54 protein-coding genes and 3 pseudogenes (1 of these 57 running past the window's edge) are annotated in these 56,945 nt (G+C 72.4%); 34 read left to right on the forward strand and 23 right to left on the reverse strand.

Going from position 1 to position 56,945, the window contains the following annotated elements; translation table 11 throughout:
* Positions 1-22: 22 nt before the first annotated feature.
* Positions 23-79 (forward strand): annotated as a pseudogene (locus tag AC6EXY_RS20230) (hypothetical protein); the annotation flags it as partial.
* Between the two features lie 94 nt (positions 80-173).
* On the opposite strand, the pseudogene AC6EXY_RS20235 reads toward AC6EXY_RS20230, so the two are convergent.
* A pseudogene (locus AC6EXY_RS20235) lies at positions 174-990 on the reverse strand (PucR family transcriptional regulator); the annotation flags it as partial.
* Between the two features lie 171 nt (positions 991-1,161).
* On the opposite strand from AC6EXY_RS20235, the gene AC6EXY_RS20240 reads away from it, so the two are divergent.
* Together AC6EXY_RS20240 and AC6EXY_RS20245 are read left to right on the forward strand one after the other, a co-directional pair.
* On the forward strand, positions 1,162-2,547 hold the full coding sequence (locus AC6EXY_RS20240; RefSeq protein WP_499817816.1) for a peptidase M50: 1,386 nt from the start codon (positions 1,162-1,164) through the stop codon (positions 2,545-2,547).
* Between the two features lie 287 nt (positions 2,548-2,834).
* On the forward strand, positions 2,835-3,905 hold the full coding sequence (locus AC6EXY_RS20245; RefSeq protein WP_101830962.1) for a TerC family protein: 1,071 nt from the start codon (positions 2,835-2,837) through the stop codon (positions 3,903-3,905).
* A 38-nt stretch (positions 3,906-3,943) separates the two neighbouring features.
* On the opposite strand, the gene AC6EXY_RS20250 is transcribed toward AC6EXY_RS20245, so the two are convergent.
* The gene (locus AC6EXY_RS20250) at positions 3,944-4,672 is read right to left on the reverse strand and encodes a helix-turn-helix transcriptional regulator (protein WP_101831008.1); all 729 of its coding nucleotides are present in this window, start codon (positions 4,670-4,672) and stop codon (positions 3,944-3,946) included.
* A 656-nt stretch (positions 4,673-5,328) separates the two neighbouring features.
* Here AC6EXY_RS20250 and AC6EXY_RS20255 point away from each other — a divergent pair.
* Positions 5,329-6,288, forward strand: a complete 960-nt coding sequence (locus tag AC6EXY_RS20255; protein WP_101830963.1) for a glycosyltransferase family 2 protein — start codon at positions 5,329-5,331, stop codon at positions 6,286-6,288.
* A gap of 166 nt (positions 6,289-6,454) precedes the next feature.
* Positions 6,455-7,282: a methyltransferase domain-containing protein gene (locus AC6EXY_RS20260; protein ID WP_499817817.1), complete on the forward strand. Its 828-nt coding sequence runs from the start codon at positions 6,455-6,457 to the stop codon at positions 7,280-7,282.
* A 123-nt stretch (positions 7,283-7,405) separates the two neighbouring features.
* On the opposite strand, the gene AC6EXY_RS20265 is transcribed toward AC6EXY_RS20260, so the two are convergent.
* Positions 7,406-8,101: an MBL fold metallo-hydrolase gene (locus AC6EXY_RS20265; RefSeq protein ID WP_499817818.1), complete on the reverse strand. Its 696-nt coding sequence runs from the start codon at positions 8,099-8,101 to the stop codon at positions 7,406-7,408.
* A 237-nt stretch (positions 8,102-8,338) separates the two neighbouring features.
* Here AC6EXY_RS20265 and uvrA point away from each other — a divergent pair, with 237 nt between their 5' ends.
* Positions 8,339-11,260, forward strand: coding sequence for an excinuclease ABC subunit UvrA (gene uvrA, locus AC6EXY_RS20270; protein WP_499817819.1), 2,922 nt, complete (start codon positions 8,339-8,341; stop codon positions 11,258-11,260).
* Positions 11,261-11,301: 41 nt separating this feature from the next.
* Here the strand turns inward: uvrA and AC6EXY_RS20275 are convergent, their stop codons facing one another.
* Complete coding sequence (locus AC6EXY_RS20275) at positions 11,302-11,715, reverse strand: SsgA family sporulation/cell division regulator (protein ID WP_101830999.1); 414 nt, start codon at positions 11,713-11,715, stop codon at positions 11,302-11,304.
* Positions 11,716-11,965: 250 nt separating this feature from the next.
* Here AC6EXY_RS20275 and uvrC point away from each other — a divergent pair, with 250 nt between their 5' ends.
* The 12 genes from uvrC (at position 11,966) to AC6EXY_RS20335 (ending at position 25,514) form a co-directional block, all read left to right on the forward strand.
* On the forward strand, positions 11,966-14,161 hold the full coding sequence (gene uvrC, locus AC6EXY_RS20280) for an excinuclease ABC subunit UvrC (RefSeq protein WP_101831000.1): 2,196 nt from the start codon (positions 11,966-11,968) through the stop codon (positions 14,159-14,161).
* On the forward strand, positions 14,158-15,027 hold the full coding sequence (gene rapZ, locus AC6EXY_RS20285) for an RNase adapter RapZ (RefSeq protein WP_101831001.1): 870 nt from the start codon (positions 14,158-14,160) through the stop codon (positions 15,025-15,027). Before uvrC ends, rapZ begins: the two co-directional genes overlap by 4 nt.
* Before the next feature lie 2 nt (positions 15,028-15,029).
* Positions 15,030-16,124: a gluconeogenesis factor YvcK family protein gene (locus AC6EXY_RS20290; RefSeq protein ID WP_480014314.1), complete on the forward strand. Its 1,095-nt coding sequence runs from the start codon at positions 15,030-15,032 to the stop codon at positions 16,122-16,124.
* 5 nt (positions 16,125-16,129) lie between these two features.
* Entirely contained in the window at positions 16,130-17,116 is a 987-nt protein-coding gene (whiA, locus tag AC6EXY_RS20295) for a DNA-binding protein WhiA (protein ID WP_101831013.1), read from the forward strand.
* A 442-nt stretch (positions 17,117-17,558) separates the two neighbouring features.
* Entirely contained in the window at positions 17,559-18,566 is a 1,008-nt protein-coding gene (gene gap / locus AC6EXY_RS20300) for a type I glyceraldehyde-3-phosphate dehydrogenase (protein ID WP_499817820.1), read from the forward strand.
* Positions 18,567-18,654: 88 nt separating this feature from the next.
* On the forward strand, positions 18,655-19,857 hold the full coding sequence (locus AC6EXY_RS20305) for a phosphoglycerate kinase (RefSeq protein ID WP_101831004.1): 1,203 nt from the start codon (positions 18,655-18,657) through the stop codon (positions 19,855-19,857).
* Positions 19,858-19,874: 17 nt separating this feature from the next.
* Positions 19,875-20,711 (forward strand): triose-phosphate isomerase, encoded by an 837-nt coding sequence (gene tpiA / locus AC6EXY_RS20310; protein WP_499817821.1) that lies wholly within the window; start codon positions 19,875-19,877, stop codon positions 20,709-20,711.
* A 179-nt stretch (positions 20,712-20,890) separates the two neighbouring features.
* Positions 20,891-21,121, forward strand: coding sequence for a preprotein translocase subunit SecG (gene secG, locus AC6EXY_RS20315; RefSeq protein ID WP_101831006.1), 231 nt, complete (start codon positions 20,891-20,893; stop codon positions 21,119-21,121).
* Positions 21,118-22,908, forward strand: a complete 1,791-nt coding sequence (locus AC6EXY_RS20320) for an ABC transporter substrate-binding protein (RefSeq protein WP_243407333.1) — start codon at positions 21,118-21,120, stop codon at positions 22,906-22,908. The genes secG and AC6EXY_RS20320 overlap by 4 nt, the downstream gene beginning before the upstream one ends.
* 218 nt (positions 22,909-23,126) lie before the next feature.
* Positions 23,127-23,462: an RNA polymerase-binding protein RbpA gene (locus AC6EXY_RS20325; RefSeq protein WP_101831007.1), complete on the forward strand. Its 336-nt coding sequence runs from the start codon at positions 23,127-23,129 to the stop codon at positions 23,460-23,462.
* Positions 23,463-23,542: 80 nt separating this feature from the next.
* The gene (locus tag AC6EXY_RS20330; RefSeq protein WP_499817822.1) at positions 23,543-25,066 is read left to right on the forward strand and encodes a serine/threonine-protein kinase; all 1,524 of its coding nucleotides are present in this window, start codon (positions 23,543-23,545) and stop codon (positions 25,064-25,066) included.
* Positions 25,067-25,124: 58 nt separating this feature from the next.
* Complete coding sequence (locus AC6EXY_RS20335) at positions 25,125-25,514, forward strand: SHOCT domain-containing protein (protein ID WP_101832545.1); 390 nt, start codon at positions 25,125-25,127, stop codon at positions 25,512-25,514.
* Here the strand turns inward: AC6EXY_RS20335 and pgl are convergent.
* The 5 genes from pgl to AC6EXY_RS20360 all read right to left on the reverse strand — a co-directional run bounded on the left by pgl (position 25,511) and on the right by AC6EXY_RS20360 (position 30,768).
* Positions 25,511-26,302, reverse strand: coding sequence for a 6-phosphogluconolactonase (gene pgl / locus AC6EXY_RS20340; protein WP_101832544.1), 792 nt, complete (start codon positions 26,300-26,302; stop codon positions 25,511-25,513). The genes AC6EXY_RS20335 and pgl overlap by 4 nt on opposite strands.
* Complete coding sequence (locus AC6EXY_RS20345; protein WP_101832543.1) at positions 26,299-27,339, reverse strand: glucose-6-phosphate dehydrogenase assembly protein OpcA; 1,041 nt, start codon at positions 27,337-27,339, stop codon at positions 26,299-26,301. Before AC6EXY_RS20345 ends, pgl begins: the two co-directional genes overlap by 4 nt.
* A gap of 49 nt (positions 27,340-27,388) precedes the next feature.
* Complete coding sequence (gene zwf, locus AC6EXY_RS20350) at positions 27,389-28,921, reverse strand: glucose-6-phosphate dehydrogenase (protein ID WP_101832542.1); 1,533 nt, start codon at positions 28,919-28,921, stop codon at positions 27,389-27,391.
* Positions 28,918-30,033 (reverse strand): transaldolase, encoded by a 1,116-nt coding sequence (gene tal, locus AC6EXY_RS20355; RefSeq protein ID WP_101832541.1) that lies wholly within the window; start codon positions 30,031-30,033, stop codon positions 28,918-28,920. Before tal ends, zwf begins: the two co-directional genes overlap by 4 nt.
* A 420-nt stretch (positions 30,034-30,453) precedes the next feature.
* Positions 30,454-30,768, reverse strand: a complete 315-nt coding sequence (locus AC6EXY_RS20360; protein WP_499817823.1) for a hypothetical protein — start codon at positions 30,766-30,768, stop codon at positions 30,454-30,456.
* 250 nt (positions 30,769-31,018) lie between these two features.
* Here AC6EXY_RS20360 and AC6EXY_RS20365 point away from each other — a divergent pair, with 250 nt between their 5' ends.
* Entirely contained in the window at positions 31,019-31,888 is an 870-nt protein-coding gene (locus AC6EXY_RS20365; RefSeq protein ID WP_101829786.1) for a heme o synthase, read from the forward strand.
* Here AC6EXY_RS20365 and AC6EXY_RS20370 read toward each other — a convergent pair.
* The 7 genes and pseudogenes from AC6EXY_RS20370 to AC6EXY_RS20400 all read right to left on the reverse strand — a co-directional run bounded on the left by AC6EXY_RS20370 (position 31,872) and on the right by AC6EXY_RS20400 (position 38,713).
* Positions 31,872-32,245: pseudogene (locus AC6EXY_RS20370) on the reverse strand (replication initiator). The gene AC6EXY_RS20365 and the pseudogene AC6EXY_RS20370 sit on opposite strands and share 17 nt — an antisense overlap.
* A 474-nt stretch (positions 32,246-32,719) precedes the next feature.
* A complete protein-coding gene (locus AC6EXY_RS20375) occupies positions 32,720-33,787 on the reverse strand; it encodes a COX15/CtaA family protein (protein WP_101829783.1) in 1,068 nt (355 codons plus the stop codon).
* A 14-nt stretch (positions 33,788-33,801) separates the two neighbouring features.
* Positions 33,802-34,593: an ABC transporter permease gene (locus tag AC6EXY_RS20380; RefSeq protein ID WP_101829782.1), complete on the reverse strand. Its 792-nt coding sequence runs from the start codon at positions 34,591-34,593 to the stop codon at positions 33,802-33,804.
* Positions 34,594-34,610: 17 nt separating this feature from the next.
* The gene (locus AC6EXY_RS20385) at positions 34,611-35,633 is read right to left on the reverse strand and encodes an ABC transporter ATP-binding protein (protein WP_499817824.1); all 1,023 of its coding nucleotides are present in this window, start codon (positions 35,631-35,633) and stop codon (positions 34,611-34,613) included.
* A gap of 78 nt (positions 35,634-35,711) precedes the next feature.
* The gene (locus AC6EXY_RS20390; RefSeq protein ID WP_101829785.1) at positions 35,712-36,251 is read right to left on the reverse strand and encodes a helix-turn-helix domain-containing protein; all 540 of its coding nucleotides are present in this window, start codon (positions 36,249-36,251) and stop codon (positions 35,712-35,714) included.
* 156 nt (positions 36,252-36,407) lie between these two features.
* Complete coding sequence (glpK, locus tag AC6EXY_RS20395) at positions 36,408-37,964, reverse strand: glycerol kinase GlpK (protein WP_101829780.1); 1,557 nt, start codon at positions 37,962-37,964, stop codon at positions 36,408-36,410.
* 23 nt (positions 37,965-37,987) lie between these two features.
* Positions 37,988-38,713: a hypothetical protein gene (locus AC6EXY_RS20400; protein ID WP_101829779.1), complete on the reverse strand. Its 726-nt coding sequence runs from the start codon at positions 38,711-38,713 to the stop codon at positions 37,988-37,990.
* Positions 38,714-39,034: 321 nt separating this feature from the next.
* On the opposite strand from AC6EXY_RS20400, the gene AC6EXY_RS20405 reads away from it, so the two are divergent.
* The 8 genes from AC6EXY_RS20405 to AC6EXY_RS20440 are packed head-to-tail and all read left to right on the forward strand — an operon-like array spanning position 39,035 to position 45,663.
* Positions 39,035-39,769 carry a helix-turn-helix transcriptional regulator gene (locus tag AC6EXY_RS20405; RefSeq protein ID WP_101829778.1) on the forward strand — a complete coding sequence of 245 codons (735 nt, stop codon included), beginning with the start codon at positions 39,035-39,037 and terminating at the stop codon, positions 39,767-39,769.
* Positions 39,766-41,178, forward strand: coding sequence for a Fe-S cluster assembly protein SufB (sufB, locus tag AC6EXY_RS20410; protein ID WP_101829777.1), 1,413 nt, complete (start codon positions 39,766-39,768; stop codon positions 41,176-41,178). The genes AC6EXY_RS20405 and sufB overlap by 4 nt, the downstream gene beginning before the upstream one ends.
* On the forward strand, positions 41,178-42,323 hold the full coding sequence (sufD, locus tag AC6EXY_RS20415) for a Fe-S cluster assembly protein SufD (protein ID WP_101829776.1): 1,146 nt from the start codon (positions 41,178-41,180) through the stop codon (positions 42,321-42,323). The genes sufB and sufD overlap by 1 nt, the downstream gene beginning before the upstream one ends.
* Positions 42,320-42,649 (forward strand): non-heme iron oxygenase ferredoxin subunit, encoded by a 330-nt coding sequence (locus AC6EXY_RS20420; protein ID WP_499817825.1) that lies wholly within the window; start codon positions 42,320-42,322, stop codon positions 42,647-42,649. The genes sufD and AC6EXY_RS20420 overlap by 4 nt, the downstream gene beginning before the upstream one ends.
* Before the next feature lie 8 nt (positions 42,650-42,657).
* Positions 42,658-43,449, forward strand: coding sequence for a Fe-S cluster assembly ATPase SufC (sufC, locus tag AC6EXY_RS20425; protein WP_207770107.1), 792 nt, complete (start codon positions 42,658-42,660; stop codon positions 43,447-43,449).
* On the forward strand, positions 43,446-44,732 hold the full coding sequence (locus AC6EXY_RS20430; protein ID WP_101829773.1) for a cysteine desulfurase: 1,287 nt from the start codon (positions 43,446-43,448) through the stop codon (positions 44,730-44,732). Before sufC ends, AC6EXY_RS20430 begins: the two co-directional genes overlap by 4 nt.
* Entirely contained in the window at positions 44,729-45,196 is a 468-nt protein-coding gene (gene sufU, locus AC6EXY_RS20435) for a Fe-S cluster assembly sulfur transfer protein SufU (protein WP_101829772.1), read from the forward strand. Before AC6EXY_RS20430 ends, sufU begins: the two co-directional genes overlap by 4 nt.
* Complete coding sequence (locus AC6EXY_RS20440) at positions 45,193-45,663, forward strand: metal-sulfur cluster assembly factor (protein ID WP_101829771.1); 471 nt, start codon at positions 45,193-45,195, stop codon at positions 45,661-45,663. Before sufU ends, AC6EXY_RS20440 begins: the two co-directional genes overlap by 4 nt.
* A gap of 82 nt (positions 45,664-45,745) precedes the next feature.
* On the opposite strand, the gene AC6EXY_RS20445 is transcribed toward AC6EXY_RS20440, so the two are convergent.
* The 4 genes from AC6EXY_RS20445 to AC6EXY_RS20460 all read right to left on the reverse strand — a co-directional run bounded on the left by AC6EXY_RS20445 (position 45,746) and on the right by AC6EXY_RS20460 (position 48,062).
* A complete protein-coding gene (locus AC6EXY_RS20445) occupies positions 45,746-45,919 on the reverse strand; it encodes a hypothetical protein (protein ID WP_499817826.1) in 174 nt (57 codons plus the stop codon).
* Positions 45,920-45,967: 48 nt separating this feature from the next.
* On the reverse strand, positions 45,968-47,131 hold the full coding sequence (locus AC6EXY_RS20450) for a toll/interleukin-1 receptor domain-containing protein (protein ID WP_499842389.1): 1,164 nt from the start codon (positions 47,129-47,131) through the stop codon (positions 45,968-45,970).
* A gap of 347 nt (positions 47,132-47,478) precedes the next feature.
* Positions 47,479-47,820 (reverse strand): type II toxin-antitoxin system PemK/MazF family toxin, encoded by a 342-nt coding sequence (locus AC6EXY_RS20455; RefSeq protein WP_499817828.1) that lies wholly within the window; start codon positions 47,818-47,820, stop codon positions 47,479-47,481.
* Positions 47,817-48,062: a hypothetical protein gene (locus tag AC6EXY_RS20460; protein ID WP_499817829.1), complete on the reverse strand. Its 246-nt coding sequence runs from the start codon at positions 48,060-48,062 to the stop codon at positions 47,817-47,819. The genes AC6EXY_RS20455 and AC6EXY_RS20460 overlap by 4 nt, the downstream gene beginning before the upstream one ends.
* A 297-nt stretch (positions 48,063-48,359) precedes the next feature.
* Here AC6EXY_RS20460 and AC6EXY_RS20465 point away from each other — a divergent pair, with 297 nt between their 5' ends.
* Positions 48,360-49,847: an ATP-binding protein gene (locus AC6EXY_RS20465; protein ID WP_499817830.1), complete on the forward strand. Its 1,488-nt coding sequence runs from the start codon at positions 48,360-48,362 to the stop codon at positions 49,845-49,847.
* A gap of 91 nt (positions 49,848-49,938) precedes the next feature.
* Positions 49,939-50,616, forward strand: coding sequence for a uracil-DNA glycosylase (locus AC6EXY_RS20470; RefSeq protein ID WP_499817831.1), 678 nt, complete (start codon positions 49,939-49,941; stop codon positions 50,614-50,616).
* Here AC6EXY_RS20470 and AC6EXY_RS20475 read toward each other — a convergent pair.
* Together AC6EXY_RS20475 and AC6EXY_RS20480 are read right to left on the reverse strand one after the other, a co-directional pair.
* Positions 50,613-51,227 (reverse strand): hypothetical protein, encoded by a 615-nt coding sequence (locus AC6EXY_RS20475; RefSeq protein ID WP_499817832.1) that lies wholly within the window; start codon positions 51,225-51,227, stop codon positions 50,613-50,615. The genes AC6EXY_RS20470 and AC6EXY_RS20475 overlap by 4 nt on opposite strands.
* 372 nt (positions 51,228-51,599) lie before the next feature.
* Positions 51,600-52,325 (reverse strand): TNT domain-containing protein, encoded by a 726-nt coding sequence (locus AC6EXY_RS20480; protein WP_499817833.1) that lies wholly within the window; start codon positions 52,323-52,325, stop codon positions 51,600-51,602.
* A gap of 136 nt (positions 52,326-52,461) precedes the next feature.
* Between AC6EXY_RS20480 and AC6EXY_RS20485 the strand changes: the two genes are divergently transcribed.
* Complete coding sequence (locus AC6EXY_RS20485) at positions 52,462-52,623, forward strand: hypothetical protein (protein ID WP_499817834.1); 162 nt, start codon at positions 52,462-52,464, stop codon at positions 52,621-52,623.
* A 108-nt stretch (positions 52,624-52,731) separates the two neighbouring features.
* Here AC6EXY_RS20485 and AC6EXY_RS20490 read toward each other — a convergent pair whose 3' ends face one another.
* Positions 52,732-53,169: a MarR family winged helix-turn-helix transcriptional regulator gene (locus AC6EXY_RS20490; RefSeq protein WP_133150703.1), complete on the reverse strand. Its 438-nt coding sequence runs from the start codon at positions 53,167-53,169 to the stop codon at positions 52,732-52,734.
* 140 nt (positions 53,170-53,309) lie between these two features.
* On the opposite strand from AC6EXY_RS20490, the gene AC6EXY_RS20495 reads away from it, so the two are divergent.
* The 4 genes from AC6EXY_RS20495 to glgA all read left to right on the forward strand — a co-directional run.
* Positions 53,310-54,239, forward strand: coding sequence for an LLM class flavin-dependent oxidoreductase (locus AC6EXY_RS20495; protein WP_499817835.1), 930 nt, complete (start codon positions 53,310-53,312; stop codon positions 54,237-54,239).
* A gap of 60 nt (positions 54,240-54,299) precedes the next feature.
* Positions 54,300-55,367 (forward strand): VOC family protein, encoded by a 1,068-nt coding sequence (locus AC6EXY_RS20500; RefSeq protein WP_499817836.1) that lies wholly within the window; start codon positions 54,300-54,302, stop codon positions 55,365-55,367.
* A gap of 190 nt (positions 55,368-55,557) precedes the next feature.
* The gene (gene glgC / locus AC6EXY_RS20505; protein WP_101832475.1) at positions 55,558-56,796 is read left to right on the forward strand and encodes a glucose-1-phosphate adenylyltransferase; all 1,239 of its coding nucleotides are present in this window, start codon (positions 55,558-55,560) and stop codon (positions 56,794-56,796) included.
* 106 nt (positions 56,797-56,902) lie between these two features.
* Positions 56,903-56,945, forward strand: partial view of a glycogen synthase gene (glgA, locus tag AC6EXY_RS20510; protein ID WP_499817837.1) — the start only. It continues 1,151 nt past the right edge of the window; only the first 43 of its 1,194 coding nucleotides appear in the window; its start codon is at positions 56,903-56,905; its stop codon lies beyond the right edge, outside the window.

Consider the following 56,945-nt stretch of genomic DNA (forward strand, 5'->3'; position numbering starts at 1 on the left):
CGAGCACGCGCACGGCCACAAGGTGCTGCACCGCGACATCAAGGCCGACAACATCCTGTTCGCGGGTGACGGCACCCTCAAGGTGACCGATTTCGGCATCTCCAAGCTGTTCGAGGGGTCGGGAACGGCGTCGGGAGCGTCGGCGGTGCCGGTGAGCGGCCGCGCCGCGGCGATCACCGCGACGAGCAGGCCGTCCCGGGTCGCCACGAGCGGCTCGCCGCCGCCGCCCTCGCCACTCAGGATGGTCTCGGCCGCGCGGGTCAGCGCCCGGCCGTCGAGGAAACGCCGGTTGCCGCCGACGACGAGGACCGTGTGCGGCGCCTCCAGCCGCAGGCCGAACGCCCCGGCCCGCTCCAGCAGCTGACCGACCGCGGACGTGCCGGTGAGCAGATCGTCGATGAGCTCGCGGCGCAGGGCCTCCTCGGAACGGGCCCGCGCGGTGCGGGCCGCCTCGTAGCCCTCGCAGACGGCGGCGACCGCGTCGTCGCTGGCCCGCAGCACGGCGGAGGCGGCCGCCCGGGTCCGGGACACCGCGTCGACGGTCTCGCCGGCCGACCGCATCACGTCCGCGAGCCGCGACGCCGGGTCGGCGAGCAGCTCCTCGTCGGCCAGGCCGTCGGTGGCGTGGCTCGCCTCCCGCGCGGTGCGGGCCGCCCGGTCGGCCGCCCGCACTGCGGGCAGCGACGGCCAGATCCGCCAGGTCGCCGACAGGTAGAGGTCGACCAGCGCCCGCAGGGACGCCCCGGACTCCGCCGCCGCCTGGCCGAGGCCGCGGAACGCCTCGAGCTCGGTCCGGGTCAGGCGCCTGCCGGTGTCCGCCGCGACGGCCAGCAGGTCGAGGTAGTCGCCGAGCAGGCCGGCGTGCAGCCGGGAGTCGGCCGCGGCGAGCACGGCCGCGCGCGGCAGCCGGGTGAGGCTCGTCCCGGGCAGGCCGGCCGGGATGTCGTCGTCGACCAGGAGAAGTTCAGCCGCTTTGTCCGCTTCGTCCACCTCTACGCCTCCCGCCCGTCCTTGCCGAGGTTCGGCAACGGGATCATAGAGGAACTCGCGCACTCCATGCGGTGTCTGCCGGGACTTCGACGGGCAGGCTAGTCGTTGAGATGTTCAGGAGCCCGGACGCGAACGCCGCCCGGGTCCATCCGGAAAGGAGTCTGAGCGGACATGACCACCGATGACGCCACCAGACGGGGAGGGATCCCGCCGATCGCGGTGCGTCCGGGATTCGCCGTCTCGGTAGCGGTCGTCACCGTCCTGCTCGGCGCGCTCACGCTGCCGGCCACCGTCCCGGACCGTCCCGGCTTCGCCTACCTCAGCGGCGGGCTGATCGGGGCCGGGCTGCTCGCCCTCATCCTGGTCGGTGCCGATCTGATGCGGGCCCGGGCGGCGCGCCGCGCCGGGCTGACGGTCGTCGGCATCACCCTCGGCGCCTTCGGCAGCCGGCTGTCCGTCGCCGCGGGTGAGCGGATGGCGGGCTGGTCGCGGGCGGGCGGTGCCGGCTCGGCGACCCTCGACCGCCCCGCCGGCGCCCGCGCCGGCGGCTCGTCGGCGCCGTCCCACGACCAGGAGATCCGCGGTCTCGCCGCCGGCGTCGACCTGGTCCCACCCCCGCCAGCGGGCCGATCCACGGGTTTCGGCGCCGGCACCACCGCCGACGGCGACGTGGCCGGGGCCGAGGCGGTGCGGGCCGAGGCGGGGATGGCCCGCGCGGGCCTCGCCGTCACTGCCCTCGCCGGTGCCGTGCTGGTCACGCTCGGAGCGCTCAGCCCCGGCGGAACCCTGGCCCTCGCCGGCCAGGTGGCGCTCTGGGTCGGCACGTTCGCCCTGCTCGTCACGGCCGTCGACGCGCTGCCGAGCCCTCGCAGCGCCGGTGGCCGGCTGATCGCCGACCGGGTGCTGCGCCGCACCGGCAGCCGGGAGCGCGCCGAACGGGCGGTGGCCCGGGCGGGCGTCGCCAGTGGTTGGGCGCTGATCCTCATCGGTGCCGCCGGGGTGTTCGTCGTCGGGTTCGTCGCCCTGTGGGCGGCCCTGCTCGGCTGGCTGGCCCTCGGCGCCTCCCGGCTCGCCCAGTCCCAGCAGCGCACGCAGGCCGCGCTCGCCGGTCTCGCCGCCCGCGACGTGATGGCGCCCGCGCCGCCCGCGTTGTCCTCTTGGTCGACGGTGGACGACGCGCTGCGGGACGTGGTGCTGCCGTCCCGCCAGGCCGTCTTCGGTGTTGCCGACTTCGACGGTTCCCTCGCGGGCGTGGCGCTGCTGCGTGATCTCGCGGCCGTGCCGATGGACGACCGCGGCCTGGCCCGGGTGAACCGGGTGCTCGTCCCGCTGTCCATGGTCGCCACGGCCGCGCCGCAGGACCCGCTGGCGGAGTTGCCCGGGCGGCTCGTCGAGCGGCCGGCCGCCGGCTGCGTCGTCGTGGTCGAACCCACCGGTGACGGCGGGGTGCGGATGGTCGGCACCGTCGGCCCGGTCGAACTGAGCCAGGCGATCGAGACGGCGCCCCTGCGCGGCGGCGGAGCAGGCCCGATGCGCCCCGGCAGCTTCTGGCGCTGATCCACGGGTTGGCGCGGACCGGCCGTCACGCGGCCCGCGCCAACCCCTCATCCCTCTGCCCCTCATGCCCCTGCCCCTCAGGCCAGTGACATCCGAAAAACCCAGTTACCCGATCGACAACTGAGACTTGTGCGCCGCCGCCGTCCGGACCCACGGCTCCCGGCGACGCGACGACCCCCCGTGCCCCGACCGGCCGCAGGCAACGGAGCCCGGCCGCTCGGGGCGACATCCGCCGCCCCGACCGCTCGTCCGCACCGCCAGACGACCCGAAGTTACTGGAGACATCCGTGCATGTGCCCTTCTGGGCCTGGGCCGCCTTCGTCGGCGTTCTGCTCGCCCTGTTGACCGTCGACCTGCTCGCCCACCGGCGTGCCCACGTGATCGGCTTCCGTGAGGCCGCCGCGTGGAGCGTGCTGTGGGTCACCCTCGGCCTCGGCTTCGCCGGCGTGATCTGGGCCTGGCAGGGGCCGGGCGCCGCCGGTGAGTACACCGCGGCGTACCTGCTCGAAAAGAGCCTGTCCGTCGACAACCTGTTCGTCTTCGCGCTGATCTTCTCGTACTTCCGGGTGCCCCGGGCCTACCAGCACCGGGTGTTGTTCTACGGCGTGCTCGGCGCCCTGGTGCTGCGATTTCTGTTCATCGCCGCCGGCATCGCGCTACTCGACCGGTTCAGCTTTGTCATCTACCTGTTCGGTGCCTTCCTGATCTACACCGCCGTGAAGATGGTGCGGGACGACGGCGTCGAGATGGACCCCGGCAAGAACCGCGCGGTGAGCCTGCTGCGCCGGTTCGTTCCGGTCACGGACGAATATCACGGCCAGCGATTCTGGCTGCGGCGTGCCGGCGTGCTCACCGCGACGCCACTGCTCGCCGTCCTCGTCGCGATCGAGACCGCCGACGTGCTGTTCGCCTTCGACTCGGTGCCCGCCGCGCTCGGTGTGACCGACGAGACCTTCCTCGTCTACACCAGCAACGCGCTGGCCATCCTGGGCCTGCGGTCGTTGTTCTTCCTGCTGTCCGGGCTGATGGAACGCTTCCACCACCTCGCCACCGGCCTCGCGTTCATCCTGGCCTTCATCGGGGTCAAGATGCTGCTCACGGACGTGTGGCACATGCCGATCGGGCTGTCCCTCGGCGTGATCGCCGTGGCGCTGGCCGCCTCGATCATCTGGTCGCTGCGCACCGAGCCTCCGCACAAGGAGGCACCGGACGAGCCCGCGCCAGCCAGCCCGGCGGTCTCCGGTGGTGAGCACACGGCTGGTGGTCAGCACACGGCTGGTGGTCAGCACGTCGCCGACGACGACCGGACGGCCGTCCCGGCCCGTGGCGCCGGGTCGGACTCCGGGCCTCGCGGCTAGGCCGCCTGGTGGCCGGTGCCACCGGGCCCGGGCGCCCGTCAGGTGGGGCGAGCCGGCTCGCCCTGGGCGGGCGCCCGGCGGATCCGCCGCGGACCGGGCGGCGGCGCCGTGAACAGGGCGAACGGGTCCCTGTCGGCCATCTGCTGGCCGGTGTTCACCGCGCGGGAGATGCGGTCCCAGCGGAACCACCGCGGCCCCCGCCGCTCCAGGCACCAGGCCAGCAGGTACCACTGGCCGCCGGTGAAGGCGAGCAGATGGGGCTCGACCCGGCGGCCGACCGTGCGGCTGCCGGCCGCGTCCTGGTAGTCGATGACCAGGATCTGGCCACCGCGCAGCGCCTCCTCGACGGTGGCGGCCAGCGCCGAGCGGATGACCGCCGGGGGAGCCGCCCAGCCCCGCGACGCCACCTCGGCGACCTGCTTCTGCTCCGCCGGGGGCATGGTGTCGAGCAGCTTCTCCAGGGCCGCCGCGCCGTCCCGGGTCAGCGGGCCGGTGGAGGCGGCGGCCAAGGCCACGGCCGCCGCGGTGGCCTGGCCCTGGGTGAGGGCGACCGGCGGCAGCATCGCGTGCTGGGCGAGCACGTAGCCGCCGCCCGGCCCCGAGATCCCCCCCACCGGCACCCCGGCGCCCTGGAGGACAAGGAGATCCCGGCGAATCGTCCGTACACTGACGTCCAGTCGGGCCGCCAGGCTCGCGGCTGTGCGCCCGGCGGGTCCGGCCCGGCGCAGCTCCTCGACGATCGCGGTCAGTCGATCTGGGTGCGGCATGCGTTCCACGTTGACAGGGCGCTGTCATGACTGATGGCGAAACGGCGGACTTCCATCAACTCACGGCCATCCGACCCGGGCCTGCGCCGCCAGGCCGACGCCGCCGGCGGGTAGCGCGGCGCCGCCGGCCTTCCGCGGGCGTTGGGGGCGCCCTTCCCGGGACGCGGCGCGCCGGTGCGTCGTCGCCGAGGTGTCCGTCGGCCCGGGGGAGCCCGCGGCCCGCGGCGACAGTCGCGCACGGCGGCCCCGGGGTGTGCGCCACCCGAGAGATCCATTATTTGTGTTCTCGTTGTCGTCGCGGCGGGGTCACGGTGTGCGTTTTCGGTTCGCATTTCACGTGGATCGGCGGTGATACTCGTGCGACGTGGTGCCTATGGCGCGGGAAGAGCGGGTGCGACTCGCCGGAAGGAAGAACCTGGACCGCCACAGCCAGGTCGTTACCCTGGTGGCGGTCGGTGTCCGGGTCGATGGACCGGGGTGGGTCCGTTCCGGCCGGTTAGCGGCGCACCGCAGGCCCGGCCGCCTTCGCGGCGGCCACTGCCGAATTCCGACTGATCGCCCTTGTCCGGTGTGATCCCATCGCGCCGAACGTGCGTCGCTGCCGGCCTTAACCGATTGAAGAAGTTTCCGGATTTCTCTTCTACTGAAGGCGGATAATGCACCCTCTGTTGGCGGTCGTCGTCTCCTATGGTGGCTCGACCCATCTGCACCGGTTGCTTTCGGCTCTGGTGGCGATCAGAGGCTCCCGGGTGGTGCTGGTCGAGAACGACACGCTCGGCGACTGCCCCGTGCCGGACGGGGTGCGCGTCCTCGAGGGGCAGGGCAACGTCGGCTACGGCACGGCGGTGAACGTCGCCGTCCGCGCCGAGCTCGAGGACGGATCGGCGCCGGAGTGGCTGCTCGTCGTCAACAGCGACGTGACGATCCCCGCCGACACCGCGGACGTGCTGCCCAAGCTGCTCGCCTGGTACCCGCCGTCCGTCGACGCGGTCGCCTTCCCGTTCCTCGCCACCGCCGGCGGCCCGCCGGCGCGCTCGAGGACGGTCCTGCCCACCCCGCGGACCAGCGCCTTCATCGCCGTGCGCGGGGAGGCGGCCGCCGTCGCCCGCTGGCCTGACCTGCGCTATCCCGTCGGCGCGTTCTTCGCCATCCGCGTGCCGACCTTCCTGCGGATGGGCGGCTTCGACCCGTCGTTCTGGATGTACTACGAGGAGACGGACCTGTTCGCGCGGCTGCACGCGGCCGCAGGCCGGATCGCCTGGGCCGACGACGAGTGGCCGGTGGTCCACCTCGGCGGCGAGACCGTCGGGCGCTCCGGACTGCTGCACGCCGAACTCGGCCGTGCCGGCGCCCTCTACGCCCGCCGCCACCGCGCGTCGCTCGGCTGGGCCTGGCCCGCGGTGTACGCCGGTCAGCTCGTCCTGCTGACCGCCCGCAAGCTCGTGACCGGCCATCCGCACGACGCGCTGCGCGCCGCCCGCATCCTCGCCGGTCTCCTCGGCGGCCTGGTCCGCCCGTCCTGGGAACCCGCGGTGCGCTCCCGCTGGAACGCCGTCCCCGCCGCGGCCCGCCACCGCCTCGGCCGCCTGCCCCGGCAGGAGCTGGCCGGCGGATAGCGGGATCCGCCGGCGAAGCCACCAGTAGTTCGTTTGCTGTTCGTCTTCTGCGGGGATGCCCGACGTCCGTTGTACGCCCGGCTCTCAGCAGGCTGCTCCGAAAGCAGTACCTCGCTACCGTGAGGGCTGTGTACGGGGGTGTTGTGCGGACAGGGAAAGGACAACCGTGCGGAACCCGAAGGAATCCACCGACGTCCCGGTCTCCCGCGGAGACGCGTTCCGCCAGGCCGATCAGGGCCGGAACATCCACGACGTGGTCGACACCATCGAACTGCAGTACACGCTGCCGTCCTTCCGCGCGTACAAGAAGGCCGTCCTGGCGGATCTGGACCTGCGGCCGGATTCCGCGGTGGCGGATCTCGGCTCGGGTCTCGGGCACGACGTTCTCGCGATCGGGGCCACCGTCGGCCCGACGGGTTCCTGTGTCGGCGTCGATCTGAGCGCCAGACTGGTCGAACTGGCCCGCGCTCGCGTCCCGGACGGCCTGGCGAACGTCTCGTTCACCGTCGGCTCGGCGGACGATCTCGACCTCGACGAGTCCTCGCTGGACGCGGTGAAGGCCGACCGGCTGCTCATGCACCTCGACGAACCGTCGCGCGTGCTCGCCGAGGCGTACCGGGTGCTACGGCCGGGCGGCCGGATGGCGCTCGTCGAACCCGACTGCGGCACAGTGACGATCACCAGCGCCGTCCGTGCGGCCACCCGCCGCTTCACCGACGCGTGGTGTGACGGTTTCCGCCACGGCTGGATCGGCCGGGACCTCCCGCGGATGGCCCGTCAGGCGGGCTTTCGGGACGTCGCCCTGTCCGGCCACCTCGTCACGGCCGAGGGCTTCGCCGCCGTCGACGCCCTGCTGGACGTCAGCCGCACGGTCGCCCGCCTCGAACCTCAGCCCGCCTCACTCACCACCTGGCTGGCCACCCTCCAGGACGGCGCCGCCCCGGACCCGATCACCGCCACCGTCACCATGTTCCACATCACCGCCCGCCGCTGACCCACACCTCGCCAGCGGCCCTTGTCTCTGTGTGGTCGCAGTCTCCGTGTGGTCGCAGGCGAGACCGAGGGGCCTATCAGTCCGGCACCCTGGCCTGCGCTGACAGCCCCGCGGGTGGGCTGATCACCAGCCGCGGGAGCGCCATTCGGCGAGGTGGGGGCGTTCGGCGCCGAGGGTGGTGTCGTCGCCGTGGCCGGGGTAGATCCACGTCTCATCCGGCAGGGGGCCGAAGACCTTGCGCTCCAGGTCGTCCATGAGGGTGGTGAAGGCGTCCGCGTCACCGAAGGTGTTGCCGGGGCCGCCGGGGAACAGGCAGTCGCCGGTGAACAGGTGCGGGGCGGCGGGGTCGGCGTCGTAGAGCAGGGCCACCGAGCCGGGGGTGTGGCCGACGAGGTGGATCGCCCGCAGGGTGGCGCGGCCGACGGTGACCCCGTCGCCGTCGTGAATGATCCGAGCGGTCGGTACCGGGATCTCGGCTGCGTCGTCGGCATGGGCGACCGTGGTCGCGCCGGTGGCGGCCACGACCTCGGCGAGGGCCTGGACATGGTCGCTGTGGCGGTGACTGGTGACCACGGTGGCGAGACCGGCGTCGCCGATCAGGGTGAGCAGGGTGCCGGGTTCGTTCGCGGCGTCGATGAGCAGCTGTTCGCCGGTGGTGGGGCAGCGCAGCAGATAGGCGTTGTTGTTCATCGGGCCGACCGCGACCTTCGTCACCATCAGGCCGGGTAGCGCGCGGGTGTCGGCCGGGCCGCCGACGGTGACCCGGCCCGTGTAGGCGCCGCCGGCCGCGGGCGTGGCGGTGTCGTGCTCGCTGGTCATGGAGGGGACTCCTCTCGCCCCCGGCGGGGCTGGGCGGACCGTGCTGGGACCACACGTGGGTGGAACACCATCATCCGTCAGGTCGTTACGGTCCGGCGGGTGGCGGGCGACGCGGAGGCGGGCGCGCCCGGTCCTGCGGTGGCGCCGGCGGGCGGCCACGAAAACTGTCGGACCCCGTCCGTAGCATGGCCACACCCGACCAGGTCCGATTTTCCGGAAGATCACGAGGGATCGACGATGGCCGACCGACTTGTCGTGCGTGGCGCGCGTGAGCACAACCTCCGCGACGTCGATCTCGATCTGCCCCGGGACGGGCTGATCGTCTTCACCGGGATGTCGGGGTCGGGCAAGTCGAGCCTCGCGTTCGACACGATCTTCGCCGAGGGTCAGCGGCGCTACGTCGAGTCGCTGTCCGCGTACGCGCGCCAGTTCCTCGGCCAGATGGACAAGCCGGACGTCGACTTCATCGAGGGCCTGTCGCCGGCGGTCTCCATCGACCAGAAGTCGACCTCGCGCAACCCGCGGTCCACCGTCGGCACCATCACCGAGGTCTACGACTACCTGCGGCTGCTGTTCGCCCGCGCAGGCCGGCCGCACTGCCCGAAGTGCGGGCGGCCGATCTCCCGGCAGACCCCGCAGCAGATCGTCGACCGGCTGCTCGAGCTGCCCGAGGGCACCCGCTTCCAGGTGCTCGCCCCGGTGGTGCGCGGGCGCAAGGGCGAGTACGTCGACCTGTTCGCCGAGCTGCAGAGTTCCGGGTTCGCCCGGGCCCGGGTCGACGGCACCGTCGTCGCCCTCACCGACGTGCCGAAGCTTGAGAAGCAGCGCAAGCACACCATCGAGGTCGTCGTCGACCGGCTGGCGGCGAAGGCGTCCGCCAAGCAGCGGCTCACCGACTCGGTGGAGACGGCGCTGCGCCTCGGCGGCGGGCTCGTCCTCGTCGACTTCGTCGACCGGCCGGCGGAGGACCCGGAGCGCGAGCGAATGTACTCCGAGCACCTCGCTTGCCTCTACGACGACCTTTCCTTCGAGGAGCTCGAACCGCGGTCGTTCTCGTTCAACTCGCCGTACGGCGCCTGCCCGGAGTGCACCGGCCTCGGCACCCGCAAGGAGGTCGACCCCGAGCTCGTCGTGCCCGACCCGACGCTGTCGCTGGCGCAGGGCGCGATCGCCCCCTGGTCCGCGGGGCACAACAAGGAGTACTTCGAGCGGCTGCTCACCGCCCTCGCCGAGGACCTCAGCTTCCGGATGGACACGCCCTGGGAGGGCCTGCCCGAGCGGGCCCGCAAGGCGGTGCTGCACGGTAGTGGCGAGACGGAGATCCACGTCGGCTACACCAACCGCTACGGCCGCAAGCGCTCCTACTACACCTCGTTCGAGGGTGTGATCGCGTTCCTCGGCCGGCGGCACCGGGAGGCCGAGTCCGACAGCAGCCGCGAGCGGTACGAGGGTTACATGCGCGACGTGCCGTGCCCGGCCTGCCGGGGCGCGCGGCTGCGGCCCGAGTCGCTGGCGGTGACCGTTGGCGGGCGGTCGATCGCCGAGGTGTCCGGAATGGCCATCGGCGAGTGCGCGGCGTTCCTGCGGGAGCTGGAGCTCACCGAGCGGGAGCAGACCATCGCCGGCCGGGTGATCAGGGAGGTCGACGCGCGGCTGACCTTCCTGCTCGACGTCGGCCTCGACTACCTCTCCCTCGACCGCGCCGCCGGGACGCTCGCCGGCGGCGAGGCACAGCGCATCCGGCTCGCCACCCAGATCGGCTCCGGTCTCGTCGGCGTCCTGTACGTGCTCGACGAGCCGTCCATCGGCCTGCACCAGCGGGACAACCGCCGGCTCATCCAGACCCTGCTGCGGCTGCGTGACCTCGGTAACACGCTCATCGTCGTCGAGCACGACGAGGACACGATCCGGGCGTCGGACTGGGTGGTCGACATCGGGCCCGGCGCGGGGGAGCACGGCGGGCGGGTCGTCGTCTCCGGGCCGGTGGCGGACCTGCTGGCCAGCGAGGAGTCGATGACCGGCGCCTACCTGTCCGGCCGCCGGCAGATCCCGGTGCCCGACATCCGTCGCACGCCGACCAAGGGCCGGGCGCTGACCGTCCACGGCGCCCGCGAGCACAACCTGCGCGACGTCACCGTGTCGTTCCCGCTCGGCTGCTTCGTCGCCGTCACCGGAGTGTCCGGCTCCGGCAAGTCGACGCTGGTCAACGACATCCTCGCCACCGTGCTCGCCAACCGGCTCAACGGCGCCCGCGAGGTGCCCGGCCGGCACCGCACCGTCAGCGGGCTCGACCACCTGGACAAGGCCGTGCGGGTCGACCAGTCGCCGATCGGGCGGACGCCACGCTCCAACCCGGCGACCTACACCGGCGTGTTCGACCACATCCGCCGCCTGTTCGCCGAGACGACCGAGGCGAAGGTGCGTGGCTACCTTCCCGGCCGGTTCTCGTTCAACGTCAAGGGCGGCCGCTGCGAGGCCTGCTCCGGCGACGGCACCATCAAGATCGAGATGAACTTCCTGCCGGACGTCTACGTTCCGTGTGAGATCTGTCACGGCGCCCGGTACAACCGGGAGACGCTGGAGGTCCACTACAAGGGCCGCAACATCGCCGAGATCCTCGACATGCCGATCGAGGAGGGCGCCGAGTTCTTCGCCGCCGTCCCGGCGATCGCCCGCCACCTGCGCACCCTGAACGACGTCGGCCTCGGCTACGTGCGCCTCGGCCAGAGCGCGCCGACGCTGTCCGGCGGTGAGGCCCAGCGGGTCAAGCTCGCCGGCGAGCTGCAGCGGCGCTCCACCGGCCGCACGGTCTACGTCCTGGACGAGCCGACGACGGGCCTGCACTTCGAGGACATCCGCAAGCTGCTCGGCGTGCTCGGCCGGCTGGTCGACGCCGGCAACACGGTGATCGTCATCGAGCACAACCTCGACGTGATCAAGACGGCCGACTGGATCGTCGACATGGGACCGGAGGGGGGCACCGGCGGCGGCCGGGTCGTCGCCCAGGGGGCACCGGAGACGGTGGCTGCGGTGGCCGAGAGCCACACCGCCGTCTTCCTCCGGGAGATCCTCGGCGACCGGGTCGCCGCCGCCGAGGCGCGCCCCGGAAAGAACGGGGGGCGCGGCCGGCGCCTCGCCGAGGCCGCGGCGGCCCGCTGAGGCCGGCGGCGGGATCGGGACGGGCGGCCGGGGGAGGCCTGTCAGTTCTCCAGCAGGTCGGCCAGGACCGTGTCGAGTTCCGCCTCGGTGTGCTCCTGGCCGGTGGGGACGAGCCGCTCGGTGCGGTCCAGGAAGCGGCGCAGGGACGAGGTCGCGACCACCACCACCCGGCGCTGGCCGCCGTCGAGCAGGTCCAGCCGGACGCCGCGGCGTGCCGGGTCCGGGCCGATGCGCACGTCGCCGTCGCCCACGGCCGTCTCCAGCCCGGTGCGCAGCGCGTCGCGGGGCGCCACCCAGGTGCCCTGCGGCAGCGCGGGGTGCTCCGGCCTGGACACCAGCGACAGGGACACGGCCAACGGGTCGCAGGCGCGCCAGCCGAACTGGAGCACCGTGACCCGCCCGCGGCTGGCCCCGTCGTCCACGACGAACTCCGCCGTGACGTCCTTTCCAAGCACGTGCTGGCTCCCTCGGTTCGCTTGCCCGGTGTGTCGAGGGTCGCAGCCCCCTCGCCCGGGCGCCAGCGGGGTGACCCACGACAGCGGAAGGTGTAGATGTGATTACTTTACGCCCATGGCTCCACTCCCGTCCGTCACTCCTCCGAGACGCTTCGCGAGGACCCGCCGTGGAGGCTCCGAGCTATGCGTGATGAAATGGTTACGTGCAGGTGCTGCTCGTTCCGGATGATGGTCGCCGTAGGCTCGGTTCATGGCTGATCCGGCGTCCTACCGGCCCCCGCCGGGCTCGATTCCCGAGACCCCCGGCGTCTATCGCTTCCGCGACGAGCACGGCCGCGTGCTCTACGTCGGCAAGGCCAAGAACCTGCGGGCCCGGCTGGCCAACTACTTCGCCGATCCGTACACGCTGCACCCCCGCACCCAGACCATGGTCCGCACCGCGAGCGCCGTGGACTGGACCGTCGTCACCACCGAGGTCGAGGCGCTCCAGCTGGAGTTCACCTGGATCAAGCAGTTCGACCCGCGCTTCAACGTCCGCTACCGCGACGACAAGAGCTACCCGAGTCTCGCCGTGACGCTGCACGAGGAGTTCCCGCGGCTGCAGGTGATGCGCGGGCCGAAGCGCCGGGGCGTGCGGTATTTCGGCCCGTACGCCCATGCCTGGGCGATCCGCGAGACCCTGGACCTGCTGCTGCGCGTGTTCCCCGCACGCACCTGCTCGGCCGGGGTGTTCAAGCGGGCCGGGCAGGTCGGCCGGCCGTGCCTGCTCGGTTACATCGACCGCTGCTCGGCGCCGTGCGTCGGCCGGGTCGACGCCGAGACCCACCGGGCGATCGTCGACGACTTCTGCGACTTCATGTCCGGTCACACCGCGCGCTACCTGCGCCGGCTGGAGCGCGAGATGCGCGAGGCCGCACAGGCCCAGGAGTACGAGCGGGCCGCCCGGCTGCGCGACGACGCCGGGGCGCTGCGCCGGGCCATCGAGAAGCAGGCCGTCGTGCTGCCCGACGACACCGACGCCGACGTGATCGCTCTCGCCGAGGACGAGCTGGAGGCCGCCGTCGCCATCTTCCACGTGCGCGGCGGGCGGGTGCGCGGCCAGCGCGGCTGGGTCATCGACAAGGTCGACGAGGTGACGACCGCCGACCTCGTCGAGCAGTTCCTCACCCAGGAGTACCTGGACGGTGGGGCGCCGGCCGGCGATGGGCAGCCGTCGGGAGGCGGGGCGCCGGCGGACGGTGGTGCCGGGGTGCCGCGGGAGGTGCTCGTCCCCGTCCTGCCGCCGGACGCGGACGCCGTGACCGAGCTGCTCGGCGAGATCCGCGGTGGCCGGGTGGACCTGCGGGTGCCCCGCCGGGGCGACAAGCGCACGCTGCTGGAGACCGTCGAGCGCAACGCCCGCCAGGTGCTCGCGCTGCACCGCACGAAGCGGGCCAGTGACCTGACCGCGCGCAGCCGGGCGCTCGCCGAGCTGCAGGAGACCCTGGAGCTGCCGGACGCGCCGCTGCGCATCGAGTGCTTCGACGTCTCCAACATCCAGGGGACCAACGTCGTCGCGAGCATGGTCGTCTTCGAGGACGGGCTGGCCCGCAAGTCCGAGTACCGCCGCTTCTCCATCCGCGGCGCCGCGTCGGACGGCGCGACCGACGACGTAGCGAGCATGCACGAGACGATCCACCGCCGCTTCTCCCGCTACCTCGCCGAGAGGTCCCGCACCGGCGAGCTCGTCGGCATCGCGGACACCCCGGACGACGCGGCCAGCGCGGACGCCCTCGCCACGGCCGACGCCAACGCCAACGCCGACGCCGACGCCGCGGGCGGTGGGGAGGCCGCCGGGGGGCCGATCGATCCGGACACCGGCCGGCCGCGGAAGTTCGCCTACCCGCCGAACCTCGTCGTCGTCGACGGCGGCGCGCCGCAGGTCGCCGCTGCCGCCCGCGCCCTCGACGAGCTCGGCATCGACGACGGGCCCGGCGGGGTGGCGCTGTGCGGGCTCGCCAAACGCCTCGAGGAGGTCTGGCTGCCCGGCAGCGACGAGCCGGTGATCCTGCCGCGCACGTCCGAGGCGCTCTACCTGCTCCAACGGGTGCGCGACGAGGCGCACCGGTTCGCGATCACCTACCACCGGCAGAAGCGGTCCGCCGCCATGGTGGTCTCCGCCCTCGACGAGGTGCCGGGGCTGGGGGAGACCCGGCGCAAGGCGCTGCTGCGGCGGTTCGGCTCGGTCGCGAAGGTGCGGGCGGCCAGCGTCGAGCAGCTCACCGAGGTGCCCGGGATCGGCCCGCGCACGGCCGAGGCGATCCTCGCCACCCTCGCCCGCTCCGCCCCAGGGGGCGTCTCGGCACCCGCGCCCGCCGTCGACCCGGCCACCGGTGAGATCCTCGACGACGGTCCGGTCGCGGACCATGCCGACGCGGAGCATGCCGACGCGGGGAGCGTGTCATGACCACCCCCACCCTCGATCTCGCGATCATCACCGGGCTGTCCGGGGCGGGCCGCAGCACGGCGGCCAAGTGCCTGGAGGACCTCGGCTGGTTCGTCGTCGACAACCTGCCACCCGGGCTACTGTCCACGATGGCCGAGCTCGGCCATCGCTCCGGCGGCGCGGTCAGCCGCATCGCCGTCGTCGTCGACGTGCGTGGGCGGGCTTTCTTCTCCGACCTGCGGGCCGCCGTCGCCGCCCTCGACGCCCGCGGCATGCATCCGCGGATGCTGTTCCTCGAGGCCAGCGACGACGCGCTCATCCGCCGCTTCGACCACGTCCGAAGGCCGCACCCGCTGCAGGGCGACGGGCGGGTCGTCGACGGCATTGGCCGGGAGCGGGCCCTGCTCGCCGAGCTGCGGGGCGAGGCAGACCTCGTGCTGGACACCACCGACCTGAACGTGCACGAGCTGCGCTCGAAGATCGACGCGGCGTTCGGGCTGCCGACCGCGAACCGGCTCAACGCGACGGTCGTGTCGTTCGGGTACAAGTACGGCCTGCCGCTGGACGCCGACCTCGTCGCCGACTGCCGCTTCCTGCCCAACCCGCACTGGGTGGAGGAGCTGCGCCCCTACACCGGGCGTGATCCGCAGGTGCGGGACTACGTGCTGGCCCAGCCGGGCGCCGCCGAGTTCCTCGACCAGTACGCGGCGCTGCTGCGCCTGGTGGGCGACGGCTATGCCCGGGAGGGCAAGCGGTACCTGACGCTCGCCGTCGGCTGTACCGGCGGCAAGCACCGCAGCGTCGCCATGGCGGAGCAGCTCGGCGTGCGCCTCGCCGCCGACGGTGTCGGGGTCCGGGTCGTGCACCGCGACCTGGGACGGGAGTGAGCGTGCCGGATCCCACTCCGTCCGCCGGACCGTCGGTCGTCGCGTTCGGCGGCGGCCACGGCCTCGCCGCCTCGCTGGCGGCGCTGCGTGGGCTCACCCCGTCGCTCACCGCCGTCGTCACCGTCGGCGACGACGGCGGTTCGTCCGGCCGGCTGCGCACCGAGCTCGGCGCGCTGCCCATGGGCGACCTGCGGATGGCCCTGGCCGCCCTGGCCGAGCCGGGCGGGGTCCCGGCGACGTGGGCGGAGCTGTTCCAGCACCGTTTCGGCGGCGACGGTCCGCTGGCCGGGCACGCGGTCGGCAACCTCGTGCTCACCGGGCTCGCGGAGCGCACCGGCTCGCCGGTGGCCGCGCTGGACCTGGCCGCCGTCCTGCTCGGGGTGCGTGGGCGGGTGCTGCCGCTGGCCACCGAGGGCATCGACATCGTCGCCGACGTCGCGGGTCTCGACCCGGCGGCGCCGGCGGCGACGAGCGAGGTCCGTGGGCAGGCGGCCGTGGCGACCACGGCCGGCCGGGTGGTCGGCGTGCGGCTCACCCCGGCGGCGCCGGCGCCCTGCGCGGAGGCGGTCGCGGCGGTGCGGGCCGCCGACTGGCTCGTGCTCGGCCCCGGCTCCCTGTACACGAGCATGCTGCCGCACCTGCTGGTGCCTGGCATGCGCGAGGCCATCACCCAGTCGCGGGCGCGCCGGGTGATGGTTCTGAACCTGGCCGCCCAGCCCGGCGAGACCGCCGGCTACACCCCGCCGGCGCACCTGGAGGCGCTGCGCCGGCACGTGCCCGGCCTGTGCGTGGACGTCGTCCTCGCCGACCCGACGGCGGTGCCCGAGCCGGATCCCCTGACCCGGGCGGCGGCCGAGCTCGGGGCGCTGCTGCACCTGGCGCCGGTGCGGGTGCCCGGCGCTCCCGTGCACGATCCGGCCCTGCTCGCCGCCGCCTTCCGGACGCTGTTCGCGGCCCTGCCGCGGCCGGCAGCGGCGGTGCCCGCACCGCCCGCCGCCCGCACTGGACCGCCCGCCTCCTCCCGGCGGCCGGTCACCACGTACCCATCGTCCGGCGGAGCGGTTCGCCGGACCTCATCCGGTGAAGCCAAGGAGTGATCGGTGTGGCGGCGATGACGGCCACCGTCAAGGACGAACTGAGCCGGCTGCGGGTCGCGAAGCCCTGCTGCCGGCGGGCCGAAATGGCCGCCCTGCTGCGTTTCGGCGGGGGACTGCACATCGTCGGGGGCCGAATCGTCGTCGAGGCGGAGCTGGACACGGGCGCGACCGCGCGCCGGCTGCGCCGTGAGGTCGCGGAGGTGTTCGGGTTCCCGTCCACCGTGGCGGTGCTCGCCGCGGGCGGCCTGCGCCGCTCGGTGCGCTACATCGTCCGGGTGGAGCGCGACGGCGAGCAGCTCGCCCGCTCCACCGGGCTGCTCGACCAGCGGGGCCGGCCGGTGCGCGGTCTGCCGCCGCAGGTCGTCACCGGGTCGGCGTGCGACGCGGCGGCGGCCTGGCGGGGCGCGTTCCTCGCCCATGGGTCGCTGACGGAGCCCGGCCGGTCCTGCTCGCTGGAGGTCACCTCGCCGGGGCCGGAGGCGGCGCTGGCGCTGGTCGGCGCGGCGCGGCGACTCGGCGTGCAGGCGAAGAGCCGCGACGTGCGCGGCGTCGACCGGGTCGTCATCCGAGACGGCGACGCGATCGGCGCGCTGCTGACCCGTATCGGCGCCCACGAGAGCCTGCTGGCCTGGGAGGAGCGGCGGATGCGCCGCGAGGTCCGGGCGACGGCGAACCGGCTGGCGAACTTCGACGACGCGAACCTGCGCCGCTCGGCCCGCGCGGCCGTCGCCGCGGGGGCGCGGGTGCAGGCGGCGATGCGCATCCTCGGTGAGGACGCGCCCGAGCACCTGCTCGCCGCCGGCCGGCTGCGCCTCGAGCACGCCCAGGCGTCGCTGGAGGAGCTGGGCGCGCTGGCCGATCCGCCGCTGACCAAGGACGCGGTCGCCGGTCGGATCCGCCGGCTGCTCGCGCTCGCGGACAAGCGCGCTCACGCCCTCGGTATCCCCAATACCGAGGCGAGCGTCTCACCGGATCTCCTGGAGAACGCCTGAAGCGCGACAATATACTATTTGGTTGATTCCGGGCATTTCGCTAACCAGATCGGCAAATGCGGCCGCCGCGCCGACCGGTCGGGCCCTGATCAACGATGCCCGGTCCGCGTGGAATAATGACCCGTGTAGCACCATCGGGATCGCCCGCGGGAGCGGGACCGGCCCCACGGCGGGGCGCGTCCGGACGGGCGCCCACGCCGGACGGTGCCGGCCCGGCTGGTGCGTCGTTCCAGGCCAGGGGGCCGTGCGGGGCGGCGGCGGTCCCTCCGGCCACGGCACGCTGGCGTGGCTGACGGGAAGCAGTGCCGTCGGCGGGCGGGCGGCCTCGTGTGAGGAGACCAACACCGCACGCTTCGGATTACCGCCGATGATGTGCGAACTCGTTAGGCTCCTCCCTCGACACATCGATAACGACGAGACACAACGGTAGGGAGTCCAGGACGTGGCTACGCGGGTGGGTGTCAACGGCTTCGGGCGGATCGGCCGTAACTTCTGGCGGGCGCTCGCGGCGAGCAAGCGCAGCGACCTCGAGATCGTCGCCGTGAACGACCTGACCGACAACAAGACCCTCGCGCATCTGCTGAAGTACGACACCACGCTCGGCACGCTGGCCTCGCCCGTCAGCGTCACCGACGGCGGCATCAAGGTCGGCGACACGCTGATCAAGGTCCTCGCCGAGCGGGACCCGGCCGCGCTGCCCTGGGGCGAGCTGGGCGTGGACATCGTCATCGAGTCCACCGGCCGCTTCACCAAGGCCGCCGACGCCGGCAAGCACATCGCCGCGGGCGCGAAGAAGGTCATCATCTCGGCTCCGGCCAAGGACGAGGACATCACCGTCGTCATGGGCGTGAACGACGACGCCTACGACCCGGCGACGCACCACATCCTGTCCAACGCCTCCTGCACCACGAACTGCGTGGCGCCGCTGGCGAAGGTGCTCGACGAGGCTTTCGGCATCACCCAGGGCCTCATGACCACCGTGCACGCCTACACCAACGACCAGGTCATCCTGGACTTCCCGCACTCGGACCTGCGCCGGGCCCGGGCGGCGGCGCAGAACATCATCCCGACCACCACCGGTGCCGCCAAGGCCACCGCGCTGGTCCTGCCGCAGCTCAAGGGCAAGCTCGACGGCCTGGCCATGCGCGTGCCGGTGCTCGACGGCTCGGTCACCGACCTCGTCGCCACGCTCGCGAAGCCGGCGAGCAAGGAGGAGGTCAACGCGGCGTTCAAGGCGGCCGCCGAGGGCCCGCTCAAGGGCTACCTGGTCTACACCGAGGACCCGATCGTCTCCTCGGACATCGTGAACACCCCGGCCTCGTGCACTTTCGACTCGCTGCTGACGATGTCCGCCGGCAACCAGGTCAAGGTCATCGGCTGGTACGACAACGAGTGGGGCTACTCCAACCGCCTGGTCGACCTGACCGCGCTGGTCGGCGCCCGGCTCTAGGTTCCCGTCACCCGGGCCGGGGCCGGCACTCGCCGGTTCCGGCCCCGATCCCGCAGTTCCCGGCCTCGAACCCCTGGAGTAGCGAAGAGTGAGGACGATCGACGACCTGCAGGTCGCCGGGCACCGCGTCCTGGTCCGCAGCGACCTCAACGTGCCGCTGGACCGCTCCGGCGACGCCCCGCGCATCACCGACGACGGCCGGGTCCGCGCCAGCGTCCCGACGATCGCCGCGCTGCTCGACCGCGGCGCCCGGGTGATCGTGACCTCCCACCTGGGCCGCCCCAAGGGCGAGCCCGACGCGAAGTACTCGCTGGAGCCGGTCGCGGCCCGGCTCGGGGAACTGCTCGGCCGCCCGGTGGCCTTCGCCGGCGACGGCAGCGGCGACATCGCCGGGGAGCGGGCCCGCGAGGTCGTCGGCGCGCTGGCCGACGGCGAGGTGGCGATGCTGGAGAACCTGCGCTTCAACCCGGGCGAGACCAGCAAGGACGCCGTGGTCCGGGCCGCGTTCGCGGACGCGCTGGCCGCGCTCGCCGAGTTCTACGTCGGGGACGCGTTCGGCGCCGTGCACCGCGCGCACGCGAGCGTCGTCGACGTGCCCAAGCGGCTGCCGCACGCCGCCGGCCGGCTGGTTCTCACCGAGCTCGACGTGCTGCGCCGGCTGAGCGCCACCCCCGAGCGGCCGTACGCGGTCGTCCTCGGCGGCTCGAAGGTCTCCGACAAGCTCGGCGTCATCCGCGCCCTGCTGCCGAAGGTCGACGCGCTGCTCGTCGGCGGTGGCATGTGCTTCACCTTCCTGGCCGCGCTCGGCCACGGCGTCGGCTCGTCGCTGCTCGAGGCCGAGATGATCGACACCTGCAAGGAGCTGCTCGCCGAGGGTGGCGAGCGGATCGTGCTGCCCACCGACGTCGTCATCGCCGACCGGTTCGCCGCCGACGCCGCGACGAAGGTCGTCGCCGCGGACGCCATCGAGGAGGGCTGGCTCGGCCTGGACATCGGCCCCGCGTCCACCCGCGCGTTCGCCGAGCGCCTCGGTGGTGCCGTCACCGTGTTCTGGAACGGCCCGATGGGCGTCTTCGAGATGGCGCCGTTCGCCGCCGGTACCCGCGGCGTCGCCGAGGCGATCGCCGCCGGCAACGGGTTCTCCGTCGTCGGCGGCGGGGACTCCGCGGCGGCGGTCCGCACGCTGGGCATCCCCGACAGCGGCTTCAGTCACATCTCCACCGGCGGTGGCGCGAGCCTCGAGTACCTCGAGGGTGCGACGCTGCCCGGCCTCGCGGCCCTCGGCGTCTGAGACCGGGGCCGATCGACATGGCACCGCTGGGACGCGGACGATCCGAGAAGGGCAGGACCGTGGGCACGAACAGGGGCAGCGGGCGGCGGACGCTCGTCGCCGGCAACTGGAAGATGAACCTCAACCACCTCGAGGCCATCGCTCTGGTGCAGAAGGTCGCGTTCGACCTCAAGCCGGCCGAGCTCGAGGCGGTCGAGGTCGTCGTCGTGCCGCCGTTCACCGACCTGCGCAGCGTCCAGACGCTGATCGACGGGGACAAGCTCGCCCTCGGCTACGGCGCGCAGGACCTCTCTCCGCACGGCTCCGGCGCGCACACCGGTGACATCAGCGGCGCGATGCTCGCCAAGCTCGGCTGCAGCTACGTCGTCGTCGGGCACTCCGAGCGCCGCGCCGACCACCACGAATACGACGCCACCGTCGCCGCGAAGGCGAAGGCGGCGTACGCGGCCGGCCTCACCCCGATCCTGTGCGTCGGCGAGGTCGAGGCGATCCGGGTCGCCGGCACCCACGTCGAGCACGTGCTGGGCCAGCTCAGCGGCTCCCTGGCCGGCATCACCGCCGAGCAGGCGGCGACCATCGTCATCGCCTACGAGCCGGTGTGGGCGATCGGCACCGGGCGCACCGCCTCGGCGCAGGACGCCCAGGACATGTGCGCCGCCGTGCGCGGCCGGCTCGCCGAGCTGTACGGCGAGTCGGTAGCCGCCGGCATCCGGGTGCTGTACGGCGGTTCGGTGAAGGCGGCGAACGCCTGCGAGCTGTTCACCATGCCCGACATCGACGGCGGTCTCGTCGGCGGGGCGAGCCTCGTCGCCGAGGAGTTCGTCGGCATCGTGCGCAGCGGCCCGCCGGCCTGACGGCGGCGCGACGACACGGGCCCGGCCGGTACCAGCACGACACCGGCCGGGCCCTGTCATGCCCGGGGGGCCCGGTCTTCCCGGTGCGGTACGTTGATGTCTACTGAGGTGCGGTGTCTGGTGCGGTGTCTGGCGGCGGGGCGTCCGCCGCGTCCCCGAGAAGCGGGAGCTGGTCTGCAATGACGATCGGTCTGTCGATCGCGCTGATCATCGCGAGCGTGCTGATGATCCTGCTCGTGTTGCTGCACCGGGCCAAGGGCGGCGGCCTGTCGACCCTGTTCGGCGGTGGCGTGTCCTCGTCGCTCGGCGGTTCCTCCGTGGTGGAGAAGAACCTCGACCGGCTGACGATCCTGGTGGGGTTCGTCTGGTTCGTCTGCATCATCGGCCTCGGCCTGCTGCTGAAGAATTGAACCGCATTCGCGTCCTCCTTCTTCTCGCCACCGTCCTCGTCACCGCCGCGGCCTGCTCCGGCGGGTCCGGTGGCTCCGGCCCGGTGGCCGCGAGCGCCACCCCGGCCGCCGCGTCCACGACCCCCCCGCCCGTCGCGAAGCCTGGCGGCACCCTGCGCGTCGTCGCCGCCCGCATGCCCAGCGGCGATCCGGGCTGGGCCGACGAGCCCGGCGAGCAGGCCGTCGCCCGCCTCGTCACCCGTCAGCTGTACAGCTACCCGACCGACCCGAGCCCGGAGAACGCGATCGTGCCGCGCCCCGACCTGGCCGTCGGGGCGCCCATCGTCAGCGAGAACGGGCTCGTCTACACCGTCCGGCTGCGTTCGGCCGCCCGCTGGGACACGCCGAACCAGCGGCGGATCACCGCCAACGACGTCGCCCGCGGCATCAAGCGGTTGTGCACCCCGCCGTCCCCGTCCCCGTTGCGTGGCTACTTCGCCGCCACGATCGTCGGCTTCCGCCAGTTCTGCGACGAGCTGGCCGCGACGCCGGTCGCCGACGCCGCCGCCTTCGTCGAGGGCAACACCATCGAAGGCGTCGAGATCGTCGGCGACGACACGGTGGCCTTCCACCTGCTCGCCCCGGTGAACGACTTCGTCGACGTGCTCGCGCTGCCCGCGTCCTCGCCGGTGCCGCTGGAGGCGCTGGCCTACCCGCCGGACTCGGCCGACTACCTGCACAACCTGATCTCGGCCGGCCCGTACCGGTTCACCGTGTCGCCGGGCCTCACCGGGTCGCCGGACGACGGCCCCGGCTACCGGCTGGCCCGCAACCCGTCGTGGAGTGCCTCCTCGGACGGCATCCGCCGCGCCCTGCCGGACCACATCACGATCACCGACGGGCTGACCGACGACCAGATGCAGCAGGAGCTGGAACGCGGCGACGCCGACATGGCCCTCGACGGCACGCTGCCCGCCGCCCGCGCGGCGGAACTGGCGAAGGCGCGCGACCCGCGGCTGGTCGTAGACGACGTCGGCACCGCCCTGGCGCTCACGGTGGGCCTCGACGGGCCGTCCGCGGCCGCGCTGCGCGAGTCCGCCATCCGCCAGGCGCTGCCGTACTGCCTCGACCGGACCAGCCTCGCCGCGGCCCTCGGCGGCCCCGACTTCGCCACCCCCGCGACGAGCCTGCTGCAGTCGCCGATGACCGGCTACAGCGACCTCGACCCGTTCCCGGACCCGCAGGGCACCGGTGACCCGACCCGCTGTCGGGAGGCGCTCGGCCAGACCCCCGGCGGCCCGGTCACAGCGCTGTCGCTGCTGACGTCGGACAGCCCCGCCGACGCGGCGGTCGCCGAGGCGCTGCGCACCGCGTTCGCCCGCGCCGGGATCCGGCTGGACATCCGCATCCGCACCGGTGACCGTTTCGCCGCCGCCGCGGTGACGCCCCAGCGCCAGTTCTGGGACCTCGCGCTGACCAGGATCACCCCTTCCTGGTACGGCGACGCCGGGCGCACCGTCTTCCAGCCGCTGCTGGACGAGACGTGGGTGGGCCCGCGGCCCGCGGACGGTGGCTACCGTGATCCGACGGCCCTGCGCCAGCTCGACGCGGCGCTGCGGGCGAGCAGCGAGACGACCGCGGTCAGCGACTGGAGCACGCTCGAGCAGACCGTCGTCGCCAGTGCCGCGGTCATTCCGCTCGCGGTCGTGCACACCCCGGAGTTCCACAGCGCGAACGTCACGACGTACACGATCGTGCCGTCGCTGGGGACGGCGGATCCGACCGCGGTGTCGCTGGGTTCCGGATAAGGACCGCCCTGTCCGGGCTTGTCCCGGCTGCGCATGGCCGGGTTGGGGTGGTCGGTGCATCCCCGCCCGGCCCTGGCGGCCTACACTCCCACCAGGACGTACCCGGAGGGACAACCGGGGGCCTGTGCGCCGGGGAAACAGCAGTATGCCGGGAAAACAGCAGTATGCCGGGAACGCCGGGCTGCATCCATGGGACGAGACGAAGGAGCACGCGGGCCGTGGCAGGTGGCAACGCCATTCGGGGGAGCCGGGTCGGGGCTGGACCGATGGGAGAGGCGGAGCGCGGCGAGACCGCGCCCCGCCAGCGCGTCTCCTTCTGGTGCGCCAACGAGCACGAGACGAGGCCGTCGTTCGCGGTGGACGCGGCCGTCCCCGACACGTGGGACTGTCCGAGCTGCGGCTTCCCGGCGGGTCGGGACCGGGAGAACACCCCCGCCCCGCCCCGCACCGAGCCGTACAAGACGCATCTCGCCTACGTGCGGGAGCGACGCAACGAGAAGGACGGCGAGGCGATCCTCGCCGAAGCGCTCGCGAAGCTGCGGGGCGCCTCCTAGGCCCGGCACTGGCTGCTCTCGGTGCCGGGCGGCTCGTCGCGGGGCGTTACCGCCTCGTCGAGTGGCTCGGCGCGGGCGGGATGGGCACCGTCTGGCGGGCCCATGACGAGATGCTGCGGGTCGACGTCGCGGTCAAGGAGATCCGCTTCCCGGCCGAGCTGGACGCCGCCGAGCGCGCCGGCCAGGTCGACGCGGCGATGCGCGAGGCACGCACGGCGGCCCGGCTGCGGGGCAACCCGCACGTCGTCACCGTCCACGACGCCGTCGAACAGGACGGCCTGCCGTGGATCGTGATGGACTACGTGCCGGCCGACACCCTGGGCGCCACGGTCGAGCACGCCGGCCCGCTGCCCGTGCCCCGCACCGCCGAGATCGGCCTCGCGGTGCTCGACGCCCTCGTCGCCGGGCGGGAGCTCGGTGTGCTGCACCGCGACGTCAAACCGTCGAACATCCTGCTCGCCCACGACGGCCGGGTGCTGCTGACCGATTTCGGCATCGCCACCCACGTGTCGGACCCGACGCTGACCGGCGGTGGCGGCAGCGGCGGCACCCCCGCCTACATGGCGCCCGAACGCCTCGTCGGCGGGGCGGCGACGCTGCTCGGTGACCTGTTCTCCCTCGGCGCCACCCTCTACCTGGCCGTCGAGGGCGTCGCGCCGTTCCAGCGCGAGTCCATCCCGCTGACGATCGGTGCGGTGGTGCACGGCCAGCCACCCGCCTTCACCCGGGCCGGCGCGCTCGCCCCGGCGATCGCCGGCCTGCTCGCGAAGAACCCCGCCGGCCGTCTCGGCGCCGACGGCGCCCAGGCCCTGCTCCGCTGGGCCCTGCCCGTCACCCCCCGCCCCGCCGGCCCCCGAGCAGCCCACCGCCCGCCAGCTGCCCCCGCCGCCCCACCCGGCGGCCCGTTCCCCGACCCCACCTGGACCGCCTGGTCCACCCACCAGCCCGCCATCCGGCCCGCGGTCCCAAGCCCACCTCTGCCGGCCACACCTCTGCCGGCCACACCTCTGCCGGCCACGCCGCCGCCGGCCACATCTCCGCCGGCCACATCTCCGCCGGAGCCCCCGAGGACACAGCCGTCGAAGGACGCGCCGTCCCCCGGCCGGTGGTATGGCAGCGCGCGGTGGGGTCGCCGCGGTCTCGTGGCGGTGCTGGTGGGCGTGCTCGCGGTCGCCGCTCTCGCCGCCGGCGCCATCCCTCTGCTCACCGCCGGAGGCGCAGGCCGCGGGGAAGCGGAGCCCGGCCGGCGTACAGCCGCCCCGGCCGCGGCGCTGCCGGCGGGCATGGTCGGCCGGTGGTACGGCAGGGTCGCGCAGGGCGACAGGACCTTTCCGCTGGAACTCGACCTGCGCGCGGGCCGGGTCGGCGACACGGTCGGCGCCAGTCGGAACTCCGCCTACGGCTGCGCCGGCGACGTGGCGCTGATCGCCGTCGACGGGGCCACGGTCCGCATCGAGGACCGACCGACCAAGGCCGCGGCGCCCTGCCTGGTCGGCGGTGTCGACGTGCTCGTCCTTCGGCCGGATGGCACGCTCGACTACTCGTACCCCGCCACCGAGCTGTCCGCGGCGGGACGCGCGGTCCTGCGCCGAGTGCTCGGTTGACCGCCGGGTATCACCTCAGTCTCGGATCGCTGTGACGATGCGAGATGGAGGGGTTGCGATGAGTTCCGACTTCCCGTTGCTGTCCGTATTTCTCTACATGTTGTGGTTCTTTGCCTTCGTCCTGTGGATGTGGCTGCTGTTCGCCGTCATCACGGACGTGTTCCGCAGCCATGATCTGTCCGGCTGGGGCAAGGCGGCCTGGACCGCGGCGATCATCGTGCTGCCCTGCATCGGGCTGATCACCTACCTGATCGTGCGTGGCGGCAGCATGCACGAGCGCACCCAGGCCGTCGCCGAGCGCGACGAGCGGGCCTGGCGCGCCTACCTGCGGGACGCCGCCGCGTCGTCGAGCAGCGCGGACGAGCTCGCCAAGCTCGCCCGTCTGCACGACCAGGGCGTCCTGTCGGACGCCGAGTACGCACGCAGCAAGACGAAGATCCTGGCCTAGCCCGGCAGGCGGGAGGCGGCGGCGCGGTCGGCCAGCCACAGGGTGCGCTCCCGACCGACCGCGCCGGCCGCGGGAACGGTGATCGGCCCGGCGCCGGAGAACGACGCGGCGACCGCCTCCGCCTTCTCCTCGCCAGCCACGACGACCCACACCTCCCGGGCCGACTGGATCGCCGGCAGCGTCAGCGAGACCCGCTCCGGCGGCGGCTTCGGGCTGTCGTGCACCGCGACGACCGACTCGGTCGCCACCACCCCAGGCCGGCCGGGGAACAGCGAGGCGACGTGCCCGTCCGGACCGAGCCCCAGCAGCACCACGTCGAAGACGGGGACCGCCGATCCCGGCGCCGCCCGCTCGGCGAGCTGGGCCGCGTACTGCGCGGCGGCCGACTCCGGGTCGGCGAAACCGCCGGCCGCGGTGGCACCCTCGACGTCGCCGCCGGCCGTGACCGCCGCCCGGTGGCCCATCGGGAACACCCGCTTCGGGTCGATCCCGACGTGGTCGAGCAGCGCCTCGTGGGCCTGCCGGTCATTGCGGTCCGGCGAGTCGGCGGCGACGAAGCGCTCGTCGCCCCACCACACGTCGAGACGCGCCCAGTCCACCGCGTCGGCCGCCGGGTTGGCCCGCACGGCGCGCAGCAGCGCGATCCCGATCCCGCCGCCGGTGAGCACCACCGACGCCTCGCCACGTGCCGCCTGCCCGTCGATCAACCGCGTGATCAGCCGGGCCGCGACGGCCCGGGCGAGCACACCAGCATCCCGATGCGCGACGAGCAGCGGTTCGGCGCTCACCCGCCACTCCCCGTCGCGGCCTCCGCCTCCGCCTCCGCCGGCGCCTGGGCGGGCGCCGCGGCGGTCATCGGGTCGCGCCAGATGTGCTCGCGGTGCGGGGAACGGGCGCCGAGGTTCGGCAGGCTGCTCCAGGTGCCCAGCGCCTCGGCGAACACCACGTCGTCGTCGAGGCGGCGCAGCTCCTCGGCGAGCAGGTCGCCGAGACCGCGCTCGGCGAGCGGCAGCACCCGGTCCGGGTAGCCGGAGCGGGAGATCGTCGCCGAGCGGCTGTCGGTGCGGGTGACCGAGAGCCGGTCGGCGCCGAAGCGCAGCGACACCGCCGCGATGTCATCCCGGCCTGTGTCCCCGCGGCCGGTGCCCTCCTCGACCGTGACGGGGACGGCGAGCCGGTTGCGCAGCCAGCCGGCGAACAGCTGCGCGCTCGGGTTCGACCGACCCGCGGTGATCACCGCGGCGTCCGGCGGCTCGGTCACCGAGTCGAACGCCGCCGCGAGCAGCGTGCGCCACGGCGAGAGCCGGGTCCAGGACAGGTCCGTGTCACCCGGCACGAAGTCCGCGGCCCGCTGGTAGAGCGCGGCGAGCGGGTCGGGGGCGGTGGTGACGTCGGTGACCCGCCGGTCGGCGAACACGCCGAGCGGGTCGTAGGCGATCCGGGTCGGCGGCTCGTCGTGCCACCAGGTGACCACCGGCGCGTCCGGCGCGAGCAGCGGCAGCACGACCGACTCGGCGTGCAGCGCCAGCCGGCCGGACATGCGCATCACGATCGCCTCGCCCGGCCCGAGCCGGCCACCGATCGACACCTCGGCGTCGAGGCGCGGATGCGGCGCGTCGATCTGGCGGCGCACCACGATGAGCAGCCGGCACGGGTGGGCCGACGCGGCCAGCGTCGCGGCGCCCTCGGCGGCCGCCACGTTCTTCTCGTCGACGACCACGACGAGCGTCAACGCCAGGCCGAACGCGAGCGCGCCGGCGGCACGCCGCTCGGCGGACAGCGCCTTGACCACCTCGGACCCGGTGGTGTCCCACAGCGTCGTCACGCGATGCTCCTCTCCCCACTCATGGCCGCCCCACTCACGGCCGCCCCACTCATGGCCGCCGCCAGCGACGTCCGTCGGCCGCGAGCATCTCGTCGGCGGCCGCTGGGCCCCAGCTGCCGGCTCGGTAGCGGTGCGGCGTCGTGCGCGCCCAGAACTCCTCGAGCGGGTCGATGATCCGCCACGACTCCTCGACCTCGGCGTTGTTCGGGAACAGCGTCGCGTCGCCGAGCAGCACGTCGAGGATCAGCCGCTCGTAGGCCTCGGGCAGCGCCTCGGTGAACGCCTCGCCGAACAGGAAGTCCATCGCGACGTCGCGGACCTCCATCGCCGAGCCCGGCACCTTGGAGCCGAACTTCAGCGTGACGCCCTCGTCCGGCTGCACCCGGATGACCAGCTGGTTGTTGCCGAGCTCCGCGGTGTCCGTCTTGTCGAAGGGCAGGTGCGGCGCCTTCTTGAACACGATCGAGATCTCGGTGACCCGTCGCGGCAGCCGCTTGCCGGTGCGCAGGTAGAACGGCACCCCCGCCCAGCGGCGGGTCTCGATGCCGAAGCGGACCGCGGCGAACGTCTCCGTGTGGGAGTCGGCCGGGATGGACTCCTCGTCCAGGTAGCCCGCCACCCGCGCGCCGGCGAGCCAGCCCTGCTCGTACTGGCCGCGCACCGCGTAGCGGTCCAGGTCGGTCGGCAGCGACACGGCGCGCAGCACCTTGAGCTTCTCGGTGCGGATCGTCTCCGGGCCGAAGCTGACCGGTTCCTCCATCGCGGTGAGCGCCAGCAGCTGAAGCAGGTGGTTCTGCAGCACGTCGCGGGCGGCGCCGGTCTCGTCGTAGAAGCCGGCGCGGGTGCCGATGCCGACGTCCTCGGCCATCGTGATCTGCACCGAGTCGACGAACTGCGAGTTCCAGATCGGCTCGAACAGCGTGTTCGCGAACCGCAGCGCGAACAGGTTCTGCACCGTCTCCTTGCCCAGATAGTGGTCGATCCGGTACACCCCGGACGGCGTGAACACGTCGTCGACCAGCGCGTTGAGCTCGTGCGCCGAGGCCAGGTCGTGCCCGAAGGGCTTCTCGATGACCACACGGCGCCAGCCCGGCGTGTCCGTGGCGTTCGCGAGGCCCGTGCGCTGCATCTGTTTGAGCACCACCGGGAACGCCGACGGCGGGATCGACAGGTAGAACGCGGCGTTGCCGCCGATGCCGTGCGACTTGTCCAGCTCGTCGAGCAGCCCGGCGAGCCGGTCGAACGCCGCGTCGTCGTCGAAGGAACCCTGGACGAAGCGCACGGAGCCGGCGAGCCGGGCCCAGACCTCCTCCCGGAACGGCGTGCGGGCGCCCTTCTCGGCGGACTCGCGGGCGAACTGAGCGAACTCCTCGTCCGACCACTCGCGCCGGGCGAAGCCGGTCAGCACGAAGCCCGGCGGCAGCAGACCGCGGTTCGCCAGGTCGTAGACGGCCGGGATCAGCTTCTTGCGGGCCAGGTCACCCGTCGCGCCGAACACCACGAGGGCGCTGGCGTCCGGCAACCGCGGCAGTCTGCGGTCGCGTGGATCCCGCAGCGGGTTGGAGCTCACCTTGGAGCTCACCGTGGACCACCGGCCCCGCCGAGGCGCTCGGTGATCGTGTCCAGCAGCTGGTTCCACGAGTCCTCGAACTTGCGCACGCCCTGGGCTTCCAGCGTCTCGATCACGTCGGCCAGGTCGACGCCGACGGAGGCGAGCGCCGCGAACACCGCCCGTGCGTCCTCGTAGGCCGGCCGGATGGTCTCGCCGGACAACGACCCGTGGTCCGCGAAGGCCTGCAGCGTCGACTCGGGCATCGTGTTGACGGTACCGGGAGCGATCAGCTCCGACACGTAGATCGTGTCGGGCAGCGACGGGTCCTTCGTCGACGTCGACGCCCACAGCGGCCGCTGCGGCTTCGCGCCCTTCGCGGCCAGCGCCGCCCAGCGCGGGGTCGCGAACGCCTTCTCGTAACGCTCGTAGGCGAGCCGCGCGTTCGCGATCGCCGCCTTGCCGTGCAGGTCCTTCGCCGCCGCGGTGCCGATCTTGTCGAGCCGGGCGTCGACCTCGGTGTCCACCCGGCTGACGAAGAACGACGCCACCGACGCGAGATCCGTGACGTCACGCCCGGCGGCCAGCGCCTTCTCCACGCCGGTCATGAACGCGTCCATCACCTCGTCGTACCGGTCCAGGCCGAAGATCAGGGTGACGTTGACGCTGATGCCGGCGGCGAGCGTCTCGGTGATCGCCGGCAGGCCCGCCCGGGTCGCCGGGATCTTGATGAACAGGTTGGGCCGGTCGACCAGCCACCACAGCGCGCGGGCCTCGGCCACGGTGCGCTCGGTCTCGTGGGCCAGCCGCGGATCGACCTCCAGGGACACCCGCCCATCCACCCCGCCGGAGGCGTCATAGGCGGCGCGCAGCACGTCGCAGGCCTCGCGGACGTCCGCGGCCGTGATCGCCCGCACCGCCTCGCCGACGTCGACGCCGCGCACGGTCAGGTCGCGCAGCTGCTCGTCGTACAGCTCGCTGGACGCGATCGCCTTCTGGAAGATCGTGGGATTACTGGTGACGCCGACGACGTCGCGGGTCGCGACCAGATCGGCGAGGTTGCCGGTCCGCAGCCGGTCGCGGCTGATGTCGTCCAACCAGACCGCCACGCCGGCGGCCGAGAGCTCGGACAGGGGGGTGCTCATCGGTGCTTCGTGTCCTCTCCGGAGGCGATCAGCTGGGTCGTGCCGTTCACACGATGTCAAGCCATACGCGGCGCCCGTCATGCCGGGGCGGCAGGGACGTTCCTCTTCGAGGCCCTACCCCCACCGTGGCGGCGCCATCCCAGTCTCGTCCCAGTCTGATCCCTGTCCGCGCGCGGCTGTGACGTCCAGGTAGCGGTTGGAAGAACACCCGGTGCCCAGCAGGCCGGACGAGCAGGTGAGAAACGCCACGGGAGATGTCGATCACCGCACGACCCACCCCGTCGGGCGGCTCGGGGCCCGGCGTGAGCCAGACCGCACCGAAGCGTGGGGGTGATGGCCCCGACCGGCGCGCCCGAGCCGCGATCCGGCGGCTAGACTCCGACACGTCGTAGAACACCGTCCGCTCCGTTCCCGGGTGCTTCACGCTTCCCGGGGCTCCGTACAGCGCGGGTCGCCCGCCGATCCCGCCGATCGCGAGGTCGCTCTGTCTACCGAGGCCGCCCTTCGTCGCCGGCACCTCACCGCCCGCAGGCCGGCGCGGCCGGACACCTCCGCGTCGGTGCTCGCCGCCCCACCGGCCCCGCCCGTGCCGGCCCAGCCCACCCCCACCCCCGCTACCGGCGTGAGCACATCCAACGGCGTCTCCATCTCGAACGGCGTTTCCATCTCGAACGGCGTCACCAGTTCGAACGGCGTCACCGCCTCCAACGGCGTTTCCATCTCGAACGGCGTCACCGCCTCCAACGGTGTGAGCACGTCCAACGGCGTGTCCAGCTCGAACGGCGTGTCCACCTCCAACGGAGTGGCCGGCGGCCACGGGGCGTCGGTGCCCAACGGCGTGGCGGTGTCCAACGGCGTGGCGGTGTCCAACGGAGTGGCGGTGTCCAACGGAGTGGCGGTGTCCAACGGCGTGGCGGTGGCACCCGGGCTGGCGGGGTCGAACGGCGTGGCGGGCGGTGAGGCGGCCACGGGTGGCTTCGCCGCGCTGACCGCGAAGGCGAAGGCCTACGTCGCCCTGATGAAGCTGCGTGTGGTCGAGCTGCTGCTCGTCACGACCGTGCCGGCAATGATGCTCGCCCGCGACGGGATGCCTTCGCTCTGGCTGATCGCGGTGACCCTCGTCGCCGGGACGCTGGCCGCCGGCAGCGCCAACACGATCAACTGCTACGTCGACCGGGACATCGACCAGGTCATGGGCCGCACCCGGCGCCGCCCGCTGGTGCGCGCGACGGTCACCCCGACCGAGGCGCTCGTGTTCGGCATCCTCACCGGCATCGCCTCGACGCTGCTGTTCGGCCTGTTGGTCAACTGGCCGTCGGCGCTGCTGGCCGACGGTGCCATCGCGTTCTACGTATTCGTCTACACCCTCGGCCTCAAGCGCCGAACCCCGTCGAACATCGTCATCGGCGGTGCGGCCGGCTGCTTCCCGGTGCTGATTGGCTGGTCCGCGGTCACCGGCACGCTCAGCTGGTCGGCGGTGCTGCTGTTCGCCATCGTGTTCTTCTGGACGCCGCCGCACTTCTGGGCACTGGCGATGAAGTTCCGCGACGACTACGCGGCCGCCGGAATCCCAATGCTGCCGGTCGTCGCCTCCGCCGAGACCGTCACCCGGCGCATCCTCGGCTACTCGTACGTGATGGTCGCCACCTCGCTCGCGCTGGTGCCGGTCGCGCACACCGGCCCGCTGTACCTCGTCGTCGCGCTCCTCGTCGGCGTCTGGTTCATCACCGAGGCGCACCGCATCGTCCGCCGGGTCCGCGCCGGCGACGACCCGCGTGCCATGCACCTGTTCCACATGTCGATCACCTATCTGACGCTGCTGTTCGCCGCGATCGCCGTCACCGCCCTGATCTGACGGATCGCCTCCACATTCGCCTACCCTCCCCGTCCATGCCGTCGATGAGCTGATCCCGGATGGCTTTCCACAGCATCGGCAGCAACGCGTTCCAGATCACCGCCCCCGGATAGTCAAAGCAGTCCGGGCACAACGGCCGTCCGAGCAGCCGGTCACCGTCGCCATGCCGGGCGTGGCAGCCTGCCGGACGTCCGTGCTGGCAGGTTCCACAACGGGAACGGCACGCCCGCGCCTGCCCGTGCTCCGCCGGGAGTGCACCGGCCCGAACGACGGTGCGGTCAAGGTGACGAACGGCGCCGGATGACCACCGACCGTCGCCGGAAGCCCGTCACCGCCGGCAAGACCGGCCAGGACCACCTCGGTGTGGGTGGCGACCGGAACGCCGAGGAGGCGGGGGACTTCCCGTGGAGGGGAAGTGGCCGCTGGGGAAGGCGGCGTGATGCCAGTTTCCTGGTGTGTCGTGTCCGGTTTGTCCCTAGGTTTCTGGCAGAGAACGCCGTGACGGTGTCAGAACGCTGTCACGGACCGACGGCCGCGAACGGCCTCGGACCGCTGGCGCGACAGGCCGACGCAAAGATCGCAACCCGACGCACGGCCTAGCTCCCACGAGACGCGTGGCCGCGTGTGTCGTTCCCGCGGGACCGCGGGGAGTCAGTCGACCGTCAGCTCGGGGCCGGACGGAGGTGACTGATCGCCGGCTCTGCCCGGCAATGAGCAGTGGACGGCGATGCGGGAGGGGCGGGACCGGTCGAATCCGGGGGCGGCCGGCGCGCGGCGGTGGGGCCGCGTGGCCGCGTGGCTGTGGCGCGGGCTGGGAAGGGGGCGGCGAGGTTACCGGCTGGTGGCGGCTGAGGCGGACGCGGCGGCGCCTGGCAGCGGGGTCGCGGCCGGGCTGGCTGGGCTGGCTGGGCTGGCCAGGTTGGGCGGGGTGTTCGCGGTGGCCGGGATGTTCGCGGTGGCGGGCGAGGGCTCGGGGTCGGGGGCTGGGCGTTCGACCATCGCGAGCCACAGCTGCAGTGCGACCACCCACATCACGGTGGCGCCGGTCATGTGCAGGGCGACGAGACCGGACGGCACGCCGAGGAAGTACTGCGCGAAGCCGATCGCGGCCTGGGCGACGATCACGGCGATCAGGGCGAGCGCGCCGCGCCGGGCCGCCGAGGGTGCCGCGGTGATTCGCACCGCGAACGCCATCGCCGCCGCGAGGCCGGTCAGCAGCATCGCTCCGTCGGCGTGCAGCTGCGCGACGTTGACGAGGTCGAACCCGAAACGGGCGGGGTCCGAGGCGTCGCCGCTGTGCGGGCCCGTGCCGGTCACCACCGTGCCGAGGACGAGCACCCCGGCGGAGACGACCACCACCAGCCGGGCCAGCCACAGCAGCGCGGGGGCCACGGCAGGGGTTACGGCGCCCGCCCCCTGACGGGCCCGGCGGTCGAGCACGACCGCGTTCCACAGCAGGACCATCGACAGCAGGAAGTGGGCGGCGACGGTCGCCGGGTTCAGCTTCGTCAGCACGGTGATCCCGCCGAGCACCGCCTGGCCCAGGTAGCCCAGCCACAGGCCGAACGACAGGCGGGTCAGGTCGCGGCGCCGGCCGCTGCGCAGCCGCAGCGCCAGCAGCGGGGTGATGAGTACCACCACACCGACGACCAGGCCGACGACCCGGTTGCCGAACTCGATCGCCCCGTGCAGGGCGTACTCCGAGTGCGGGGTGAAGGAGCCGTCGCCGCACTGCGGCCAGGTCGGGCAGCCGAGGCCCGAGCCGCTGAGCCGGACGACCCCGCCGCTGATCACGATCAGGGACAGCAGCACCACGTTGAGCGCGGTGACGAAGGTGAACACGCGCCGGCTCACGAGCGGCAATCTCCGACGCGTTGTAGAAGTTGGCACAGACGCCATAGTAACGGCCGGTGCTACTCCCAGCGGAACGTCCGGGCGGCCAGGCCCAGGCTCGCCACCGCCCACACGGCGAGCACGATCAGTGGACGCGCGCCCGGCCCGGAGCCGTCGGCGAGGACATGACGCAGCCCGTCGGACAGCGCCGCCGTCGGCAGCCCTTCGGCGATCGTCCGCAGCCAGCCGGGCAGCTTCGACAGCGGGAACACCACCCCACCGATGAGCAGCAGCAGCAGGTAGACGCCGTTGGCGGCGGCGAGCGTCGCCTCGGCGCGCAGGGTGCCCGCCATCAGCAGGCCGAGCCCGGAGAACGCCGCGGTGCCGAGCACGAGCAGCGCCAGCACCGAGGGCACGGCCGCCGGGCCGCCGTCCGGATCCCAGCCGAGCGCGAAACCGACGGCCACCAGCAGTACGAGCTGCAGCACCTCGACGGCGAGCACCGCCGCGGTCTTGCCGGCGAGCAGGACCGAGCGGGGCAGTGGCGTCGCGCCGAGCCGTTTGAGCACCCCATAGGACCGCTCGAAGCCGGTCGCGATCGCCTGGCCGGTGAACGCCGTCGACATCACCGCGAGCGCCAGCACCCCGGGCACGAGGAAGTCGACCGAGCTCTCGGTGCCGCTCGGCAGCACGTCCACCGCGGCGAAGAACGCCAGCAGCCCCACCGGGATGATCATGGTGAGCAGGACGGACTCGCCGCGGCGCAGGGTGAGGACGAGCTCCAGGCGAGTCTGGGCGGCGAACATCCGCGCGCGGCTGGCAGCGCCGGGGGCCGGGCGCAGGTCCAGCAGCGGCATGTCGGGCACTGGCATGGCGGGCACAGGAGTGCTCACGGCCGCAGCTCCGATCCGGTCAGCTCCACGAACACATCCTCCAGGGTGCGCTGCTCGACGCGAAGGTCCTCGGCGAGCACGCCGTTGCCCGCGCACCAGGCGGTGACGGCGGCGAGCAGCTGCGGATCGACGGTGCCCTCGACCAGGTAGTGGCCGGCCGGACCCTCTGTCGCCGTGGTGCCGTCGGGCAGCGCGAGCAGCAGTCTGCCGAGTTCGAGGCCGACCGGCGCCCGGAAGCGCAGTTGACCCTCGGCGCCGCCGCGGGTGAGTTCCGCGGGGGAGCCGGCCGCCACCACCCGGCCGTGGTTGATGATGACGACCTGGTCGGACAGGCGCTCCGCCTCGTCCATCGCGTGGGTGGTGAGCACCACGGTGACGCCCGCGGCGCGCAGCTCCTCGATCAGCTCCCAGGTGGTGCGCCGGCCGGCGACGTCCAGCCCGGCGGTCGGCTCGTCGAGGAACACCAGTTCCGGGCGGCCGACGATGGCCATCGCGAGGGACAGCCGCTGCTGCTGGCCGCCGGACAGGCGGCGAAACGGCGTCCCTGCGGCGTCGGTGAGGCCGAGCCGGTCGAGCAGCGCGGCGGGATCGAGCGGCTGGCGGTGGTGGGCGGCGACCAGGCGCAGCATCTCCCCGGCGCGGGCGCCCGGGTACATCCCGCCGGCCTGCAGCATCACGCCGACGCGGGGGCGCAGGGCGGCCGCGTCGGCGATCGGGTCGAGGCCGAGGACGTGCACCTCGCCCGCGTCGGCGCGGCGGAAGCCCTCACAGATCTCCACGGTCGTCGTCTTGCCGGCGCCGTTCGGGCCGAGCAGCGCCGTGACGGAGCCCACCGGGACGCTCAGGGAGAGGCCGTCGACGGCGCGGATCCGCCCGTCTGGTGACGGGCCCCGGGCTGGGGCCGGCGCCACCACCGGCGGCGCCGCTCGGCGCCGTGACCCGGACCGGGCCGCCGGGGCGGAACGCGAGGAGTAGCTCTTCATGAGGCCAGCGACGCTGACTGCCAGGATCTCGGCCACCTGGCGATCCTACGGATCCCGCGGCGGGTACGGGGATTTGATCCGTGCCACCTTTGGCGGAAGGGTTCGGGTGGGCCCTCAGGTCCGCTGGCGGGGTGGACGGGCGGGCAGCGAGCGGCGGCGCGCGCCGACGCCGACCGGCTCGCCGATCTCGACCAGCGCGCCCCAGGCGCCGAGACGCTCGTAGAGCATCGACGGCGTGGTGCTGTAGAGGCGGGACAGCGACTGCAGGTCGGAGCGGCGCAGCCGGAGCACATCCCGCGAACTGTCCGAGCGCAGGACCTGCACGATCGCGATCCAGCGCCGCAGTGGGCCGGTCCGGGTCGGCGGCAGCTTGCGCAGCCGGCGCAGGTCGATGATCAGCGGAGGGAGGTTGTCGACCTCCCGGCGGTCGGCTGCCGGCGGGACCAGCAGCGTCGCGGGCACGTCGTACAGCTCGGCGAGTTCGACGAGCCGGTGCACCCGCAGAGTTCGGGAGCCCCGTTCATAGGCCCCGAGCGTCCCCGCCGTCCACCTGCCATGGGTGCGCTGCTGAACGTCCAACAACGACATGCCACGCCGGTTGCGCGCTGCGCGCAGCCGCCGGCCGAGCTCCAGGGCGTAGTCCCCCTCGGTCACGGTCTCCGTCCGGGTCAGGTCGACAGGAGACGCCAACCGCCCCCTGTGACAGCCTGTCAGGCTGTTGTCCGTCTGGCAGCCGGTTCGAGGAAGTAGCCGCGACGGATTGTGGCCCTGGCGTGGCATTTCCGGCGCGTTCGGCGACGAGATGGGGGATTAGGGTAGCTCGATGGTGGCAATAGGTGATTCGTTCCCATCGTCCTGATCCCTTGCCCATCCCCGGGCACGGTCGACGGCGTCGCACCACCGGCGGTAGTCGCCGTCGTGGCGCCCGCGGGACGTCGCGGGGCGATGGCGGCGGGCGACCCGGCGCAGGTCCGCGAGCGCGGCGGGGTCAGTGAAGAAGCCGGTGGCCAGGCCCGCGAGGTAGGCGGAGCCGAGGGCGGTCGTCTCGATGTTGTCGGGGACGTCGACGTCGACGCCGAGCACGTCCGCCTGGAACTGCATGAGCCACGGGTTGCGGGCGGCGCCGCCGTCGGCCCGCAGCTCGGTCACCGGGTAGCCGGCGGCGGCCATCGCCTCGACGACGTCGCGGGTGCGGTAGGCGATGCCCTCCAGCACCGCGCGGGCCAGGTGCGCGCGGGTCGTGCCGCGGGTGATGCCGAGCAGGGTGCCGCGGGCGCGCGGATCCCAGTGCGGCGCGCCGAGCCCGGTCAGCGCCGGGACGAAGTACACCCCGTCGTTGCCCGGCAGGCTGGCGGCCAGCTCGGCCGTCTCGGCGGCGTCGCGGATGACGCCGAGGCCGTCGCGCAGCCAGGCGACCGCCGCGCCCGTCGACAGGATCGCCCCCTCCAGGGCGTAGCGGACCGGTTCGCCGTCGAGCTGGTAGGCGACGGTGCGCAGCAACGAGCGCTGCGGGCCGGGCACCGCCGCCCCGGTGTTGACCAGGACGAACGAGCCGGTGCCGTAGGTGTTCTTGGCCTGGCCGGCGCGGTGGCAGCCCTGGGCGAACAGGGCGGCCTGCTGGTCGCCGACGGCGGCGGCCACCGGCACGCGCACGCCGAGGAAGGCGTCCGGGTCCGTGTGCGCGTAGACCCGCGAGCTCGGGACGACCGTGGGCAGCAGCTCGGCGGGCACGCCGAACAGGTCGAGCATGTCGGGCGCCCAGCTCGCCGTCGCGAGGTCGAGCAGGGACGTGCGGGACGCGTTTGTCACGTCGGTGACGTGCGCGGCGCCGCCGGTGAGCTTCCACACCAGCCAGGAGTCGACGGTGCCGAAGGCGAGCTCGCCGCGGCCCGCCCGCCGGCGCAGGGCCGGATCGCGGTCCAGGATCCAGCCGATCTTGGTGGCGGAGAAGTAGGGGTCGAGGACCAGACCGGTGCGCGTGCCGACCGCCTCGCCGTGCCCGTCCGCGGCGAGGCGTTCGCAGGCGGCGGCCGTGCGCCGGTCCTGCCAGACGATCGCCGGGTGGACCGGCGCCGACGTGGCCCGCTCCCACACCAGCGTGGTCTCGCGCTGGTTGGTGATGCCGAGCGCGGCGAGGTCCGCGGGGCGCAGGCCCGCGTCGGCGAGCGCCGCGGCGACGGTGTCGACGACGCTGCGCCACAGCGCCAGCGGGTCGTGCTCGACCCAGCCCGGCCGCGGGAAGACGGGGTCGACCGCCGTGTAGCCGCGGCCGACGACCGCGCCGCCGGGGTCGAGCAGGCAGACGGTGGTGCCTGTCGTGCCCTGGTCCACGGCGGCCACGACGGGGCCGCGCGCCGGTTCGTCCATGCCGACCGACGCTATCGCTGGATCTAGCCGAGGCTGGACAGGTCCACGGCGCCGGCGGGGGCGGTGACGGCGCCAGGCGCGCGGTAGTCACCGAAGCTCAGCTGGCTGGTGCTGCGGCCGGTGACGGTGATCCGCAGCGGGTAGGCCGGGCCGGTGTTGGCGACGAGGAAGGACGTGCCGTCGGGGGAGCTGGCCTGCACCGCGCGGTCGCCATCCACCTTCTGCTGGCGCACTCCGCCGGTCAGCCCCGCGGTGAAGCCGCGCAATGAGTCGCTGTAGCGGTCGAGGGTGAAGTAGCTGTACTTGGCGGCGTCGGCGGCGGCGAGGCGGACCCAGCGGTCGGCGAGCAGGTCCGAGGCGGCCGTGTCGCCGGTCGCGGCGTAGTAGGCACGGGACCGGCGGACGTAGGTGTCCTTCCCGATCTTCACGAGCTGGGTCTGCTGGCCGTACTCCTCGATGGTGCCCTTCGTCGTCGTGGAGGACATCACCAGGTCGTAACGGTTGGGGGCGTCGGCGCTCGCGTCCGCCACCGTGCCGGCGACGTGCGCGCCGGGGGCCGTGCGCAGGGCCGCGAGGGCGCGGGTGCCGACCTCGCCGGCCGACAGCTTCTCCAGGCCGTTGGTCGGTCCGCCACCGTCGCCGCCTCCGCTGCAGGCTGGTACGGCCAGCGCGACGAGCGCCGCCAGCAGCCCGGCGCCCAGGCCGAGCAGGGGGCGCGGCCGCGCGCCGCGCCATGGTCGAGCCCGCATCCGTGCGCCTCCAGGTCCCGAGGTCGTGCTGGCCGGAGCTTCGCGCCGCCGGTGAGGTGGCAGGCTGGCTCCAGCGGCAAGTCTGGCAGCACCTGTCCGGTGGTGGCCGAGCGGGCACCATCCGTGGGGTAGATGTTGTGGCACGCGGATGTCGGGTGGACGACCGGGCCGGGCGCCGCGGCCGGTCTGCGGATGCGGGGACGGCCTGAACTGCGCCACCATGGCGGCGGCGGTTCGGTGTGACGGAGATCAGGCTCCTCGGGGGACCTGATCGGGGGTCCTCGGTTCGACCGCGTCCCGGAAATAGGGCACACTGGTGTTGTGAAAAACGACCACGATGCCTCGGGCGGGACGGCCGACGGCCGCACCCGCGACCGGGTCGTGCGTCAACTGCTCGAAGGCGGATCGGCCACCGCGGCCGACCTGTCGCGCCAGCTCGGCGTCTCGCCCGCCGGGATCCGCCGGCATCTCGACGCCATGGTCGCGGACGGCATCATCACCCCGATCGAGAGCCGTTCCCGCCAGCCCCGCGGTCGCGGCCGCCCGGCCCGGCACTACGCGCTGACCGAGGCCGGCCACCAGGCCGGGCCGTCGGCCTACTCGGATCTCGCCGCGGGCGCGCTACGCTTCCTCGCCGAGGTGGGCGGGCCGTCGGCGGTCAGCCAGTTCGCCGACAGCCGCGCGTCGGACCTGGAGCGCCGGGTGCGCTCGGCGGTCGTCGCCGCGGAGCCCGAGGACCGGCCGGCGGCGCTCGCCGAGGCGATGACGGCGGCCGGCTACACGGCCAGCGTCTCGGAGCTGCCGACCGGCCTGCAGATCTGCCAGCACCACTGCCCGGTCCAGTTCGTCGCGGAGCGCTTCCCGGCGCTGTGCGACGCGGAGACCGCGGCGCTGGCCCGGGTGCTCGACACCCACGTGCAGCGCCTCGCGACGATCGCGCACGGCGACGGCGTCTGCACGACCCACATCCCCGCGACCGCGGACCAGGATCCGGCCTCCGAGGCCGCGTCACCGAGCTGTCCACCATCCCCGTCTTCGGAGGGTTCCGCCCCATGACAACCTCTGCCGAGACCGCCCTCGAGGGCCTTGGCTCCTATCGGTTCGGATGGGCTGACACCGACGCCTATGCCGCCGACGTGGAGCGTGGCCTGTCCGAGGCGGTCGTCCGCGGCATCTCGGCGAAGAAGTCCGAGCCGTCGTGGATGACTGACCTGCGCCTGAAGGGTCTGCGCCTGTTCGAGCGCAAGCCCATGCCGACCTGGGGCGCGGACCTCTCCGGCATCGACTTCGACAACATCAAGTACTTCGTCCGCTCCACCGAGAAGCAGGCCGCCGAGTGGGAGGACCTGCCCGACGACATCCGGGCGACCTACGACCGGCTCGGCATCCCGGAGGCGGAGAAGCAGCGGCTGATCTCCGGCGTCGCGGCGCAGTACGAGTCCGAGGTCGTCTACCACAAGATCCGTGAGGATCTCGAGGAGCAGGGCGTCATCTTCCTGGACACCGACTCCGGCCTGCGCGAGCACCCGGAGCTGTTCCAGGAGTACTTCGGCTCGGTCATCCCGGTCGGGGACAACAAGTTCGCCGCGCTGAACACCTCCGTGTGGTCGGGCGGCTCGTTCATCTACGTGCCGCCGGGCGTGCAGGTGGAGATCCCGCTGCAGGCCTACTTCCGGATCAACACCGAGAACATGGGCCAGTTCGAGCGGACGCTGATCATCGTCGACGAGGGTGCGTACGTGCACTACGTCGAGGGCTGCACGGCGCCGGTCTACTCGTCGGACTCGCTGCACTCGGCCGTCGTCGAGATCGTGGTGAAGAAGAACGCCCGCTGCCGGTACACGACCATCCAGAACTGGTCGAACAACGTCTACAACCTGGTCACCAAGCGGGCCGCCTGCCACGAGGGCGCCACGATGGAGTGGGTCGACGGCAACATCGGCTCCAAGGTGACGATGAAGTACCCGGCCGTGTGGATGCTCGGCGAGCACGCCAAGGGCGAGGTCCTCTCGATCGCCTTCGCCGGTGCCGGCCAGCACCAGGACGCCGGCGCCAAGATGGTGCACGCGGCGCCGCGCACCTCCTCGACGATCATCTCCAAGTCGGTGGCCCGCGGCGGCGGCCGCACCTCCTACCGCGGCCTCGTGCAGATCAACGAGGGCGCCGAGGCGTCGAGGTCGACCGTCAAGTGCGACGCGCTGCTCGTCGACACCATCAGCCGCTCGGACACCTACCCCTACGTCGACGTCCGTGAGGACGACGCGTCCATCGGCCACGAGGCCAGCGTCTCCAAGGTCGGCGCGGACCAGCTCTTCTACCTGATGAGCCGCGGTCTGTCCGAGGAGGAGGCGATGGCGATGGTCGTGCGCGGCTTCGTCGAGCCCATCGCCCGCGAGCTGCCGATGGAGTACGCGCTCGAGCTCAACCGGCTCATCGAGCTCCAGATGGAAGGCGCGGTCGGCTGATGGCCGTCATCGACGCCACCGGGCGACCCCCGGCGGCCTCCGGAGCCGTGCCCCGCCCGGTGCGTTCGCGTGACCCGCTCGACCACGAGGTGCCCACCGGCCGCGAGGAGGCGTGGCGGTTCACCCCGCTGCGCCGGCTTCGCGGCCTGCTGACCGGCCCGGACGCCGACGGCAAGGTGTCCGTCACGGTGGACGCGCCGGTCGGGGTCGCCGTCGAGCAGCTCGACGCCGGTGATGCCCGCATCGGCCGCGTGCTCGTCCCGGCCGACCGGGTCGCCGCGTTCGCGATGGCCCGCTCCGGCGGGGCCACGGCCGTCACCGTGCCGGCCGAGGCGTCGCTCACCGAGCCGGTCACCGTGCGGCTGCACGGCGAGGGCGGGGTCGCCTACGGTCACCTGATCGTCGAGGTCGGGCCGTTCGCGTCGGCCACCGTCGTGCTCGACCACACCGGCAGCGCCACCTACGCCAGCGACGTCGAGGTGCACGTCGGCCACGGCGCGTCGCTCACGTTCGTCACGCTGCAGGACTGGGACGCCGACGCCGTCCACCTCGGCGCGCACGCCTACTCGGTGGGCCGGGATGCCACGCTGCGCTCGTTCACCGTCACCCTCGGCGGGGAGCTCGTCCGGCTCAACCCGACCGTCGACTACCGCGGTCCCGGCGGCGACGCCGAGCTCAACGGCGTGTTCTTCACCGACGCCGGCCAGCACCAGGAGCACCGCCTGCTCGTCACGCACGAGCCGCGATCGTGCCGCAGCCGGGTGACGTACAAGGGCGCGCTGCGCGGCCAGTCGGCGCACGCCGTCTGGATCGGCGACGTGCTCATCGGCGCCGAAGCGGTCGACACCGACACCTACGAGCTCAACCGCAACCTGGTGCTCACCGACGGCGCCCGCGCCGACTCGGTGCCGAACCTCGAGATCCTCACCGGCGAGGTCGTCGGCGCCGGGCACGCCAGCGCCACCGGCCGCTTCGACGACGAGGCGCTGTTCTACCTGCAGTCGCGCGGCATCCCGCCGGAGGAGGCCCGCCGGCTCGTCGTGCACGGCTTCTTCGCCGAGGTCATCGACCGCATCGACGTGCCCGAGCTGCGTGAACGGATCATGACCTCCGTGTCCGCCCGGCTCGGGGAGCTGCCCGCATGACCGGGCAGCGGGTGTGCGCGCTGACCGACCTCAAGGAGGACGCGGCGCTCGGCACCGAGATCGAGGGCACGCCGGTGTGCGTCGTGCGCGTCGGGGAGCGGGTGTTCGCCGTGCGCGACGAGTGCTCGCACGCCGACGTGATGCTCTCCCAGGGCGAGGTCGAGGGCGGCCGGATCGAGTGCTGGCTGCACGGATCCCAGTTCGACCTGGTGACCGGCGCCGCGCTGACCCTGCCGGCCATCGACCCGGTGCCCACCTACGCAGTGACCATTGAGGGCGACGACGTGCTCGTCGACGTCGCCCAGCCGAACCGGGAACGAGGGTGACGACAGCGGTGTCGACCTTGGAGATTCGCAACCTGCACGTCTCGGTGGAGACCGAGGAGGGGCCGCGGCAGATCCTGCGCGGCGTCGACCTCACGGTCCGCAAGGGCGAGACCCACGCGATCATGGGGCCGAACGGGTCGGGCAAGTCGACCCTGTCCTACTCGATCGCCGGCCACCCCAAGTACACCGTGACCGAGGGCAGCATCACGCTCGACGGCGAGGACGTCCTCGCGATGAGCGTCGACGCCCGCGCCCGCGCCGGCATCTTCCTGGCCATGCAGTACCCGGTGGAGATTCCCGGGGTGTCGGTGTCGAACTTCCTGCGCTCCTCGGCCACGGCCGTGCGCGGTGAGGCGCCGAAGCTGCGCACCTGGGTCAAGGAAGTGAAGGCCGCGATGGCCGGGCTCGAGATGGACCCGGCGTTCGCCGAGCGCGGCGTCAACGAGGGCTTCTCCGGCGGTGAGAAGAAGCGCCACGAGATCCTGCAGATGGCCCTGCTCAAGCCGAAGATCGCCGTGCTGGACGAGACCGACTCCGGCCTCGACGTCGACGCGCTGCGCATCGTCTCCGCCGGCATCGAGGCGGTGCGGGCCCAGGGCGAGACCGGCATCCTGCTCATCACGCATTACACGCGGATCCTGCGCTACATCAAGCCCGAGTTCGTCCACGTGATGGCCGGCGGGCGGATCGTCGACGAGGGTGGGCCGGAGCTCGCCGCGGTGCTGGAGGACTCCGGCTACGACCGCTATGTCAAGGGCGGCGCCGCCGCGGCGCCCGCGGAAGCGGGGGCGGTGTCGTGACGCCCACGGAGTTCGATGTCGAGCGGGTGCGCAAGGACTTTCCGATCCTCGCTCGCACTGTGCACGACGGGCTGCCGCTGGTCTACCTCGACAGCGCCGCCACCTCGCAGAAGCCGCTGGCCGTCCTCGACGCCGAGCGCGCCTACTACGAGCAGCACAACGCCAACGTGCACCGCGGCATCCACGTGCTCGCCGAGGAGGCGACCGCGCTCTACGAGGCGACGCGGGACAAGGTCGCCGCGTTCATCGGCGCGACCGACCGGCGCGAGGTCGTCTTCACCAAGAACTCGACGGAGGCGCTGAACCTCGTCGCCTACGCGATGAGCAACGCCGAGACGACAGGGCCCGAGGCCGAGCGCTTCCGGATCGGCCCCGGTGACGAGATCGTCGTCACCGAGATGGAGCACCACTCCAACCTGGTGCCCTGGCAGATGCTCGCCCGGCGCACCGGCGCCACCCTGCGCTGGATCGGCCTGACCGACGACGGCCGGCTTGACCTGACCAACCTCGATGCGGTGATCACCGAGCGGGCGAAGGTCGTCTCGATGGTGCACCAGTCGAACATCCTCGGCACGGTCAACCCGGTCGAGCGGATCGTCGCGCGGGCGCGTGAGGTCGGCGCTCTGGTCGTGCTCGACGGCTCGCAGTCGGTGCCGCACCTGCCGGTCGACGTGGTCGCGCTCGGCGTCGACTTCCTCGCCTTCACCGGCCACAAGATGTGCGCGCCGACCGGCGTCGGGGTGCTGTGGGGCCGCCACGAACTGCTCGAGGTCATGCCTCCGTTCCTCGGCGGCGGCGAGATGATCGAGGTCGTCACGATGGAGGCGTCCACCTACGCGCCCCCGCCGCACCGCTTCGAGGCCGGCACCCCGATGATCAGCCAGGTCGTCGGCCTCGGCGCCGCCATCGACTACCTCACCGAGCTCGGCATGCCGGCGATCGCCGCCCACGAGCATGCCGTGACGGCCTACGCGCTCGACGCGCTCGCGACCGTGCCGGGTCTGCGCGTCATCGGCCCGCCGACCGCCGAGGACCGTGGCGGAGCGATCTCGTTCCTCCTTACCGACGACGCCGGCCGGCCGATTCATCCCCACGACGTGGGGCAGATCCTCGACGAGCGCGGCATCGCCGTGCGCGTCGGCCACCACTGCGCGCGCCCCGTCTGCCTGCGCTTCGGCGTCCCGGCGACGACGCGGGCGTCGTTCCACCTGTACACGACGACCGCCGAGGTCGACGCGCTGGTGGAAGGTCTGCACGAGGTTCGGAGGTTCTTCTCGAGGTGAAACTCGACTCCATGTACCAGGAGATCATCCTGGACCACTACCGCAACCCGCAGCACCGCGGGCTGCGCGACCCGTTCGACGCCGAGGTGCACCACGTCAACCCGACGTGCGGCGACGAGGTGACCCTGCGGGTGAAGGTCACGGACGGTGTCGTCGAGGACGTCTCGTACGAGAGCGAGGGCTGCTCGATCAGCCAGGCCTCCGCGAGCGTCATGAGCGACCTGGTGATCGGCAAGAAGGTCGACGAGGCGCTGGACCTCGAACGCGAGTTCCTCGCGCTCATGCAGTCCCGGGGCACCGCCGAGGGCGACGAGGACAAGCTGGAGGACGCGGTCGCGTTCGCCGGTGTGTCCAAGTACCCGGCCCGGGTGAAGTGCGCCCTGCTGTCCTGGATGGCCTGGAAGGACGCCACCGCCAAGGCCATCGACGCCCCTCTCGACCTTCCCGCCCAGGAGAAGCCATGACGGAAGCGCCCGACCAGAACGCCGAGGGCACGCCCACGGGCGGTGTCGCCACCGCGACCGCCCAGGCCGCGCCTGCCGACGCCACCGCCGAGTCCGGTTCGGCGGCCGCGCACACCACGGTCGCGGAGCGGGCGGCGGGCCTGGAACTCGCCGCGTTCGACGACATCGAGGAGGCGATGCGCGACGTCGTCGACCCCGAGCTCGGCATCAACGTCGTCGACCTCGGCCTCGTCTACGGCATCCACGTCGCCGACGACAACACGGTCACCCTCGACATGACGCTCACCTCGGCGGCCTGCCCGCTGACCGACGTCATCGAGGACCAGACCCGCTCGGCCCTCGTCGACGGCCCCGACGGCCTCGCCGCCGACGTGACCATCAACTGGGTCTGGATGCCCCCGTGGGGCCCCGACAAGATCACCGACGAGGGCCGCGAACAACTCCGCGCCCTCGGCTTCAACGTCTGACCCGCCGCCGGCCTGGCCGGATCTCCTCTCCGACCAGGCCGGGCTGGCTGGCCAGCAGCCATGCGGGAACTGCCGTCGTCTGTCAGGTGTCCGAGGCAATCCTGCATCGGGGTTCGCCGTCCCGCACCTCCGCGTGCACCTCCTGGCGAAGGTCTTTCCCAGGATCGAGCTGTTCGCGGATGATGATCGGATTGAGTGCGTCGCCACGCGGCTGGGTGGACTCTTCCGCTATCGACACACCCGCGAGAATCATCACCACAAGTCACCGCCGGCCGCCCGTCACCCTTTGAGTCCTTCTGCGCAATCACCCGGTGTCCTGCCTTATGTAGGAGAAGCCGTCCAGGAGGAGATTGGAGAAGGTGTAGCCGCTCCCGGCGTCAAAGCGTTCGATTCTCCAGCTAGAGTGCACCGGTCCGCCTGGCAGGTATAGGGTGAGCGTAGCGCCATCGACCACCACCGTGCCGTCCATGGGAATGCCATTACGTGTCAGTGTCATCTTGCCGCCAGGTCTGAACGTGTAGAGCGTGTTCGCGGTGGCGCCGGTCGAACCTCCGCTCCAAGAGCCGACCAGTTCGTTCGGCACTTGGCTACGTGGTGCGGCGGACGGTGATGGGCTGGTGGTTGGGATCGCTCCAGATGAGGGGCTGCCCACATCCGGACCAGGCGATGCTTTTGTCGGTGTCGGTGTCGGTGTCGGTGTCGGTGTCGGTGTCGGTGTCGGTGTCGGTGTCGGTGTCGGTGTCGGTGTCGGTGTCGGTGTCGGTGTCGGTGTCGGTGTCGTCGCTGGAGCTGATATGGCCGAGGGGCCGAATTGCGGCTCCGTGGAGGAGTCGGACTTTCCAGCCGTCGTTGCTACCAGAACCACGGTGGTGGCCACCGCGACCACTGCAGACACGATGCTTCCCGTGAGTAGTAGTGCATGGGCGCGGCGGCGCCTCTCCGTGCCCGGAAAGGGCACGGAGGTAGGCAACACCCGTTCTGGGATGGGCACTGGGCGGACGGGTTTTGCCCGGCCTTCCCGTGCTGCGGCCACCCCTTCCAGCAGCCGCCGGCCAGCGACGACGGCGTTGTGCGTGCCGGACAGGCCCCGCAGATTAATCCACTGCCGGCCGGCCAGGAGGCCGAGGGAGCGTTCGTCGCAATCCTCGATCAGGACGGGAATCAGCCGCCGGTCGACTCCCCGTGTATCTCCCGCCCACATCGCCTGCCATTCCGGACTCTGGGCCGTTGAGTTGAGGTACGCGGGTGAGAGGACAATCAGCATGTGTTCGGCCTCGCGGATGCCTTCCTGTAGCAGGTTTATTCGGTTCCGGCCAGGTACGAGATCCCACATTTCGATCAGAACTCGATATCCCGATTCCTCGAGCTTCCAAGCAATCCATTCGGCCCAGTCGCGGTCGGCTGACGCGTAGGACACGAAGAACTGCCGCCTGGTGGTGGACCGGTGATCGCCCCCGATTTCGGTCATGACGCCATGATCGCACTCAACGGCGCTGGGGCGGAGACCACATAGGCCTCAGCTCGTCCGCCGGTGCGGCCCGGCTTATTGACCTTGCGCCGTGTGGACGCCCGGAGGCGAGGGGTCGCGGCGGGGCTGCCGGTGACGCAACGAAGGCTGATCAACCGTATCGGCGCAGTCGCTGCAGGACCTTGTCGAACCGGGCTCACCACGACCTGCCGCCTATAGACAACCCTTGGCCCGCCCGGGTCCTGCGGGCGCGAAGGTGACGACGAGGTCCGCGTCGGTTGCCGCTTGCGCCACCTTTCCGGCTCCAGGCGACCCCAGCGACCTCGTCCGGGCGCAATCCGCGGAGTTTATGGCTGGTCGCCGAGCCAGGATGTGAGCTGCCAGGCCACCCGGTCCACGCAGGCGGCCGACGCCGTGCCGACATACCTGCCGAATCGCTGGGTGGAGACGGCACGGGCTGCCTCGCACATCGCCCAGCTCGGCCGGTTCAGGCCGCCGTCATCCTGCAGGGCGATGTGGTGGGGGAAGCCGCGGTCCCGGGTTGTCAGCGGGACGACGAACGCCTGCCGGATCGGTAGGAGGTTGAACCGGTCGCTGGAAATCACCAGGCAGGGACGTATGCCGTGCTGTTCGTTGGCTACTGTCGGATCGAGGTCGACCGACCAGACGTCGCCGCGCCGGACTCTCAACGATTGAACTCCGGCCATTCCGACGACGCCGAACTATCGGTGCCGGCGGTGGCGGCATCCCAGCTGTCCAGCTCGTCGAGGTACTCCCGCCAGCCGTCCGGATCCTCCCGCTGGATCCGCGCATAGGACTCCTCGATGGCAGCCCAGTGCTGCTCGGCCTCGAGCCTGCGCGACTCGGCGTCCAGCAGGCCAGCCATGGTGGTGCCCCGCGCGCGGGCGACGGCCGCCAAGCGGTCGCGCACCGCGCTCTCCACCTTGATCGTTGTGAGGCCCACGGATCGAGTATACCGCCCAGGGATACCTTCAAGTATGTGGTCCAGGGAGGTGGGTGATGTGCCCGTGCTCGACGTGCCCACGTAGGCCGACCTGGCGCCGGAGTTGTTGATCATCGATCGCATAGGGTGGTGGGCGCAGCAGGTGGGGAGTGCCGGGCGGGGGAGGGCTGGGTGATCGTCCGTCGGTTCAATACGGCTGGTCCGTGTCTGCCGGCGAATCACTACATGGTTCCGGCGCTGTCCCGCTTGCCGGAGGCCCCCCGGTTGGTAGACCTCGAGGCGTACTTCGTCGTCCATGCCCCCCACCAGACTGGCAAGACGACCGCGCTGCGGGCGCTCGCGCGTGATCTGACGGCCCAGGGCCGCTATGCGGCGGTGATGTTCTCGTGCGAGGCGGCCCGGGTCGCGGGCGACGACTACGGTGCGGCGTCGCGCATCCTGTTGGACCGGATCCGCGCGAGCGCGCAGGACTGCCTGCCGGCCGAGCTGGGGCCGCCGCCCTGGCCGGAAACGCCGGACGGTACCCGGATCGTCGAGGCGCTGCGAGCCTGGGCTCAGTCCTGTCCACGCCCGCTGGTGCTGTTCTTCGATGAGATCGACGCGCTGCGGGGCCAGAGCCTGCTGAGCGTGCTCGGGCAGCTGCGTGACGGCTACAACAGTCGGCCGGCCCCGTTTCCCTGGTCGGTCGCGCTGTGCGGCCTGCGGGACGTCCGCGAGTACAAGACAGCCTCCGGCGGTGATTCATCTCGACTGGGAACGGCCAGTCCGTTCAACGTGAAGGTCGAATCCCTCCGGTTGGGGGACTTCACCGCCGGCGAGGTGGCGGAGCTCTACGGACAGCACACCGCTCGTACCGGTCAACGGTTCTCGACCGACGCGCTCGAATACGCCTACGAGCTCACGGTCGGGCAGCCGTGGCTGGTCAACGCCCTCGCTCGCGAGATCGTCGAGAAGATCCGTGTGCCGGTGGCGGAACCCGTGACGGTGGCGCATCTGGACCAGGCGAAGGAACAGCTCATCCTCACACGGGCGACCCATCTGGACTCCCTCGCCGCGAGGCTTGCGGAGCCGAGGGTTCGCAGCGTCATCGGCCCGCTCCTCGCCGGCGATCCGCTCGTCCTCGATCCGTACGATGACGACCTCAGCTACGTTCGTGACCTCGGCCTCATCGCTCCCACCGCGCCGGTCCGCGCCGCCAATCCGATCTACCGGGAGGTCATCGCGCGGGTGCTCTCCTCGAGCATCCAGGAGAGCGTCACCGCTGATCCGCGGTCGTTCGTTCGTCCGGACGGCACGTTCGACCTTTCCCGAATGCTCGACGAGTTCGCCGACTGGTGGATCGAGAACGGCAAGTTTCTCACCAGCACCGGCTACTACAGCGAGGCTGCGCCGCAGCTCATCCTGATGGGTTACCTACAACGCGTGGTGAACGGCGGCGGCCAGATCGAACGCGAGTATGCCGTCGGCTCCGGCCGCGTCGACCTGCACCTGCGCTGGCCTTACCGCACCCCCGACGGGGAACAGCATGTCCAGCGCGAAGCCATCGAGATAAAGACCTGGCGCACCGGCCGGTCCAATCCCCTGCCTGCTGGCCTGCGGCAGCTTGACCGTTACCTCGATCGCCTCTGCCTCGACACCGGCACCCTCGTTCTGTTCGACCAGCGCGCCGACGCCTCCGCCATCGACACACGCACAAGGCTCACCACCACTACAAGCCCCGCGGGGCGCACCATCACCCTCCTCAACGGCTGACGCGCCTCGTCGCGGGCACGGCGGCTCTGTCTCACGGCTCGGCCCAACCGTCCTGCGGAGTTGTCGGTGGTGGGTCGTAGGCTGATCAACCATGGCGGCGCAAACACTGCGGGACCTTGTCGAACCGGGCTGGGCGCAGGCCCTCGAGCCGGTGGCGGAGCGGATCACGGCCATGGGGGAGTTCCTACGGGCCGAGATCGCGGCCGGCCGGACCTACCTGCCGGCCGGGCCGAACGTTCTGCGGGCGTTTCAGCAGCCGTTCGATGAGGTGCGGGTGCTGATAGTCGGGCAGGATCCGTATCCGACGCCGGGGATGGCGATCGGGTACAGCTTCGCGGTGTCCCCGGAGGTGCGCCGGCTGCCGGGCAGTCTGCAGAACATCTTCACCGAGCTGTGCGCGGACGTCGGTGTGCCGAGGCCCTCCACCGGCGACCTGACGCCTTGGACCAATCAGGGCGTGCTGCTGCTGAACAGGGCGTTGACGACGGCGCCGCGCCAGCCCGGCGCACACCGGAACAAGGGCTGGGAGCAGGTCACTGACCAGGCGATCCGGGCGCTCGCCGCGCGGGGCAAGCCGCTGGTGGCCATCCTGTGGGGCGCCGACGCGCGCAGCCTGCGGCCCTTCCTGGACGGCGCCGCGACGATCGAGTCCGCCCACCCGTCGCCGCGTTCGGCGGACCGGGGCTTCTTCGGCTCCCGCCCGTTCAGCCGGGCCAACGACCTGCTGCTCCGCCAGGGCGCCCAGCCTGTCGACTGGACTCTTTCCTAGATCCGCACCACGGTGATGGCTCGGCCGGTGGGGCTGGTGGCGACGTGGGTGCCCACCTCGGCGCTGACGCGTTTGCGTTCGGCGGGGCGCTGGTCGAAGACGACGAGGTATTCAGCGGGAAGGCCGAGACGCATCAGGTATCCGTCGAGCTGGCGGATGCCGGCCTGCGTCGGGTCGACGGCGCCTGGGCGGTGGGTCCTGATCTCCAGGGCCTCCCGCTGGACGGCGGGTCTGCCGTCGGGGCCGGTATGGCTCCAGCGGATGAGCAGATCCATGGCGCCGCGGCCTACGCCGTATTCGCGGTCGACGAAGCCGCTGCCCGGGGGACCCGACGGATCGCGAAGCGATCTGACGGGAGTACGTATGGCGCGGTCGAGGTATCCGAGCAGCGTGACGTGTGGGGTGACCTCGCGGTAGGGCTCGTCGGCCTCGAGGACGTCCTCGGTCCGGTGCCAGAACTCGGTGACGTGGGCGAGAAGCCCGGGAAGGTCCAGGCGGCCGTCAGCAAGTACGAACGACCGAGGTCGCGGTGCGCCGGTGATGCCGTCGAACAGCCCGTCGGCGAGAACCCGCGTGATCATGTTGCGGTAGATCGGGTTGGCGATCTCCACCGTCGAGGCGGTCCGCCGGACCAGACCGAGGTCGGTGGTGTAGGCGAGGTCGTCGGAGAACGGATCGAACCTGACCTCGGCACCGGCGAGTATCGGTTCGATGATCCGCCGGACGCGGGGGTCGCGAAGCCGGTCGAGCAGCGAGTCCAGGTGGGTTTCCCGCGCGTTGATGAGACGTTCGTCGGCCGGGTCGACGTGGTCGGCGGTGATCGTCGTCGTAGGGGGACCTTCATCCGGTCGACGATCTCGTGGGCGAGGGCGTTGACGAGCCAGGGCTGGCCCGTCGTCAGGGCGAAGGCGTGCTCCACGGCCTGGGATGCGAACGCCTGGCCGGTCTGGGGGGGGGGGCTTCCAGCCGCGGGAACCCGACGGTCAGATCTTCGAGGTGTTGACGGGTATCTCGGCGAGGAGGTGCTGGTCGAGGAGGTACTGGAGCTGGAGGTTTCCGGTCTGCTGGTTGCAGAGGGGCGATGCGGTCGAGCCGGGGACGAGCGCGCACACGACCTGGAACTGGCGGCCGCTGCCGGGCTGGTCGAACCAGGGGCGAATCGCGCCGGTGTACACCTGGAACGGCCGGAGCACCTGGTAGGCGTGGTAGTTGCAGCCGGCTGGGCGGGTCGTGTCGTCCAGGTTCGACGGGGGGATCGACCGCTGGGCGTACTCGGTGCCGCGGGGGGAGAGGAAGCTGCCGCGCGGCAGGCCGAAACGGTCGATCTGCTGGCCGGGGCGCAGCGTGAGCGTGTATCTGACGGGCGAGCCGTCCGTGCGCAGATAGTAGCCGTCGCTCGGCGGAAAGATCCAGTTACCGGGAATTCCTGGGAAGGGCGAGAAGCTGGCGGCGGGATCCCACCAGGTGTCGATGAACTGCCGGGTGGGGTGACCACCGGTGCGGGAATAGCCGCCGAGTTCGGAGCCGACGGGGCCGAAGAGCGGCAGGCTGGCCGGGCCGAGACGCTGATCGCCGTTGAGGTCGGCGGCCGAACACGCGTCAAAGCTCCGGATGACCGGTGGCCGCAGGGATTCGGCGCTCGCCGGCGCGGCCGTGGCGAAGGCCAGCCCGCCGACCGCGAAGGCGACAACAATCCGGCGCAGACGCACGCTGTTCCTCCCGGCGTATCAGAGCGGTGACGACGAGCCGGAGAGTAGGGGACTGATCATGCGCCTGACCGTCAGGTCTGGCTGCGGGCGATTGCTCGCGTGTCGTCACATCAGCGTGGCCCGGCGAGGAACAGGTGTGCCTTCCGCCGCAGCGGGCGGGTTGGGTTGGTTCGGCTATCCGCCGTGGAGGGCGTCGGGCAGGTTCGCGGCGAGGAAGTCGACGGCGTCGGCGGACTTTCTTGCCTGGTTCAGCACGCTGGAGACGGCGTCCTGGATCGTCCCGCTGACCGCCGCGTAGTACGGGCTGACCGGACGGGTGCCGGTGTGCGCGAGAGCCGCCAGGATCGCCTTGGTGAAATCGTCCTGCCGGCCCTGGTAGCCGCTGGCGATATCGTCGCCCGGCGCGTCAGGGAATGAGGGCGCCGAAGACGTCGGGGACGTCCTCGGCCAGGACGAGGAGGGTGGCGGCGCGGGTGAGGTGGTCGCTGTCCTCGGCGGGGAGCTGGCCGGCGAGGTCGGCCAGGCGCTGGCTGACGTCCGCGTAGAAGGCGTCGGTGAGTTCCTTGCCCGCGGCGGTGAGGCTGACGGTGATGGCCCGGCGGTCGATCGGCGACATCGCGCGGACCAGGTAGCCGCGCCGCTCGATCCGTTCCACCAGGCCGGTGATGCTCGACTTGTCGAGGCGCAGCATCGTGCTGATCTCGCCCATGCCGCGCGACTGGTCCTTCAGGACGCACATCAGCTGGGCCTGCGGCACGGACACCCCGTACCCGGAGCACACGCCCGCGTAGATCGAGTTGACCAGGTAGGACAACCGGACCAGGGCCACCGGTGTCGTGAACATCGCGCCCACCCTGGATCTCCGCCTCTGTCGATCGCCCGCCGCCCACTGTACCGACGGCGGGGTGGATGGCCGCGGCCCCAAGATTTGTGATACGTACTGTACGTGATAGCAATCAAAAGCAGTGGCGTGGCGGGGTCGCGGTGAGCGCGCTGTCCAGCTCGCGCCTGGTCTTCGGTGCCGGCGGCGCCGTCGGCGGCCTGAGCGCGGCGCAGACCCTCGATCTCGCGCAGAGCGCCGACGAGCTCGGGTACGACCTGTTCAGCCTCAGCGACCACCTGCACAGCGAAGCGCCCACCGTGGAGCCGCTGGCCACCCTGGGTTGGCTGGCTGGCCAGACGCGCCGCATCGAGCTGGCCACCAACGTCGCGGCCCTGCCCTACCGGGCACCGGCCGTCCTCGCGAAATCGGCCGAGACCCTCGACCGGCTCTCCGGCGGCCGGTTCGTCCTCGGCCTCGGCGGCGGCGGATACGACGCCGAGTTCCACGCCTTCGGCCTGGCGGAACGGACCGGCGGGCAGAAGATCGCCGGGCAGCGGGAGGCCATCGCCATCCTGCGCGGCCTGTGGTCCGGCGAGCCGACGACCCTGGACGGCCAGGAGTTCACCGTGCGCGGCGCCCGCATCGATCCGCGGCCGGAGCACCCGATCCCGATCTGGCTCGGCTCGTACGGACCGCGGGCACTCGCGTTGACCGGGGAGCTCGCCGACGGCTGGCTGCCCTCGATCGGCCGGGTCGGGCTCGACGGCGCCCGCCGGATGCGCGAGGTCGTGACAGGCGCCGCCGCCCGGGCGGGGCGGGACCCGGCGTCGATCGTCTGTGCCACCAACGTGATCGTGCGGCTCGGTCAACGGCTGCCCGCCGGCTCCGGGGTGGTCGGTGGGACCGTCCCCGAGGTGATCGGCCAGCTCGTCGACATCGTGGCCGTGGGGTTCACCGCGTTGCTGCTCGCCGTGCCCACGGTGGAGGAGGTCGAGGCGCTCGCTCGCGACGTCCTGCCGGCGGTACGGGACGAGGTCGCCGCCCGCGGCCTGCTGCGGCTGCCCGCCGCCGACCCGGCGACGCACGGGTAGACCGCGCTGTCGCCGGACCGATATTGACAGTGGCACTGCCATCTTGGCAGCCTCACTGTCATGACGAATGCTTCGACGGATTCCCTCCGGGACGCACGGGCGGCGCTGGTCCGGGAACGAGTGACGGACGGCGCCGCGCGCCTGCTCGACGCCGGCGACGATCTCACCTTCGCGAAGGTCGCGAAGGAGGCCGGCGTGCCCGAGCGCACCGTCTACCGGCATTTCCCCACCCGCGAAGCCCTGCTGACCGCGGTGTTCGGGTGGGCGAACCAGCGCCTCGGGCTCGTCGGGCCGCGGCCGACCGGGCTCCCCGCGGCCGCGGCCGCGGTGCGCCAGGCGTTCGGCGGCTTCGACGAGGTGGCGCCGGTCGTGCGGGAGCTCCTGCGCGCGCCCGAAGGGCTGCTCGCCCGGCTGTCCGACAACGAGCGGCGCCGCGAGGCCGCCCTCGATCTCGTCCGGCACGAGGCGCCCGGCCTGGACGAGACGAGCGCCCGCCGGCTCGCCGCCGCGGTGCAGACCCTCACCGCCGCGTCCACCTGGCAGTCGCTGCGCGACTACTGGGACCTCGACGGCGCCGAGGCGGGAGAGGTCGCCGCGCTCGCCGTCGAGGTGCTGATGCGGGGGGCCAGGGTCGGGCCCGCCGCCTCGCGCGACCTGGTCCGGGGGGTCAACCACCTCGCGGTACTGACCGACGATCTCGACCGTTTCATAGCGTTCTATACCGACGTGTTCGGGTTGACGCCCGTGTTCCGGGAGACGGTGGCCGGCCCGGATGGTCCGGCGTTTCGCCATGCGATCCTGCGGACCGGGCCGGACTCCTGGTTGCACCCGGCGCAGGTCACCGGGAACCCGCACGGCACCGGCGCGGCCGCGATGTTCGACCGCGGGCATCTCGACCATCTGGCTCTCACCGCGGCGTCCCCCACCGCGTTCGCGACGCTGCGTGAACGGCTGGTCGCGCGCGAGGCGAGCGACGGCGTCGTCGAGGACCTCGGCGCGTTCCACAGCCTGTGGTTCCGCGACCCCGACGGTATGCGGGCCGAACTCGTCCTCATCGTCGACGTCGGCCTCGCGGGCATTCATGCGCCGCGACCACTTGACGCGGCGGTGCTCCACCACTCGGCCTAGCCTGGCCGGGGGCGGCGGCGACACCCCCGATGATGCTGGCGCTGGGGGCTTGTAGGGTCGCAAGTGGCGATCGGCGGCGGTTCGCCCACTCCCGCGGAACCTGGCCCGGGTGGGACGGTTTCCCGGCGGTGTCGGGGGTAGATGCCGCGGGTCGTCACCCCTCATCGCGCCGTGAGACGGGAGCCTCCCTGTGCCGAGTCCGCGGGTCCTCGGCCTGGTGCTGGCCGGTGGGGCCGGCAAGCGGCTGGCGCCGCTGACGGCCGACCGGGCCAAGCCCGCCGTTCCCTTCGGCGGTCTGTACCGGCTGATCGACTTCGTGCTGTCCAACCTGGTCAACGCCGGCTATCTGCGCATCGCCGTGCTCACCCAGTACAAGAGCCACAGTCTCGACCGGCACATCACCACCACCTGGCGGATGAGCAACCTGCTGGGCAACTACGTCACCCCGGTGCCGGCGCAGCAGCGCCTCGGCCCGCGCTGGTACGACGGCAGCGCCGACGCCATCCTCCAGTCGCTGAACCTGGTGTACGACGAGGACCCGGACATCGTCGTCGTCTTCGGCGCCGACCACGTCTACCGGATGGATCCCAGGCAGATGGTCGCCCAGCACCTCGACTCCGGTGCCGGGGTGACGGTCGCCGGGCTGCGGGTGCCGCGGGCCGACGCGAGCGCCTTCGGGGTGATCCAGACGGCCCGGGACGGGCGGAGCATCGAGGCGTTCCTGGAGAAACCCGCCGATCCGCCCGGCCTGCCCGACAGCCCGGATGAGACGTTCGCGTCCATGGGCAACTACGTGTTCTCGACGGACGTGCTCATCGAGGCGCTGCGCAAGGACGCCGCCGACGAGGACAGCGGCCACGACATGGGCGGCGACATCATCCCGATGCTGGTGTCGCAGCGGGCCGCCGCCGTCTACGACTTCGCCGCCAACGACGTGCCCGGCACGACCGTCCGTGATCGCGGGTACTGGCGCGACGTCGGCACCCTCGACTCCTACTTCGAGGCGCAGATGGACCTGTGCGCGCTCGACCCGGTGTTCAACCTGTACAACCGCGAGTGGCCGATCTTCACGAGTGTGCCGTCGCTGCCGCCGGCGAAGTTCGTCCACGACGACCCGAGCCGCACCGGCAGCGCGGTGAACAGCATCGTCAGCAACGGCGTGATCATCTCTGGGGGTACTGTGCGCTCGGCGGTGCTCTCGCCGGGGGTGCGGGTGCATTCCTGGTCGGACGTGGACCGGGCGGTCCTGCTCGACAACGCCGTCGTCGGCCGCGGGGCTGTCGTCCGCGACGCCATCCTCGACAAGAACGTGCACGTCCCGCCGGGCGCGCGGGTCGGCGTCGACAAGGACCGCGACCGGGCCCGCGGCTACACCGTCAGCCCCCAGGGCATCACCGTCGTCGGCAAGGGCGCCACCGTGATCGACTGAGCGGCGCCGTTCACCGTTCGCGGTATGGCTTCGCCGCGTTCCGCGGAACGCGCCCGTCCCTGCCAGTCCCTGCCGTCGATCCGACAGAGAGCGAAGAAGACCGGCCATGCGCGTCGCGATGCTCACCCGCGAGTTCCCCCCGGACGTCT

It is taken from the genome of Frankia sp. RB5, assembly GCF_059816245.1.

What these genes read in the sequence shown, in the direction of transcription:
- AC6EXY_RS20265 (WP_499817818.1), bottom strand. Translation starts at nt 8,101, where the DNA reads ATGACCAGCGAGCACGACACCGCCACGCCCGCGGCCGGCGGCGCCTAC.
- AC6EXY_RS20255 (WP_101830963.1), top strand. Translation starts at nt 5,329, where the DNA reads ATGCACCCTCTGTTGGCGGTCGTCGTCTCCTATGGTGGCTCGACCCAT.
- tal (WP_101832541.1), bottom strand. Translation starts at nt 30,033, where the DNA reads ATGAGCACCCCCCTGTCCGAGCTCTCGGCCGCCGGCGTGGCGGTCTGG.
- AC6EXY_RS20470 (WP_499817831.1), top strand. Translation starts at nt 49,939, where the DNA reads ATGGCGGCGCAAACACTGCGGGACCTTGTCGAACCGGGCTGGGCGCAG.
- AC6EXY_RS20375 (WP_101829783.1), bottom strand. Translation starts at nt 33,787, where the DNA reads ATGGCGTCTGTGCCAACTTCTACAACGCGTCGGAGATTGCCGCTCGTG.
- tpiA (WP_499817821.1), top strand. Translation starts at nt 19,875, where the DNA reads ATGGCACCGCTGGGACGCGGACGATCCGAGAAGGGCAGGACCGTGGGC.
- AC6EXY_RS20335 (WP_101832545.1), top strand. Translation starts at nt 25,125, where the DNA reads ATGAGTTCCGACTTCCCGTTGCTGTCCGTATTTCTCTACATGTTGTGG.
- secG (WP_101831006.1), top strand. Translation starts at nt 20,891, where the DNA reads ATGACGATCGGTCTGTCGATCGCGCTGATCATCGCGAGCGTGCTGATG.
- sufD (WP_101829776.1), top strand. Translation starts at nt 41,178, where the DNA reads ATGGCCGTCATCGACGCCACCGGGCGACCCCCGGCGGCCTCCGGAGCC.
- AC6EXY_RS20330 (WP_499817822.1), top strand. Translation starts at nt 23,543, where the DNA reads ATGGGCACCGTCTGGCGGGCCCATGACGAGATGCTGCGGGTCGACGTC.
- AC6EXY_RS20240 (WP_499817816.1), top strand. Translation starts at nt 1,162, where the DNA reads ATGACCACCGATGACGCCACCAGACGGGGAGGGATCCCGCCGATCGCG.
- AC6EXY_RS20420 (WP_499817825.1), top strand. Translation starts at nt 42,320, where the DNA reads ATGACCGGGCAGCGGGTGTGCGCGCTGACCGACCTCAAGGAGGACGCG.
- sufB (WP_101829777.1), top strand. Translation starts at nt 39,766, where the DNA reads ATGACAACCTCTGCCGAGACCGCCCTCGAGGGCCTTGGCTCCTATCGG.
- uvrA (WP_499817819.1), top strand. Translation starts at nt 8,339, where the DNA reads ATGGCCGACCGACTTGTCGTGCGTGGCGCGCGTGAGCACAACCTCCGC.
- AC6EXY_RS20400 (WP_101829779.1), bottom strand. Translation starts at nt 38,713, where the DNA reads ATGCGGGCTCGACCATGGCGCGGCGCGCGGCCGCGCCCCCTGCTCGGC.
- rapZ (WP_101831001.1), top strand. Translation starts at nt 14,158, where the DNA reads ATGACCACCCCCACCCTCGATCTCGCGATCATCACCGGGCTGTCCGGG.
- AC6EXY_RS20450 (WP_499842389.1), bottom strand. Translation starts at nt 47,131, where the DNA reads ATGACCGAAATCGGGGGCGATCACCGGTCCACCACCAGGCGGCAGTTC.
- AC6EXY_RS20500 (WP_499817836.1), top strand. Translation starts at nt 54,300, where the DNA reads ATGACGAATGCTTCGACGGATTCCCTCCGGGACGCACGGGCGGCGCTG.
- glpK (WP_101829780.1), bottom strand. Translation starts at nt 37,964, where the DNA reads ATGGACGAACCGGCGCGCGGCCCCGTCGTGGCCGCCGTGGACCAGGGC.
- uvrC (WP_101831000.1), top strand. Translation starts at nt 11,966, where the DNA reads ATGGCTGATCCGGCGTCCTACCGGCCCCCGCCGGGCTCGATTCCCGAG.
- AC6EXY_RS20380 (WP_101829782.1), bottom strand. Translation starts at nt 34,593, where the DNA reads ATGCCAGTGCCCGACATGCCGCTGCTGGACCTGCGCCCGGCCCCCGGC.
- AC6EXY_RS20250 (WP_101831008.1), bottom strand. Translation starts at nt 4,672, where the DNA reads ATGCCGCACCCAGATCGACTGACCGCGATCGTCGAGGAGCTGCGCCGG.
- AC6EXY_RS20440 (WP_101829771.1), top strand. Translation starts at nt 45,193, where the DNA reads ATGACGGAAGCGCCCGACCAGAACGCCGAGGGCACGCCCACGGGCGGT.
- AC6EXY_RS20490 (WP_133150703.1), bottom strand. Translation starts at nt 53,169, where the DNA reads ATGTTCACGACACCGGTGGCCCTGGTCCGGTTGTCCTACCTGGTCAAC.